This window comes from Balneolaceae bacterium, assembly GCA_034521445.1.
GTDB lineage: Bacteria > Bacteroidota > Rhodothermia > Balneolales > Balneolaceae > JAXHMM01.
Genome location: JAXHMM010000003.1, coordinates 230,687 through 288,357 on the forward strand (window position 1 = coordinate 230,687; position 57,671 = coordinate 288,357).

Annotated in this window: 49 protein-coding genes and 1 tRNA gene (2 of these 50 running past the window's edge); 25 read left to right on the plus strand and 25 right to left on the minus strand. The window is 61.6% G+C overall.

Annotation, left to right across the window (positions count from 1 at the left end; translation table 11 throughout):
- From U5K31_01485 to U5K31_01495, 3 genes are all read right to left on the minus strand, one after another.
- On the minus strand, positions 1–641 hold the 5' portion of the coding sequence (locus tag U5K31_01485) for an SdpI family protein (GenBank protein ID MDZ7771405.1). It extends 16 nt beyond the left edge of the window; only the first 641 of its 657 coding nucleotides appear in the window; it begins with the start codon at positions 639–641; its stop codon lies beyond the left edge, outside the window.
- 4 nt (positions 642–645) lie between these two features.
- Positions 646–912, minus strand: coding sequence for an autorepressor SdpR family transcription factor (locus U5K31_01490; GenBank protein MDZ7771406.1), 267 nt, complete (start codon positions 910–912; stop codon positions 646–648).
- A 90-nt stretch (positions 913–1,002) separates the two neighbouring features.
- A complete protein-coding gene (locus U5K31_01495; protein MDZ7771407.1) occupies positions 1,003–1,593 on the minus strand; it encodes a superoxide dismutase family protein in 591 nt (196 codons plus the stop codon).
- Between the two features lie 125 nt (positions 1,594–1,718).
- On the opposite strand from U5K31_01495, the gene U5K31_01500 reads away from it, so the two are divergent.
- On the plus strand, positions 1,719–2,144 hold the full coding sequence (locus U5K31_01500; protein ID MDZ7771408.1) for a VOC family protein: 426 nt from the start codon (positions 1,719–1,721) through the stop codon (positions 2,142–2,144).
- A 69-nt stretch (positions 2,145–2,213) separates the two neighbouring features.
- Here the strand turns inward: U5K31_01500 and U5K31_01505 are convergent, their stop codons facing one another.
- Complete coding sequence (locus U5K31_01505; protein ID MDZ7771409.1) at positions 2,214–4,253, minus strand: ABC-F family ATP-binding cassette domain-containing protein; 2,040 nt, start codon at positions 4,251–4,253, stop codon at positions 2,214–2,216.
- Between the two features lie 259 nt (positions 4,254–4,512).
- Between U5K31_01505 and U5K31_01510 the strand changes: the two genes are divergently transcribed.
- Positions 4,513–5,568: a CNNM domain-containing protein gene (locus tag U5K31_01510; GenBank protein MDZ7771410.1), complete on the plus strand. Its 1,056-nt coding sequence runs from the start codon at positions 4,513–4,515 to the stop codon at positions 5,566–5,568.
- 7 nt (positions 5,569–5,575) lie between these two features.
- Here U5K31_01510 and U5K31_01515 read toward each other — a convergent pair whose 3' ends face one another.
- From U5K31_01515 to U5K31_01530, 4 genes are all read right to left on the minus strand, one after another.
- Positions 5,576–6,826: an aspartate kinase gene (locus U5K31_01515; protein MDZ7771411.1), complete on the minus strand. Its 1,251-nt coding sequence runs from the start codon at positions 6,824–6,826 to the stop codon at positions 5,576–5,578.
- A 97-nt stretch (positions 6,827–6,923) separates the two neighbouring features.
- Entirely contained in the window at positions 6,924–8,228 is a 1,305-nt protein-coding gene (locus U5K31_01520) for a divalent metal cation transporter (protein ID MDZ7771412.1), read from the minus strand.
- Positions 8,229–8,358: 130 nt separating this feature from the next.
- On the minus strand, positions 8,359–12,192 hold the full coding sequence (locus U5K31_01525; GenBank protein ID MDZ7771413.1) for a hydantoinase B/oxoprolinase family protein: 3,834 nt from the start codon (positions 12,190–12,192) through the stop codon (positions 8,359–8,361).
- A gap of 3 nt (positions 12,193–12,195) precedes the next feature.
- Positions 12,196–14,100 carry a sodium:proton antiporter gene (locus U5K31_01530; GenBank protein ID MDZ7771414.1) on the minus strand — a complete coding sequence of 635 codons (1,905 nt, stop codon included), beginning with the start codon at positions 14,098–14,100 and terminating at the stop codon, positions 12,196–12,198.
- A 340-nt stretch (positions 14,101–14,440) separates the two neighbouring features.
- On the opposite strand from U5K31_01530, the gene nhaA reads away from it, so the two are divergent.
- Positions 14,441–15,778 (plus strand): Na+/H+ antiporter NhaA, encoded by a 1,338-nt coding sequence (gene nhaA / locus U5K31_01535; GenBank protein MDZ7771415.1) that lies wholly within the window; start codon positions 14,441–14,443, stop codon positions 15,776–15,778.
- Here nhaA and U5K31_01540 read toward each other — a convergent pair.
- The 3 genes from U5K31_01540 to U5K31_01550 all read right to left on the minus strand — a co-directional run bounded on the left by U5K31_01540 (position 15,775) and on the right by U5K31_01550 (position 19,124).
- Positions 15,775–16,800, minus strand: coding sequence for a hypothetical protein (locus U5K31_01540; GenBank protein ID MDZ7771416.1), 1,026 nt, complete (start codon positions 16,798–16,800; stop codon positions 15,775–15,777). The genes nhaA and U5K31_01540 overlap by 4 nt on opposite strands.
- A complete protein-coding gene (gene hisS, locus U5K31_01545; protein MDZ7771417.1) occupies positions 16,797–18,062 on the minus strand; it encodes a histidine--tRNA ligase in 1,266 nt (421 codons plus the stop codon). Before hisS ends, U5K31_01540 begins: the two co-directional genes overlap by 4 nt.
- Before the next feature lie 75 nt (positions 18,063–18,137).
- Positions 18,138–19,124, minus strand: coding sequence for an NAD(P)H-quinone oxidoreductase (locus U5K31_01550; protein MDZ7771418.1), 987 nt, complete (start codon positions 19,122–19,124; stop codon positions 18,138–18,140).
- 92 nt (positions 19,125–19,216) lie between these two features.
- Here U5K31_01550 and U5K31_01555 point away from each other — a divergent pair, with 92 nt between their 5' ends.
- The 3 genes from U5K31_01555 (at position 19,217) to U5K31_01565 (ending at position 20,549) form a co-directional block, all read left to right on the plus strand.
- Positions 19,217–19,855, plus strand: coding sequence for a PIG-L deacetylase family protein (locus U5K31_01555; GenBank protein ID MDZ7771419.1), 639 nt, complete (start codon positions 19,217–19,219; stop codon positions 19,853–19,855).
- A 69-nt stretch (positions 19,856–19,924) separates the two neighbouring features.
- Positions 19,925–20,227, plus strand: a complete 303-nt coding sequence (locus U5K31_01560) for a nucleotidyltransferase domain-containing protein (GenBank protein MDZ7771420.1) — start codon at positions 19,925–19,927, stop codon at positions 20,225–20,227.
- The gene (locus tag U5K31_01565; GenBank protein ID MDZ7771421.1) at positions 20,217–20,549 is read left to right on the plus strand and encodes a HepT-like ribonuclease domain-containing protein; all 333 of its coding nucleotides are present in this window, start codon (positions 20,217–20,219) and stop codon (positions 20,547–20,549) included. Before U5K31_01560 ends, U5K31_01565 begins: the two co-directional genes overlap by 11 nt.
- 65 nt (positions 20,550–20,614) lie before the next feature.
- Here U5K31_01565 and U5K31_01570 read toward each other — a convergent pair whose 3' ends face one another.
- Genes U5K31_01570 through U5K31_01585 form a run of 4 tightly spaced genes read right to left on the minus strand, consistent with a single transcriptional unit; the run spans position 20,615 to position 25,322 of the window.
- Complete coding sequence (locus U5K31_01570; GenBank protein MDZ7771422.1) at positions 20,615–21,334, minus strand: WbqC family protein; 720 nt, start codon at positions 21,332–21,334, stop codon at positions 20,615–20,617.
- A complete protein-coding gene (locus U5K31_01575; protein MDZ7771423.1) occupies positions 21,327–22,319 on the minus strand; it encodes a sulfotransferase in 993 nt (330 codons plus the stop codon). The genes U5K31_01570 and U5K31_01575 overlap by 8 nt, the downstream gene beginning before the upstream one ends.
- A gap of 8 nt (positions 22,320–22,327) precedes the next feature.
- The gene (locus tag U5K31_01580) at positions 22,328–24,043 is read right to left on the minus strand and encodes an asparagine synthase-related protein (protein MDZ7771424.1); all 1,716 of its coding nucleotides are present in this window, start codon (positions 24,041–24,043) and stop codon (positions 22,328–22,330) included.
- A 1-nt stretch (position 24,044) separates the two neighbouring features.
- The gene (locus tag U5K31_01585) at positions 24,045–25,322 is read right to left on the minus strand and encodes an oligosaccharide flippase family protein (protein ID MDZ7771425.1); all 1,278 of its coding nucleotides are present in this window, start codon (positions 25,320–25,322) and stop codon (positions 24,045–24,047) included.
- A gap of 118 nt (positions 25,323–25,440) precedes the next feature.
- On the opposite strand from U5K31_01585, the gene U5K31_01590 reads away from it, so the two are divergent.
- Both U5K31_01590 and U5K31_01595 read left to right on the plus strand, forming a co-directional pair.
- Entirely contained in the window at positions 25,441–26,610 is a 1,170-nt protein-coding gene (locus U5K31_01590) for a glycosyltransferase (protein ID MDZ7771426.1), read from the plus strand.
- 95 nt (positions 26,611–26,705) lie between these two features.
- Positions 26,706–27,887, plus strand: coding sequence for a 6-bladed beta-propeller (locus tag U5K31_01595; protein ID MDZ7771427.1), 1,182 nt, complete (start codon positions 26,706–26,708; stop codon positions 27,885–27,887).
- A gap of 133 nt (positions 27,888–28,020) precedes the next feature.
- On the opposite strand, the gene U5K31_01600 is transcribed toward U5K31_01595, so the two are convergent.
- From U5K31_01600 to gatC, 3 genes are read right to left on the minus strand one after another with little or no spacing between them, the layout of a single operon-like run.
- A complete protein-coding gene (locus U5K31_01600; GenBank protein MDZ7771428.1) occupies positions 28,021–29,706 on the minus strand; it encodes a glycosyltransferase family 4 protein in 1,686 nt (561 codons plus the stop codon).
- Positions 29,693–32,203 (minus strand): YfhO family protein, encoded by a 2,511-nt coding sequence (locus tag U5K31_01605; protein ID MDZ7771429.1) that lies wholly within the window; start codon positions 32,201–32,203, stop codon positions 29,693–29,695. The genes U5K31_01600 and U5K31_01605 overlap by 14 nt, the downstream gene beginning before the upstream one ends.
- A gap of 9 nt (positions 32,204–32,212) precedes the next feature.
- Complete coding sequence (gene gatC / locus U5K31_01610) at positions 32,213–32,500, minus strand: Asp-tRNA(Asn)/Glu-tRNA(Gln) amidotransferase subunit GatC (GenBank protein ID MDZ7771430.1); 288 nt, start codon at positions 32,498–32,500, stop codon at positions 32,213–32,215.
- Between the two features lie 211 nt (positions 32,501–32,711).
- On the opposite strand from gatC, the gene U5K31_01615 reads away from it, so the two are divergent.
- The 7 genes from U5K31_01615 to U5K31_01645 all read left to right on the plus strand — a co-directional run bounded on the left by U5K31_01615 (position 32,712) and on the right by U5K31_01645 (position 38,779).
- On the plus strand, positions 32,712–32,978 hold the full coding sequence (locus U5K31_01615) for an HPr family phosphocarrier protein (GenBank protein ID MDZ7771431.1): 267 nt from the start codon (positions 32,712–32,714) through the stop codon (positions 32,976–32,978).
- A 5-nt stretch (positions 32,979–32,983) separates the two neighbouring features.
- Positions 32,984–34,723, plus strand: coding sequence for a phosphoenolpyruvate--protein phosphotransferase (ptsP, locus tag U5K31_01620; GenBank protein ID MDZ7771432.1), 1,740 nt, complete (start codon positions 32,984–32,986; stop codon positions 34,721–34,723).
- Positions 34,716–35,768: a bifunctional phosphoglucose/phosphomannose isomerase gene (locus U5K31_01625; protein MDZ7771433.1), complete on the plus strand. Its 1,053-nt coding sequence runs from the start codon at positions 34,716–34,718 to the stop codon at positions 35,766–35,768. Before ptsP ends, U5K31_01625 begins: the two co-directional genes overlap by 8 nt.
- Positions 35,769–35,770: 2 nt before the next feature.
- Positions 35,771–36,556, plus strand: a complete 786-nt coding sequence (locus U5K31_01630) for a biotin--[acetyl-CoA-carboxylase] ligase (protein MDZ7771434.1) — start codon at positions 35,771–35,773, stop codon at positions 36,554–36,556.
- Positions 36,528–37,970 carry a tRNA lysidine(34) synthetase TilS gene (gene tilS / locus U5K31_01635; GenBank protein MDZ7771435.1) on the plus strand — a complete coding sequence of 481 codons (1,443 nt, stop codon included), beginning with the start codon at positions 36,528–36,530 and terminating at the stop codon, positions 37,968–37,970. The genes U5K31_01630 and tilS overlap by 29 nt, the downstream gene beginning before the upstream one ends.
- A gap of 96 nt (positions 37,971–38,066) precedes the next feature.
- On the plus strand, positions 38,067–38,630 hold the full coding sequence (hpt, locus tag U5K31_01640) for a hypoxanthine phosphoribosyltransferase (GenBank protein ID MDZ7771436.1): 564 nt from the start codon (positions 38,067–38,069) through the stop codon (positions 38,628–38,630).
- 60 nt (positions 38,631–38,690) lie between these two features.
- A tRNA-Ser gene (locus tag U5K31_01645) sits at positions 38,691–38,779 on the plus strand.
- Positions 38,780–38,837: 58 nt separating this feature from the next.
- Here U5K31_01645 and U5K31_01650 read toward each other — a convergent pair.
- Positions 38,838–39,050, minus strand: coding sequence for a hypothetical protein (locus U5K31_01650; protein ID MDZ7771437.1), 213 nt, complete (start codon positions 39,048–39,050; stop codon positions 38,838–38,840).
- Positions 39,051–39,542: 492 nt separating this feature from the next.
- On the opposite strand from U5K31_01650, the gene U5K31_01655 reads away from it, so the two are divergent.
- The gene (locus tag U5K31_01655; protein ID MDZ7771438.1) at positions 39,543–42,773 is read left to right on the plus strand and encodes a hypothetical protein; all 3,231 of its coding nucleotides are present in this window, start codon (positions 39,543–39,545) and stop codon (positions 42,771–42,773) included.
- A 250-nt stretch (positions 42,774–43,023) separates the two neighbouring features.
- The gene (locus tag U5K31_01660; GenBank protein MDZ7771439.1) at positions 43,024–44,979 is read left to right on the plus strand and encodes a heavy metal translocating P-type ATPase; all 1,956 of its coding nucleotides are present in this window, start codon (positions 43,024–43,026) and stop codon (positions 44,977–44,979) included.
- 114 nt (positions 44,980–45,093) lie between these two features.
- Here U5K31_01660 and U5K31_01665 read toward each other — a convergent pair whose 3' ends face one another.
- Both U5K31_01665 and U5K31_01670 read right to left on the minus strand, forming a co-directional pair.
- Entirely contained in the window at positions 45,094–45,516 is a 423-nt protein-coding gene (locus U5K31_01665; GenBank protein ID MDZ7771440.1) for a secondary thiamine-phosphate synthase enzyme YjbQ, read from the minus strand.
- A 2-nt stretch (positions 45,517–45,518) separates the two neighbouring features.
- On the minus strand, positions 45,519–46,295 hold the full coding sequence (locus U5K31_01670) for an SDR family oxidoreductase (GenBank protein MDZ7771441.1): 777 nt from the start codon (positions 46,293–46,295) through the stop codon (positions 45,519–45,521).
- 266 nt (positions 46,296–46,561) lie between these two features.
- Here U5K31_01670 and typA point away from each other — a divergent pair, with 266 nt between their 5' ends.
- Positions 46,562–48,394, plus strand: coding sequence for a translational GTPase TypA (gene typA / locus U5K31_01675; GenBank protein MDZ7771442.1), 1,833 nt, complete (start codon positions 46,562–46,564; stop codon positions 48,392–48,394).
- Here the strand turns inward: typA and U5K31_01680 are convergent.
- The 4 genes from U5K31_01680 to recG form a co-directional block, all read right to left on the minus strand.
- Positions 48,391–48,951, minus strand: coding sequence for a DUF2306 domain-containing protein (locus U5K31_01680; GenBank protein ID MDZ7771443.1), 561 nt, complete (start codon positions 48,949–48,951; stop codon positions 48,391–48,393). The two genes, typA and U5K31_01680, sit on opposite strands and share 4 nt — an antisense overlap.
- A gap of 4 nt (positions 48,952–48,955) precedes the next feature.
- Positions 48,956–49,285, minus strand: a complete 330-nt coding sequence (locus U5K31_01685; protein MDZ7771444.1) for a transcriptional regulator — start codon at positions 49,283–49,285, stop codon at positions 48,956–48,958.
- Between the two features lies 1 nt (position 49,286).
- Positions 49,287–49,880, minus strand: coding sequence for a hypothetical protein (locus U5K31_01690; GenBank protein ID MDZ7771445.1), 594 nt, complete (start codon positions 49,878–49,880; stop codon positions 49,287–49,289).
- 179 nt (positions 49,881–50,059) lie between these two features.
- Positions 50,060–52,129 (minus strand): ATP-dependent DNA helicase RecG, encoded by a 2,070-nt coding sequence (recG, locus tag U5K31_01695; protein MDZ7771446.1) that lies wholly within the window; start codon positions 52,127–52,129, stop codon positions 50,060–50,062.
- 196 nt (positions 52,130–52,325) lie between these two features.
- On the opposite strand from recG, the gene rpsL reads away from it, so the two are divergent.
- The 7 genes in view from rpsL to rplD are tightly spaced (at most 47 nt apart) and all read left to right on the plus strand, a layout consistent with a single transcriptional unit that may run on beyond the window.
- Positions 52,326–52,697 carry a 30S ribosomal protein S12 gene (gene rpsL, locus U5K31_01700; protein ID MDZ7771447.1) on the plus strand — a complete coding sequence of 124 codons (372 nt, stop codon included), beginning with the start codon at positions 52,326–52,328 and terminating at the stop codon, positions 52,695–52,697.
- A 38-nt stretch (positions 52,698–52,735) separates the two neighbouring features.
- Positions 52,736–53,203, plus strand: coding sequence for a 30S ribosomal protein S7 (gene rpsG, locus U5K31_01705; GenBank protein MDZ7771448.1), 468 nt, complete (start codon positions 52,736–52,738; stop codon positions 53,201–53,203).
- Positions 53,204–53,250: 47 nt separating this feature from the next.
- Positions 53,251–55,398 (plus strand): elongation factor G, encoded by a 2,148-nt coding sequence (fusA, locus tag U5K31_01710; GenBank protein MDZ7771449.1) that lies wholly within the window; start codon positions 53,251–53,253, stop codon positions 55,396–55,398.
- 26 nt (positions 55,399–55,424) lie between these two features.
- Positions 55,425–56,612: an elongation factor Tu gene (gene tuf / locus U5K31_01715; GenBank protein ID MDZ7771450.1), complete on the plus strand. Its 1,188-nt coding sequence runs from the start codon at positions 55,425–55,427 to the stop codon at positions 56,610–56,612.
- Positions 56,613–56,625: 13 nt separating this feature from the next.
- Positions 56,626–56,937 carry a 30S ribosomal protein S10 gene (gene rpsJ, locus U5K31_01720; protein MDZ7771451.1) on the plus strand — a complete coding sequence of 104 codons (312 nt, stop codon included), beginning with the start codon at positions 56,626–56,628 and terminating at the stop codon, positions 56,935–56,937.
- Between the two features lie 13 nt (positions 56,938–56,950).
- The gene (gene rplC, locus U5K31_01725) at positions 56,951–57,586 is read left to right on the plus strand and encodes a 50S ribosomal protein L3 (protein MDZ7771452.1); all 636 of its coding nucleotides are present in this window, start codon (positions 56,951–56,953) and stop codon (positions 57,584–57,586) included.
- Between the two features lie 6 nt (positions 57,587–57,592).
- Positions 57,593–57,671, plus strand: partial view of a 50S ribosomal protein L4 gene (gene rplD / locus U5K31_01730; GenBank protein MDZ7771453.1) — the 5' portion only. Its footprint extends 566 nt past the window's final position; only the first 79 of its 645 coding nucleotides appear in the window; its start codon is at positions 57,593–57,595; its stop codon lies beyond the right edge, outside the window.

Genomic DNA, 57,671 nt, shown 5'->3' on the forward strand with positions numbered 1-57,671 from the left:
CTTTTGAAGAGCCAGAAGGAGTAGGCGAGGGGTACAATGGCCATGACCATCACCCCGGCGAAAAAGAGCTTGGAGTAGACCGCCGCGGGAACGAAAAAGGCCACTACCAGCAGCAGGAGGGAGGTCCCAATCCAGAGCTTGCTGCCGAGCTCGTGGGTCTTGCGCCAGTTGTCGGGGTCCTCCAGGGTCCACGGCGTACGCAGACCGATGAAGTAGTTGGGCTTGAGCGTGCGCAGGTAATTCCCAAAGATCAGAAACAGCAGGGTGACCAGCAGGAAGACCATGAAACTCTGGTCCCATCCCGGCTTGAATGTGGGCATGATCATGACGGTGTACATGCCCAGGAAGAAAAGCGGCAGTAGAAGCCGGAGGGCCGGGAGGGGCTTCTGGTCGATGGAAATCCGCTTTTTGGGATCAATAAGGGGAACCACGAGGATGAGCAGGTAGGTGACGATGGCGAAGAGGGGAAACCACCAGAGGACGAAGCTTTTGTCCGAAAAACCGTCAGCTTGCCCCTGGATATTCCAATGCGTGGGCACCTGATCTGGCACCTGGCCGCCTATGAAAGGTATGAGCACATAGGGGAGCAGCAGGAGCAACAGGATGTACCATTCTTTCTTGAGCGTGGCAAGCAGTTTCATGACGTCAGTCCTTGTTTTGGTTGACCAGTTCGAAAATCCAGTTGGCGGCCCCCTCCAACACCGTGGTGTTGAGCGAGTAGGTGATGAACTGCCCGTCCCGCTCGCGGTGCACCAGCTTGGCGCGGTGCAGGATCACCAGGTGATGGGAGATGCTCGGCTTACTGATGTCAAAGGCCTCTGCGATCTCGCCCGCGGTGAGATCCCTGGACTTCAACATCTTGAGGATGCCGCGCCGCGTGGGGTCGTTGAGAGCTTTAAACAGGTTATTCATTTAGATAATTAGATAAATGTCTAATTACACAATACAAAATACGGACATGCTGCACAAGATGTTTCACGTGGGAGGGAGCCCGGACTCCTGCTACATGCCGGGGTTGGCGATGCCGATCTCCCCGCAGGCGATGCGCGCGCCGGCCGCCCCGGAGGGCTGGGAGGTGAAATCGTCGGCGCCCGCATGCAGGATCACGCCCCGGCCCATGATGGAGTTGGGTCCGTCGAGCGAGAGGCGGCTGTCCGTAAAGTCGATCTGGGCGGTGCCGCCTTCCGTGGCGGTAATGTTGCCCATGTCGCCCATATGGCGTTCGGCGTCATCCGGCGCACCGTGTGATGTGTCGGCGGGGTTGTAGTGTCCTCCCGCCGAGGTGCCGTCCGCCGCGCGGCAGTCGCCGTAGCGGTGTACGTGAAAGCCGTGTTCGCCGGAGGAGAGGCCGGTCAGCGAGCCCTGCACGCGCACGCCCTCGGGGGTCCCGGTAAAGGTTACCGTGCCGGCGGCCTGGTTGCCCTGGGTGGGCTGCAGGATGGCCACGGCCGAATCCACCGAAGCGGATTGCGTCATGGTGCCTGAGGTTGCCGTGTCAGCGGATTCACCGCTATCGCCCTGGGGCGTGCAGCCCGCGGCGAAAAGAAGAGCGATGCACAAGATGCCGAATGCCCTGGTAGATGTCGTAAGCATAAAATAGAGTCGTTGTGGTTCGTTGATTTCGGAATAGCTGTAACAAGCAACGCAATCCTGTCATTCATTCTAAAAGTTTGTATCATCGACCGAACGCTATTCGTAACAAACTTTTACGCGACTTTATGGCTGACGCACTTGCTCCCTTCCACCTCGCCTTTCCCGTGTCCGATCTCGAACAGACCCTCACCTTCTACCGTGACGTGCTGGGCTGCGAGACCGGGCGAAGCTCCGACAAATGGATCGACTTCAACTTCTGGGGCCACCAGGTCGTGGCGCACCTGAGTCCAGAGGAGGCGGGAAAGAGCGGCACCAACGAGGTGGACGGCCACGCGGTGCCGGCCAAGCACTTCGGGCTGATCCTGGAGTGGGAGGATTGGGAGGCACTGGCCGAACGGCTGCAGGATGCCGATATCGATTTCATTATTGAGCCCTACGTGCGTTTCGAGGGCAAGCCCGGCGAGCAGGCCACCATGTTCTTCACCGATCCCAGCGGCAACGCTCTGGAGTTCAAGGCCTTCCGCAACAAGGAGCAGATCTTCGCAAAATAAGCTGACCCGACTCCCCGACTTTCTGACTTCCCGACTTCCCGACTTCCCGACTTTTCGACTTATAGACTTTCAGACTTCAAACTCTTCCTCGATTTCGGCGGCTTCCACAGCCAGTTCCTCCCACCGGCTGTAGCGGTCGGTGAGTTTCTGTTTGACCGCGTCGTATTCCTGTGACACCTCTTTCGCCTTTTCGGTATCGTCGTAAAAGTCTGGTTCGGCCATGGCCTCCTCGATTTCCTGCTGGCGTTTTTCCAGTTTTTCGATCTCCTGCTCCACCGAATCGATTTTGCTGCGGATGGGCTTGAGGCGGCGTGACTTTTTCTTGCGCTTCTCGGCCTCGATGCGTCGCTCCTCCTTACGGGTGAGGCTGCGCTCCCCGGCTTCGCGGGCCTCCCCTGAGGCGCCGTCGCCCGGACCGTTTCCTGCCTGTGCGACTCCCCCGCTGCCGCCCGCGGGTCCCCCCGTCCCGTCACGGTCGGAACCGTAGATATTTTCGCCCTCTTCTTCCTTTTTCTTCTCCAGGTAGTAAGATACGTTGCCCAGGAAGGTGCGCGTGCCTTCGGGCTGCACCTCCAGGGTTTTGTCCACGATGGGGTCCAGGAAATCACGGTCGTGGGAGACGATCATGTAGGAGCCTTCGTACTGCCGGAGGGCCTGCTGGAGGATCTCCTTGGACTGCATGTCGAGGTGGTTGGTGGGCTCGTCGAAGATCAGGAAATTGGCCGGCATCAGCAGTATGCGCGCCAGTGCCAGGCGGCTCTTCTCCCCGCCGGAGAGCATGGAGACCTTTTTGAAGACATCGTCGCCCTGAAAGAGAAAGCATCCCAGTATGGTACGCAGGCGCGTCTCCGGTTCGTAGGGTGCGATGGCGCGCATCACCTCCAGGGCTTCCTTGCCGGGATCCAGCTCATCGGCCTGGTGCTGGGCGAAGTAGGCGGCCTGCACGTTGTGGCCGGGCTCGCGCAGCCCGCTGTCGATGGGCTCTTCCCCGGCCATGATGCGAATGAGGGTGGACTTTCCCGCGCCGTTGGGTCCCACCACGGCCAGCTTGTTGCCCCGTTCCACGGTATAGTTGAGGTCCTCGAATACCACATTATCGCCGTAGGTTTTGCGCACGTTTTCCAGGCGCATCACGATGGCGCCGGAGCGTTCGGCGGCGGGGAATTCAAAGCTGATCTCCTCCTGCTCCTCCTCCAGTTCGATCCGGTCCATCTTTTCAAGCTGCTTGATGCGGCTCTGCACCTGGGCGGCCTTGCTGGCGTTGTAGCGGAACTTGTCGATGAACTCCTGAATCTGTTTGATCTCCCGCTGCTGGTTTCTCCAGGCCTGGCGCAGGTGTTCCATCCGCTCGGCGTGCTTCTCCTCGAAATACGTGTAGTTGCCGTCGTAGTCGAAAAGTCGTCCGTGTTCCAGGGCCAGCGTGCGGCCGGAGATGGTATTCAGAAAGGCACGGTCGTGGGAGACCAGGATGATGGCGCCGTCGTACTGAAGCAGGAATTCCTCCATCCACTGCAGCGCCTCGATATCGAGGTGGTTGGTGGGCTCGTCCAGAAGCAGGTAGGTGGGCTGGCGCAGCAGCAGCTTGGCCAGGGCGATACGCATCAGCCAGCCCCCGCTGAACTCCGAGGTGGGACGTTTGAAATCCTCCGGGCTGAAACCCAGTCCCATAAGCACCTTTTCGATGTCGGCCTCCAGGTTGTAGGCGTCCGACTGCTCAAGGCGGGTCTGCAGACGGCCGTAGCGGTCCATGGCCGACCGGTGCTCGCGGGTGCCCTCCTCGGTATCGGCCAGAGCGTGCTGCGCCTTGCGCACCTCCTCCTCCAGCTCCAGTATTTCACGGAACGCGTGGCGGACCTCCTCGAGTACCGTCAGGCCGGGATGGGGCTCCACACCGTCCTGGGGGAGGTAGCCCACGTCGGAGGCCTTGGAGAGGTGAAGCTCGCCGCCGTCGGGCTCGATCTCGCCTGCGATGATTTTCAGCAGGGTGGACTTGCCCGCACCGTTGGGTCCCACCAGTCCCACGCGCTCCCCGGGGTTGACCAGAAAGTTGATGTCCTCAAAAAGCGTGTGGTCCCCGAAGTGGAGGGTGAGATTCTGGGCGTTCAGCAAGGCGGTGGGTGAGGTATGGTCGGTTTGCAGATGTGTTCGGGCCGTTTCCGGCTGTTCGGGTGCGTCCCTTTGCGGGCGGCTGCCAATATACGAATCGTTGGGGTGCTGATAAATGTTGTGCGGCGGCAAAGGTGACGCCCTCCTTCAGGTACGTAAAGATTTTGTTCTCCCTCGTGATCGCGACGGGACCCATGTCTGGAGCGGACGCCGGCGCCTATTCCCCATTTTGATAAGCCCTCATTTGTCCTATTTTTGACCTATGTCTTTGCTGATTTTTTACCTTGCTCTGGCCATCGGCGTCTCCTTCCTCTGTTCCATACTGGAGGCCGTGCTGCTTTCGGTGAGCCATTCCTATATCGCCGTGCTGGAGCGCAAGGGCAACAGGGCCGGCGAGCTGCTGCGCACCTACAAGCAGGACATTGATCGGCCGCTGTCGGCCATCCTGAGTCTTAACACCATTGCCCACACGGTGGGGGCGGCCGGCGTGGGCGCCCAGGCGCAGCTTGTTTTCGGGGAGACCTATGTGGCGGTCACCTCCGCCGTGCTCACCTTCCTGATCCTGGTGCTTTCGGAAATCATTCCAAAAACCGTGGGCGCCACCTACTGGCGCAGCCTGGCCCCTGTCTCGGTCTACACCTTGCGCGGACTGATGATCCTGCTCTATCCTTTTGTGGTGCTTTCCCAGGTTATTACGCGCCTGCTCGCCAGCGAGGAGAACATACCCAGCTTCAGCCGTGAGGAGTTCGGGGCCCTGGCCGAACTGGGCGTGGAGGAAGGCATCTTCGAGGAGGAAGAGTCGCGCATCTTTAAAAACCTGATACGCTTCAGCTCCCTGCGGGTGAAGGACATCATGACCCCGCGCACCGTGGTGGTGGGATTCCAGGAAAGCGGCACCCTGGAGCACATCGACGCTAACATCGAGGAGCTTACCTTTTCCCGGCTCCTGCTTTATGGGGAGGAGCGCGACGAGGTCACCGGCTACGTGCTCAAGAACGACCTGCTCCTGCTGCTGGCCCGCGACCAGACCGACCGCCGTCTGAAGGAGATTCGCCGGGATATTCTCATCGTGCCGGAGATCATGGCACTGAAGGACCTGTTCGAGGAGCTGATGGCCAAACAGGAGCATATCGCGGTGGCGGTGGACGAGTATGGCGGCCTCGCAGGCGTGGTGACGATGGAGGACCTGGTGGAGACGCTGCTGGGCATGGAGATTATCGACGAGGCCGACACCATCGAGGACATGCAGAAGATGGCTCGCAAGAAGTGGGGCGAGCGTGCACGCCGGCTGGGCATCATCGGCGAGAAAGAGAACTGACAGGCGACTACCCTTCGAACAGCTCCTCGTGCAGACGGCGCACCGCCTCCACCGTGTGCCCCGCCTCCACCACCAGGTTCAGGTTGCGCTTGGTGCTGCTGTAGGAGAGGGTTTCCAGCTTGATGTCTCCCAGCGCACGTCGCAGGCGCTCCACAAGCTCCTTCTGGCGCGCAGGATCGCATCCCACCAGCCCTATCACACCTACTCCCCTTCGCAGGCCCGCCTCCCCCAGTTCCTGCAGCTCCTCGGACAGCCGTTTCAGCTCCGGACCGTCATCCAGGGCGCTCCTCTCCTTGTAGGCCATGGCCTTGACCAGTCCGTCGGAAGTGGTATCTCCGGTGATGCGGGTCCCGGGTGCCTCCGGCTCGAAGATGTTCTTCACTCGCACGGTCAGGTTGCGGGCGGAGGCCGGTTTCAGGGTGGAGGGGTGCAGCACCTTGGCGCCGAACCAGGCCAGTTCGGTGGCCTCCCGGAAGCTGAGGGCGGGAATGGGCCGGGCGCCCTCCACCACGCGCGGGTCGCAGGTGTAGACGCCGCTCACGTCGGTCCAGATCTCTACGGCCTCGCAGGGGAGGGAGGCTCCTATAAGACTGGCGGTGTAGTCGGAGCCCTCGAAGCCCAGGTTAGTGAGATTGCCGTTGGCCGTCTGCCCGTAGTAGCCGCCCATCACGGGTATGGCCTTGCCCCGCCAGCGCTCCAGCAGTTCGCTTACGGCTGAGCGAATAAATGGCAGATCAGGCGAGGCGCCGCCGAAACGGTCGTCCGTGCGAATGAGCTCACGGGCATCCACCCACTGCGCCTGCATGCCGGCGGCGCGGGCGCAGGAGGCCAGCAGCCGGGAGGATAGGCGTTCGCCGATGGAAGCCACCGCGTCACGCGTGCGGTCGTCCAGGCTGCCCGCCTCGCGGATGGCGTCCAGGTGTCCGAGTAGGATTTCGGAGAGGCGGTCAAGGTGTCCGAGGCAGGCTTCCTGTTCTTTCTCCCGGGAGGAGGACGGGCCGTCGACGGCGTACTCGTCCATAAAACCGGTGATCAGCTTGCGGTGGCGGGCGTCGATCTCTTCGGCCATATCGCGGGCTTTGACAGGGTCCGTGGCGGCCGACTCGGCCGCGGCGATGAGGCGGCGCGTGGTTCGGGCTGTGGCGGAGACCACCACCCAGGGGCGCTCATAGCGGGCTGTGATGTCCAGCACCCTCTTCCAGGTATGCTCGTCGCCCATCGAGGTGCCGCCGAACTTGAGTACCGTGTACTTCGCCATGGGATGCGGTTGCAGAAATTACGTGCCGGTTCCGGCCCAAGATAGCAATCGACCGGCTGAATGTGGAGGGGAAATCAGGGCGGCAGTTTCCCGCCTGTTACCCGCCCGACCGGTAGCGCATGATGCGCCGGTAGATGGGCACGAGCAGCAGGGCCGCCAGCAGAGCGGAGAGGGCCAGGATCCACGACTCCCGCACCAGCGAGACGTCCAGCACCCGGTTGAGGGCGCGGGCGACGTTGGTGAGTCCAATGACCAGCGTCACAAACACGATGATTCCGGTGAGGGCGTTGGCCCAGCCGCCGTTGATGTGCTCCGTGCCCAGCAGTCCGCGGTCGTTGGCCATCAGCAGCAGAAAGATGGCGATGAGGGGAAGGATGATGCCGTTGAGGGCCTGCGCCAGGATGATGGCGGGTATGGGCTGCACCTGGGAGACCCCGAAGCCCACGCCGCAGAGCAGTACGCCGATCCAGACGGCCCGGAAGCGGGAGCCGCCTTCGCGCCACAGGCTTTCTGTTGAGGCGGGGCCGCCGGGGCTGGCCTCCGGGGCTGCAGATGTCCCCCAGAGGCTTTGGGCCGTCAGCGCGGCGGCAAGGGGCGCGGTAAGGGCCGAACTGAGTCCGGCGGCGGCCAGCCCGAGGGCGAAAAAGACCGCCGCCCAGCCGCCCAGGGTACCGGCCAGGGCGCCGGCTAGTCCCTCGTAGCTGAACGATCCCGCCACCGAACTGCCCACCACCAGCACGGCCATGGAGATGACGCCGCCCAGAATGACGGCAAAGCTGAGGCTGAAGCGCATCTCCCTGAGGCTCTGCGAGTGCCGGATGTTGGATCCCAGGAAGAGGTTGTAGGGTACCACGGTGGTGCCGATGAGGCCGATGACCAGCAGCTCGGAGCCCGTCGGCACGGCCGGCACGAAGAGTCCCCCGAGCAGCTCTCCAAGCGGCGGTTGCATGATCAGGGCGGTGGTGAGGAAGCAGATGCCCATCAGTGCAACCACGCCGCCCAGCATCTTGGCGATCAGGTCGGTGGAGCCGAACCAGAGCAGCAGGAAGGCCGCCAGTCCGATGCCCGCGGTGAGCAGGGCGGGGGAGACGTCCAGCACCAGTCCCAGTCCCGCCACGCCGCCCAGGATGTTGCCCGCCTCGTAGGCGGCGCAGCCCAGCACGATCGACCCTCCCACCAGCCAGATGGCGAAGGTGCCGGCCGGGGTGCCGCGGAAACGCGCGGCAATGGACTCGCCCAGGTTCTGTTCCCCGCTGATGGTGAGACGCGCGCCCGCCTCCTGAAGCATCACACAGGCGACGGTGGAGAAGAGCAGGGCCCAGAGCAGGGTAAAGCCGAATCCGGAACCGGCGGAGCCGGCGGCGGTGATGGTGCCGGGTCCGATAAAGGCGGCCGAAAGCACCGACCAGAAGAGTATGTTGAGCAGGCGGTCTCGGATGGCCGGGGCGTCGTTTGGAGTGTGAGGTTACCGGAATCGGCCGCAATTTATCATCTCAGCCCCAACAATCAAATTCTCGGCGTGAAGGGCCGTACTATTTGGGCTTTCCGTAGCCTCCGCCTCCCGGCGTGAGCAGCTGGAAACGGTCGCCCGCCTCGAGTTCGGCCCCGTCCACCGGTCCCAGCTCCTCCTCGCGTCCGTCGACGCGGATCACCCGCTGCTCCCCGCAGGCGCCGGGCTCCCCGCCCTGCAGTCCGTAGGGAGCCTGCCGGCGGTGCTGGGTGAGCACGGAGAGGCTGACGGGCTCCAGGAAGCTGAGTTCGCGCACGATGCCGTCGCCCCCGCGCCGGCGACCCTTCCCGCCGGAGCCCTTGCGCACCCCGTAGCGCTCCAGGCGCACGGGATAGCGGTGCTCCAGGATCTCCGGATCGGTTCCCGCGGTGTTGGTCATATGATGGTGCACGGTGTCGGCCCCGTCGAATGCGGCCCCCGCTCCCGTGCCCCCGCCCACGGTTTCGTAGTAGCCGAAACCTTCGTTGCCGAAGAGCACGTTGTTCATGGTGCCCTGGCTGCAGGCGATGCGCCCGAAGGGCTTGAGCAGCAGGTCGGTCAGGCGCTGGCTCACCTCGGTGTTACCGCCCACCACGGCGGGACAGAGCTCCGGGTCGGCCTCGTAGCCGGGATTGAGCAGGCAAGTCGGCAGCCGCAGCTCCAGCGGCTCCAGGAGTCCCTCGTTCAGGGGCAGCGGCTCGTCCACCAGCACCCGCAGCACATACATGATCACGCTCTGCACGATGGCAGGAGTGGCGTTCAGGTTGCCCGGGTGCACCTCGCCCGTGCCCTCGAAATCCACCGTCAGATCTTCCCCCCGCTTGACCAGGCGCGCCTGCAGGGGGGTGCCGTCGTCCAGGTACTCTGTGACGCTGCGGTCCATATCCTCCATGGCCCCGAGGGCGGCGCGGGTCTTGCGCGCAGCCAGCTCCTTGAGTCCCTTCATGTAATGGCGCACGCGCTCCTCGCCCTCGCGCCGGGCCAGTCCGGCCAGGGACTGTACGCCCCGGTGGTTGGCGGCCACGGCGGCCTGCAGGTCGGCCACGTTTTCCTCCACGGCGCGGCTCGGCCAGGGTCCGCCGGCCAGCCGCTCCCGTACGGCCTCCCAGCGGGGCTCGCCGCCGCGCACCAGGTAGTCCGGCGGGATGACCACGCCCTCCTCAGCCAGGCTGCGGGCGCCCGGGGGCATGGAGCCGGGGCGGCTGCCGCCGATCTCCGCGTGGTGGGCGCGGCTGGCGGCGAAGCCCAGCAGGCGGCCGGAGTCGCCGTAGACCGGCGTTACTACCGTGATGTCGGGGAGGTGGGAGCCCCCGTAGGCCGGGTGGTTGGTCACCACCACGTCGCCGGGCTCCATGGCGATGGACGCCATCAGCCGGCGCACGCAGAGTCCGAGCGCGCCCAGGTGCACGGGGATGTGGGGGGCGTTCACGATAAGCTCCCCTTCGGCGCTGAGCAGGGCGCAGGAAAAGTCCCTGCGCTCCTTGATGTTCACCGAGAGGGCGGTGCGGCGCAGCATTTCGCCCATCTCCCCGGCGATGGAGGTGAAACGGTTGGTGAAGAGCTCCTGCTCCACCGCCTCGGCATAGCTGGCTTCGCGGCGCCCGTCGCCCGGTTGACTGCGTTCCAACTTCAGGGTGCCGTCGCCTGCCACGCGGGCCTCCCATCCCGGCTCCACCGCCACCGTGCTGTAGGGGTCAAGCACGAGGGCGGGACCGGAGAGCGACTGTCCGGGCCGCAGTTCCCCGCGCCGGTGGACAGGGGTCGGGTGCTCCTCTCCTCCGAAGCGGACCGGGCGGTGCGTGAAGGGTTCGGGGCCGGCGGCACGGCCGGGGGAAGGGGAGCTTTCCTCTTCAGGCGGGGTGCCCGAGGCGGCCACGCGCACCGACTCCACTTCGATGGCCCTTCCCTCCACCCAGTGTCCGTAGCGGCGGCGGTAGGCTTCCCTGAAGCGCCCGGCAAGGCTTTCCGTGGATGCGTTGTCCTCCCACTCGATCTCCAGGGTGGCATCCTGCCCCTCAAGCCTCATAAACAGCAGGCGGCGACGCACGCGGATCTCCTCCTCCGGCACGCCCTCGCCGACCACCTTACAGGCGGCGCGTTCGGCAAGCTGATTCACCAGCCCGGGGAGACGGCCACCCGCGGATTCCAGCTCCTCGAGCACCTGCGCTTCGGCGAACTCCTCGATCACGGCCTGACCCAGTCCCCACGCGCTCAGCAGGCCCGCTTCGGGGGGCACCAACACCGTCCCCGCACCCAGCTGGGAGGCGATGGCGCAGGCGTGCTGGGCGCCGGCGCCTCCGAAGGCCACCAGGGCGTAGCCGGCTGGATCGTATCCCTTGCGCAGGGAGATGCGGCGCACGGCATCGGCCATGCGCTCGTTGGCGATGCGCAGGAAACCCTCCAGGATCTCCCCGGCTTCTGGCGCCGCCTCCGGTCCTGTGCCGCGGCCGGCCTTCAACCGCTCCAGTATTTCCTGCAGCTTGCGCTCCGCCGCTCCGCGGTCGATGGGGATGCTGAAATTTTCCGGCTGCAGACGGCCCAGCAGCAGGTTCACGTCGGTGACCGTCAGGGGACCTCCGTCGCCGTAGCAGGCCGGTCCCGGCGAGGCCCCGGCGCTCTGCGGACCCACAAAGAGCGTCCCGTCTTCCTCCCCGCAGATCGATCCTCCCCCCGCGGCCACCGTCTCGATGGAGAGGGCGGGGGCGTTGAGGGTGTAACCTCCCACCGCGTGTCGGAATACGTAGTCGTAGCCATGGTCGTAGCGCGCCACGTCGGTGGAGGTGCCGCCCATGTCGAAGGAGATCACCTTGCGGTGGCCGTGTCGCCTGCCGGCGGTGGCCGCGCCCACCACGCCGCCGGCGGGTCCGCTCAGCAGGCTGTCCTTGGGCTGGAAGCGGTCGGCGCCGGTAAGTCCCCCGGCGCTGCTCATCACATGCAGGGTGCCCTCCGGTACCGCCTCGCGTACGCCGCGCAGGTAACGCTCCAGCACCGGCTTCAGGCGGGCGTTGATCACGGCGGTCTGCGTGCGTGGCAAGTACGAGATGGCCGAGCTCAGCTCCGATCCGCAGGTGACCCACGTGGCGCCCGCCTTGCGGGCCGATTCCGCCAGGCGCTTTTCGTGGGCGGGGTTCCGGTAGCTGTGCATGAGGGAGACGGCCACGGAGACCTCCTCCCCGCTCTCCGCCATCCACTCCTCCAGCTCCCTCCGCGCGGCGCCGGTCTGCAGCGGGCGGAGCTCCCCTCCATCGGCGTCCAGGCGCCCCTCCACCTCGATCACGCGGGAGGAAGGGGGAAGGTAGTCGATCCGCTTCACCTGCAAGGCAAATAGATCCGGCCGGGTCTGGTCGCCCACCCGGAGCAGGTCGCGGTAGCCGGCGTTGACCAGCAGGGCCACCCTGCCGCCCCGGTTCTCCAGCAGGGCGTTGGTGCCCTTGGTGGTGGCCAGGCGCAGTTGCAGGCGGGGCAGGGGACGGTCCGGCGGCGTGCGCGTGAGCAGCCGGGCGGCCAGCACCGGGGCTTCCTCCCCCGAGAGCACTTCAAAGGAGGGCGAGCCGTCTACGAGGCCGGGAGGCAGGGGTGCGTCGAGCCGGAGCAGGGACTCCCGGGCGTCAAAGGCGGTTACACGCATCTCGGGTGACTCTTCGCCCAGCGTGCGGAATCGAAATCCGGCTATAAATTCGTCGGGAGCTTCCCACTGCTGGCGAACCCGGTAGAGGCCGGGCTCCACCTCATCGATAAGTTGTCCTCGAAGAGCGCTGCTGCTGAGCACCTTGACGGTGCGTCGCCAGCCCGAGGGTTCCACGCCAATGGCGTCTGTGAAGGTGCCCCCGGTGTCGATCCATATCTTCCAGACAGGCGATGGGGAGGGGGAACTCATGGGCTATCCCTCCTGGGATTTCCTCTCGGTGCCGAATTCGCTTTCAGGATAATCCTGGTCATCCTGCCCCTCCTCTGGGTTGAGATCCTGCATGGCATCCGCTTTCGTAGCGTGTTCGCCGGGGACGGCCAGGCAGAGCAACAGGTCGCCCACGTCGGCCGCCGGCGTATGGTCCACCGAGTAGGGAATTGCTTCTCCGGTGGTCTTGACGTTGACCAGAGGCAGCAGACCGGCCGCAAATTTCTCCTCCATCTCCTTGGGAGGAATGGTCTCGGTGATTCCCACTTGTCGGAAATCGGCACCCTCATTCATCAGTTTTGAGAGGGACTCAAAATTGAGATCCTCGCCGAAGAGGATACGTCCGCTCAGGTTATCCGGGACCTCGCGTTCCTTGCGGTGGGACAGCGAAACGGCGGCCAGCTGGAAGACCTCCGAAGAGCCGAAGTATTCTGCGAAGCGGATAACGGCCAGCGAATTGACCTCGTCGTTGGGAGTGAGGGCCAACAGCTTGCCGATGCCGTCCAGGTTGATCTCGTCGAGGGCGTATTCGGCCAGGATGTTGCCGTAATAGGTATTGAGTCCCTCACGATGTGCCTTGTTGATGTTGGTCCAGTTGGAATCGGTCACCAGCACCTTGAAGCCCTGATCCTGCAGCGCCTTGGCGAGCTCCCGCGCCCAGTTGTGGGCGCCCAGGATAAGGAATCCGCGGGGTACCGGCTTGGCCACGTCCAGCCATCGGGCAAGGGGAGTGGCTGTAAGCCCGTAGATAGCCACGGTAACAATAATAACGATGAAGACAATGGGCACCAGTTGGCCCGCCTCGGCATAGCCGCCTTCCACCAGCTGCAGGGCGAAGAGAGAGGAGATGGAGGCCGCTACGACACCCCGCGGTGCCATCCAGCTCAGGAATAATTTTTCACGGTTATTCAATTGCGAGCCGATGGTGGAGAGGTAGACAGAAAGTGGACGGGTAATGAAGATGAGTACCGCCAGAAAGATCACGATATCCCAGTTCAGGTTGGCCATCAGGTCGGCAAGTTCCACGCGGGCGGCCAAGAGAATGAAGAGAGCTGAAAGCAGAAGCACGCGAAGGTTCTCCTTGAATTCCGCGATGTGGTGGATGCGCGCCGATTTCTGGTTAGCCAGGGCGATACCCATCACGGTGGTGGCCCAGAGGCCGGACTCATGCTGCAGAAAGTCGGAGAGTCCGAACACCAGGAAGACTACCATAAGAGTGACGGGATTCTGCAGGAAGTCGGGCAGCATATAGCGCTTCAGTAAAAGGTAGACGATGCCGGCGCCGGCCAGTCCCACGATGGTCCCGAAAAATACGGTTTTAAAAATGCTGCCGAGGGCCAGGCTGGTGGCCTCCCCCAGTCCGGTGGTAAAAATCACCTCGAAAACCAGCACCGCAAGCAGGGCGCCTATGGGGTCGATGACGATGCCCTCCCATTTGAGCACCGAACCCACCTGCCCGGTGGGACGCACCTGGCGGAGCAGCGGCAGAATGACCGTGGGACCGGTGACTACGAGGATGGCACCCAGCAGAACGGCGAGTTCCAGGTCGAAGGGAAAGAGATAATTGGCGGTGATTGAGACAATTACCCAGGTAACCACCACGCCAATGCTTACCAGTTTGATGACGGCGCCCCCTATATCCCTGAGCTCGGAAAAGCGTAGGCTGAGTCCTCCTTCAAAAAGGATGATGCCTACCGAAATGGAGACAAAGGGAGCCAGCAGATCGCCCATCAGCACGTCCGGCTGCAGAATACCCAGTACAGGACCGGCCAGTATTCCGGCCAGAAGCAGAAGGAGTATGGCCGGCAGCTTGGTGCGCCAGGCCAGCCACTGGGCGCCCACCCCGAATACGACAATACTGATAAGTCCCAGTAATACGTGTTCTGTCATCTCAATCTGATTATATGCGCTGCAACTTTATTAGCAGATGATCTAAAATAAGCAAACAGCTGGTAAATCAAAGAGTCCGGCGGGGTCATTTCAGCTTCAGCCCGGTGCTGGTTGAAAGTAACCAAGCACGCTTTGATTGCGATACGTTCCCGATTCCGGGGATATATCTTTCGCCGGATATCCGGCCTGTAAAAAAAGGTAAGGAGGGGCAAAAGGTCCACACGACTATTTGCTATGCAATGCCGTATTTACTACACTCAACCTCGAAACCACAGGTGCCGACAGCCCCTCGGCCTGAGTTTTTTTTCACATCAACCGCAGCTATTAAATTTCACATATTTTGAGCAGCTTGATGGAACGTATCCAGCAGTTTTTCAGAAGGGACTCCGCCGCGGGCATGATGTTGCTTTTCGCAACCATCGCCGCCCTCGCCATTGCCAACTCTCCGCTCGGCGACCTCTACCACCATCTGCTGGAGGCGCACATCACACTGGGCGTGGGCGAGCTGGTGATCGACGAGTCGGTGCACCACTGGATCAACGACGGACTCATGGCCATTTTCTTCCTGCTGATCGGCCTGGAGATCAAAAGGGAGATGAAATACGGGGAGCTTTCCACCCTTAAGTCGGCCACCCTGCCGGCTGTGGCGGCGTGCGGGGGCGCCCTGGTGCCCGCCCTGATCTTCTGGGGCTTCAACGGCGGCACCCAGTTCATGGACGGCTGGGCTATTGCCATCGCCACCGACATCGCCTTTGTGATCGGGGTAGTCGCCCTGCTGGGTTCCCGCGTTCCGATCTGGGCCAAGGTCTTCGTAACAGCCGTAGCGGTGGTAGACGATCTCATCGCCGTGGTGGTGATCGCGGGCTTCTATACGGAGACCATTCACATGACGGCCCTCGGCATCGCCGGTGCCTGCCTGCTGGTGCTGCTGCTGATGAACTGGCGCGGTGTCAACAAGCTGGCCCCCTACCTGGTGGTCGGTTTCGTCATGTGGTGGGCCGTCCTTGAATCGGGCGTGCACGCCACCATTGCGGGCGTGCTGCTGGGCTTTGTCATTCCGGCCAGTCGGGGCTGGGGCGTGGACCGCCTGCTGGAGTATGCACGTGAAGGATTCGAGCTCTTCGAACAGGCCTCCAAGGACGATCGTCCGGTTTCGCGAGAGCAGGCCCTGCACCATATGGACGAGACCCTGGAGCAAGCCGAATCACCCCTGCACCGGCTGGAGCACAAGCTGCACTTTTCGGTCTACTTCGTGATCATGCCCCTCTTCGCCTTTGCCAACGCCGGCGTGGTCTTCGATCCCGAGGTCATGGGACAGGCCTTCAACTCAACCCTCACCTGGGGCATCGTGCTGGGACTCTTTGTCGGCAAGCAGGTGGGCATCTTCAGCTTTACCTGGCTGCTTACCAAGCTCAATCTCTCGGGCCTGACGCCCGGCAAGGAAACCTGGAAGGTGGTCTACGGGGTTTCCCTGCTGGCCGGCATCGGATTTACCATGTCGCTATTCATCGCCAACCTCTCCTTCACCGACTTCAGGCTGCTGGAGTTCTCCAAGGTGGGCATTCTGCTGGGCTCGACGATCAGCGGACTTCTGGGCTACTACTTTCTGAGCCGCCGTCCCCAGGTCGACGTGGACGAGCAGCAGCTCATGGACGTCCCTGACGAGGAGGTGGCCTAGTTTTGACGCGTGGGCAGTGAAGGGCTCCCCAGTGTGCCACCCAGGGGTACCCATACCGAATCTTCGCCGGTGGACAGGTTCAGACGCAGCAGACGGTTCATGCCCTCCAGCACGTTCCGGAAGCGCGGGGAGAAATCCGACAGCAGCAGTCGAAGTCCCTCCAGGGAGGTGCTCCCCGCCGGTTCCCGTAGCTCCATCTCACCCGACAGTTCCATGCGCACGTGCTCGCTGCGCAGCCGCATCTGCCGCAGGTTAAGCCTGCCCGAGTCCTCCGCGTAGCTCATTCGCCCATGAAAGGATTGCAGGGGCATGGTCTGTCCCGTGTAGTCGAAACCGCGTAGAAAAAAGGAGTAGGTGGAAATGAAACGGTCAGGCATACGCCAGGTCAGGTCGTTCAGCTCAAGCTCCAGATCGCCCGCGGACCAGAGTGAGGAGCTGCCGACGGGGATGTCTCGTCGCAGACGCAGGCTGTCGGCCCGCACCGATCCCCAGTCCATGTAGGGCTCCGACCAGCCGAAACCGCGTCCCCGTGCAAGCAGCTCCTGCGTTGCGGCCAGTGGACTGTCGCGCAGGATGTTCCGGAGGAGGTCGGCCGGGTTGCCCCGGTAGTCCAGCTCCAGGGTGTCGAAGCTGACCTCCCGCAGGCGGTAGCGGTCCAGCCAGGAGATGTTCTCCAGGTGAGCCCGCAGGGAGAGCTGGCGGTCCAGCACCGTGGAGGGGTCCCCGAAATACATCCTCAGGAACATGGGATAGCCCAGGCGGAAGCGCATCAGGGCCCCGCGCTGCAGGTGACGATCGGTAAAGATGTGCAGATCGTGGATGTCGAGCGTGCCGCTGAATGGGTGGATTTCCACCCCGCTGAACTGTATGCCGGCGTCAGGGTTGGAGTCGGCCACCCAGTTTCGCAGCGTGCGGTCGAGCTCGCGCTCCGCCTCCCGCGCCGCGTAGAAATGGGAGAGGTAGAGGGCGGCCAAAAGAATCACTGCACCGGCCGCAAGGAGGTATTTCCAGTACCTTTTCACGAAGAGCCGCCCACGGTCTGAACGATCTGCTCAAAGGAGCGCGGCTCCTCTTCACTGGCCTTCATGTCGCGCAGGGTGTAGCGCTCCTGCTCCAGCTCGTGGTCGCCCACAATGATGGACCAGCGCGCGTTCTCGCGGTCGGCGTCCTTCATCTGCGCCTTCACCGAACGCCCGATGTAGTCCATGGTGGCCGAGATGCCCTCGGCGCGCAGGCTGGGAAGGTGACGCAGCGCCCAGCGCCGGGCCTCCCCGCCAATGGTAATGATGTACACGTCCACCCCATCCTCCCCGGCCAGGCTGATCTGCTGCTCCTCAAGGGCGATGAGCAGGCGCTCCATGCCCGCCGCGAAGCCCACGGCCGGCGTGGGCTGCCCGCCCACCTCCTCCACCAGCAGGTCGTAGCGCCCCCCTCCCCCGAGCGCGTCCTGCGAGCCCAGGTCGGGGCTGGTCACCTCGAAGGCCGTGCGGGTATAGTAATCGAGTCCCCTGACCAGGTAGGGATCCTCCGTATAGGCAATGTCCAGCGCGTCCAGTCCCTCTTTCACCTCGGCGTAGTGCGCGGCCGTCTCCTCGCCCAGGAAATCGGTAATGACCGGTGCGTCTTCCAGAAAAGGCTGGTCTTCCTCTTCCTTGGAGTCGAGAATGCGCATGGGATTCTTCTCGAAACGTTCGCGTGAGATTTCGCTGAGCTCGTCGAGGTGCGGCCGGAAGTAGTCGCGGAGCGCCTCGCGGTAGGCGTCGCGGCTGTCGGGGTCGCCCACCGAATTGATCCTGAGGGTAGTGTTGTCAATGCCCACCCGCTCGTAGATAGAGAGCATGAGGGCGATGATGTCTACGTCCGCCGCAGGGTCGTCCGCCCCCAGGATCTCGGCGCCGAACTGGTGAAACTGGCGCTGGCGGCCTTTCTGGGGACTCTCCGCGCGGAACATGGGTCCAATGTAGTATAAATTCTGCGTGCCGCCGCGCTGCTCCAGGTGGTGCTGCACGAAGGCGCGGACCACGGGCGCCGTGCACTCCGGACGCAGCACGTAGCGGTCGTCCCCCCGCTCGAAGGCGAACATCTCCTTGGAGACGATGTCGGTGAGCTGGCCCACCCCGCGGGCAATCAGTTCGGTCTGCTCCATCACCGGCGTGCGGATTTCCCTGAAGTTGAAGAGGCGGGCCTGCTCGTGGATGATGCGCTCCAGGGCCTGCCACTCCTCCACCTCGCCCGGTAGGATGTCGTACATGCCGGCGTGGGTGCTGTATTTGGGTTGGGCCATAGGGAGATGAAAGCTGGTTGAATATTCGGGATTTCGCTGCGCGCCCAAGATAACGGTATGGGCAGAGAATATCTGCTACATGCCGGTGAGCACGATCTTGCCGGTATTTTTATCATCGGCCATATAGCGGTGGGCCTCATCAGCCTCGCTCCAGTCGAACTGCCGGTCCACCACCGGACGCAGCACCTCCTGCTCGAAGAGGTCAAGGGTGTGGTCGGCAAACTCCGAGGTGAGCTTGATCTTGTAGGACTCCGGGCGGTTGCGCAGGGTGGAGCCCGTCAGCGTGAGCCGCTTGCGGAGGAGGGCGCCCAGGCTGGCCTTCTTGAGCTTGTGTCCCCCCAGAAAGGAGAGATACACCAGCCGCCCGTCCATGGCCAGTACCCGCATGTTCTGCTCCCAGTAGGGGGCGCCGATGAAATCGACGACCAGGTTGACGGCGTTTTTGCCAAGCTCATCCTCGACGGCCTCCGCCCAGTCTGCTTTCCTGTAGTTGAAGGCGTAGTTGGCGCCCAGCTTCAGGGCCGCCTCCAGCTTGCGTTGTTTGCCGGCGGTGGTGACCACCCGGGCGTTGACCAGGTGGTGGGCCAGCTGGATGGCGGCGGTACCCACCCCGCTGCCGCCGGCATGGATGAGCACGGTCTCCGAGCGGGTCAGCCCGCCCAGCCAGTTCAGGGCCTGGTAAGCCGTCAGGAAAGTTTCCGGTATGGCGGCCGCCTGCACGAAGGAGAGGCTCTCGGGCAGGGGCATAGCGAGGCGCTCGTGGATTACGCAGAACTCGGCGTAGCCGCCGCCGGGCAGCAGGCCGAATACGAAATCGCCCGGCTTCAAGCGGGTGACCTGCTCGCCGGTCTCCTCCACGATGCCGGCCATTTCCAGTCCCAGGATCTCGCTGGCACCCTCCGGCGGGGGATACTTGCCGCCCTTCTGGTGGAGGTCGGCGCGGTTGAGGGCGGTGGCCTCCACCTTCACCAGGAGCTGGTTGGGACCGGGAGAAGGGCGTTTGGTCTCCCCGATCTTCAGGCGGGCCTTCTTGCCCGGGTTGACTACGTGTATGGCCTTCATGGAGAGATAAATTTTTATTATCCGGGGGGAATCCCCTAATTTGGCACCATCCGAATATAAGAATTCTTATCGACGCCGGAAGAAACCGCCCTATGGACCGCATAGAGAAAGTACTGATCCTCGCTCCCCACACCGACGACGCCGAACTGGGCTGCGGGGGCACTATGGCGCGCTTTCTGGAGCAGGGCATTGAGATCCATGTGGCCGCCTTTTCCACCGCCCGCGCCTCCCTTCCCCCCGGCAGCGACCCCGACCTGCTGCGCAAGGAGTTCAACCAGGCCATGGACCTCTTCGGCATCCCGGAGGAGCAGCGCTACATCTACGAGTACCAGGTGCGCAAGCTGAGCTACGACCGCCAGGAGGTGCTCGAGGAGATGATCAAGCTGCGCGACCTGGTGGAGCCCGACATGGTGCTGCTGCCCAGCGGAAGCGACCTGCATCAGGACCACGAGGTGGTCTACAACGAGGGGCTGCGCGCCTTCAAGGAACGCACGGTTTGGGGCTACGAGCTGCCCTGGAACCACATCACCTTCTCCGCACAGGCCTTCATCAAGCTGGAGGAGCGTCACCTGGAGAAGAAATGGGAGGTGCTGCAGTGCTACAAGAGCCAATTTGAGAAGAACCGGCGCTATTTTACCGCGGAGTTCATCCGGGGACTGGCCGGCGTGCGCGGCGTGCAGGTGAAGTCCGACTACGCGGAGGCCTTCGAGGTGATTCGGACGGTTTACTGAGGAACCCCCTTACAAAGTGTAAAAATATGGTGTATTGCGTAACTTGACATAGTAGGAACTACATTTGATATGGACCTGGCAGAACTGAAAAACGAACAGTTGAAAAAAGCCTGTGAAGATTACGGGGTTAAGGAACTTTATGTATTCGGTTCATTTCTGTCGGACACATTTGCTGATAAAAGTGATCTCGATTTTTTGGTAGAATTTGATCGCTCCGGGTACCAAGGCGCGTTTAATCAGTATATGGGCTTCAAGCAGGAGCTGGAGGAAATTTACCAACGTCCTGTTGACCTGGTGAAATTGCAGGAGTTTCGGAATCCGGTATTTCAAGAAGAGGTTGAGAGATCCAAACAACTTGTATATGCCGCATAGTGCCAGAAAACTGTTACTGGATATCAGCATCTCTTGCCGTGAAATAATCGAATTTACGGAGAAGAAATCCCTGGAAGATTTAAGGGAAGACCGGTTGCTTCAACTTGCTCTTGAAAGGGAGTTTGAAATTATTGGTGAAGCCTTATCTCGACTGGAAGGTATTGAACGGGAAAAACTTGAAGAGAATATTCCCGATTATCGAAAAATCATTGGTCTCCGGAATGTTATTGCCCACGGCTATGACACCATTGATGACGAGGCCATGTGGGATTTCGTTGAGAATCACGTACCCGGGTTAATGGAGAGGGTTCAAAACTACTAGATACACTATTATTACTCTTTGGGAGGCTATTCCTAGCGTACTGTATTCCAAATGCATTTGCCGAGTCAAGACCCCAACAATAATTCCCGGCTCTCCGGCCCGCAGTTGAACAGCAGGTCGATGACCGAGAGGTGGGATTCGAAGTCGCCCCAGAGCTGGGGATACTCCGGATGCTCGAATTTGCTGTAGCGTAGCTCGATGCCGTGCTCTGCCAGCAGTTCATCGTCGTTGTACTCCTTCCCCCCGCCCGTGCCCGAGAGATAGACCCCGGCGCCCAGGGCTTCGCAAAGGTCGGCAATCAGCTGCGTCTTTTCGCCAAACTCATCCAGCAGTTCCGAGAGCCGCACCAGCGGCGTGCCGATGCCCAGGTAGTCCCGCACGGCGTGAATCAGCGCGATGTTCAGCTCCGTAAAATCGTCGTGTTCCTCCAGGGCCTCCTCCACCATGGGATAGACCTCTTCGTAATACCCGGCCTTCTTGTAGTTCATCTGCAGGGTGCGCAGGTGCTTGCGCTTCCATTTCCCGCCGGCGATCTGCACCTCGGTGTAGGGCACCTTTCCCTTCTCCCCGGAGGGGATGCTCACCGGTACGGTAAGCCAGGTGGTGCCGTTGTGAGTCTTCACGCGGTTGCGGTTGGCGAAACTCTGTCCCCGTGGAAACTGCACCTCGTCCAGCAGCACGAAGCGGTCGCAGTTGGCCATTTTATGAAAATAGCCCAGATAGGGGAGATAGTTGGGCTGGTGCATGGCCATAACCAAGGGGGAGCCTTCCGGGTTGTCACTCATGGTCGGCAAAGGTCTTCAGGATGGATTCAAATTTTTGCTTCTCGTCGTCGCGGTCCTCGTAGGTGCGGTGGTCGAAGGAGGAGGGCGGCTGTTGCGCCAGTCCGGGCCGCCGGCCATAGAGCTTCTCAAGTCTGTCCCGGATGCGTTCCAACTGGGCGGCGGGGTCGGCGCAGAGCTCCTCGTAGGAGAGGGTCAGGCAGGGGCCGTCCTCGCCCATGGTCTCGAACTGCCTCCGGTAATAGGCGTCCAGGTAGTGCACCTGCCCCGCGATCTGGGTCCAGTAGTCCTCGTCGATGATCTCCTCGTACCGGGGCGGCACGTAGCTCCACCAGTGGGAGGGATCGTCGTAGTATTTCCGGCGGGCGTCCAGGATGGAGACGGCCGTGTCGAGGGGGTCGCGGCGTATCCAGATCCAGAGGGTCTTGTTCAACTCTTCGTTCAGCCGCGGCATGTGGTAGGAGCCGAAGATGTTCTTGAAGACTATGGGCTTGCCGAACTCCCGCTGCATGGCGGCCAGGGAGGCGCGCAGCTCCTCCCAGTCGATTTCCTCCTCCGTCTGCGGAGCGTTTTTGATGGACGCGAAATCGTCTTTATTGAGCTTCTCCCGCCAGAAGTAGCCGAACTCGTGGATGTCCTTTAGCCGGTCAGTTGCCCCGTAATGGGACTGAAAGGCCTGGAAGGGCTCCTTGTCGAGCACCGCCCGGGCGAAGCGGATGCCGGTGACGGGCGCTTTCCAGAAGCGGGCGGCCAGGTTGTTGACGAAACCCGTTTCAAGGCAGTGGGCGATGACCTGTGTGAGCAGCGTGGTGCCCGAGCGCGGCAGCCCGATCACAAAAAGAAAAGGGTGTTCAGGCGGCTCGTCGTTATAGTGACTGCGCTCCAGGGGGAGGAGCTCCTCGTTGAAGCGCTCCAGGAAGTTTTCCTCCTCGGGCGACTTCCGGTACTGCTCGCTGCGCTGCAGATTCAGTTCGGTGTGCTTGGGCATGGGGCGGTTCAGGATTTCAGGTGGAGGCGGTAGGAGAGCACCGCGGTGAGTGCGTTGAATTTGGCCTGGGCTTCGGGCCGGCCGAAGACCTGACGGGCCTCCTCGCGCAGTTCGGGCTCGTCCACCTCCGCAATATGATCATTAAAGAGTCCAGTTAAAACCTCGGGGATGCGGGCGTTGCGGCGCATCCACCAGGCCAGGGGGGTCATCTCGTCGCCGGGCAGCCCCAGTCCCGCCAGCAGATGGCGTCGCGCCTTGGCGGCCAGCCCGAAGAGCTTCATGGGGAGGGGACGCCGGATGCGGGTGCCGGCCTTCTGCCAGCGGTAGCGGGCCATCTCCGGGTGCCGCCGGCGCATCCATTCCGTGTAGAGCTTCTCCCCGCGGCGCAGCTCCTCCGGCAGCGAGAGGCAGAAGCGGATCAGTTCGCGGTCGTAGAAGGGGGAGGGCATGTCGATCCAGTGGGCCACGGAGCGGTCGCCGTTCAGGGTGCCGTTCACCTGCCGCTGCTCCCAGGCGAAGAGTTCGGGGGCGCCCTGCAGGTAGCGCTCGCGCAATTCAGGCCAGATGGAAATACGTTCGATGATCTCCGGGGCGTCCAGGAAACCCAGGCTGCCGGGCCGGTCGCGCAGCTTGGCGCGCAGGCCGGTGAAGGAGCCGAAAAGCACGTCGCCGATCTGTCCGCTGTGCAGCGCCCCGAAGCCCTCCAGGTCGAGGTTCTGCAGGGCGTGAATCATATGCGCCGCCCCGTTGAGCGCCGTGAGTCCGTCCCCGGCCTCCAGGTAGCGTTCCAGTCCGCTGGTCAGGTAACCTCCCTCCTCCAGGTCCACGAAGCGGTGCGTATAGCCGCGGTCGCCGGCGATCTGCCGGGCCACGGCCTGGTCGGAGGTGCCGGCCCGCGAAAAGGTGAGCGTGTGCAGGTTCTCAAAACCCAGCTCGTCGGCCAGCATCACGTTCGCCCTCGAATCGAGTCCCCCGCTCAGCAGGGCCAGGTGCCTGTAGCCGTTTTGCCGGTCCTTCTCCCACTCCCGCTCCACCGCCCTGCGCAGCAGGCGGTCGGCCTCCTCCAGGGCCTCCGCCAGGCCAAGGGATTGCGGGGACTTCTCCAGGGCGAACCAGCGCCTCTCGGTGGAGGTAAAATCCTGCAGGTCGAAGGAGAGCACCGTCCCCGGCGGCACCTTGCGCACCTCACCTGCGGGCGTCAGTCCGTCGAGCATGTAGCCGAAGGAGAGCAGGCAGCGGAAGGCGTCGGCCGATACCCCCAGCGGCAGACCCATCTCCCGCGCAGTGCCGGTGACCCACTTCAGTTCGGAGCCGAAGAGCAGGGCGCGTCGCCCGGGCTGGCAGAGGTAGTAGAGGGGCCGCGTGGCGAGAGGGTCCGTGAACAGGCAGAGCTCCGAGCGGGCGCGGTCCAGCACGAAGCCCGAGAAAAGACCCTCGAGGGCGCCCGGAAAGTCCTCGCCCTCCTCCCATGCCTCCCGCACCATCCCGGCGGCCGAACGTTCGCCCCGGTTGTAGAGCAGTCCCTCCAGTCCCACGACCAGCTCGCCCTCCTCCTCCAGCGCCCGGTCCTCCTCGAAACGGTCCGTCACGCTGCGTCCCGCCACGAAATCCCCGCTCTGCCACTCATCGTTGTCGGTATGAGGCAACGGTGCGCTGAACATGCGGCGGTAGCTCCCGCTGGGGAGCTCGGCGCCGGGTGCGTATATGCCGTAGATGCCAGCCATGTCAGTCGTAGGCCTCCCTCCCCAGTTTGAGTATCCAGAAAAGCAGATAGCCCTGGATGATGATACCAGCCACCCCGTAAAAGGCCACCGCCAGCCAGGCGTCGGCCAGCCAGATGCCCAGGAAAAGGGCGGCCAGGCGCAGTACCAGGTAGGCAATCTCGATGGCGAAGGCCTTCTTCTGGCGATCCAGCATGTTGGGTATGTAGACCAGGGGAGAGACCACGAAAACCATGTAGAAGTAGGGCGCCAATACCTGGGTGTACTGCCCGGCGACGGTCCACTGCGCGCCGAAGACAAACTCGAACAGGGGCGGGGCGAAAAGGGCCAGCAGGCCGAAGGGCAGCAGGGCCACCAGGGCGAGCTGCCCGGCGATCTTTTTGGTGAAGGCGTGAATGTCTTCCTCCTGCTGGTACTTTTCGGTCACCCGCCGGCTGAAAACCTGTCCCACCGAACTCGACACAAGCTGCACCGGGGCGAAGCAGACCTTGTAGGTCAGGTTGTAGTGTCCGTTGATGGTCTTGGAGAAAAAACTGAGCAGCAGGATCTGCGGGAGCTGGCTGGAGGAGGCGTTGGTGAGGGCGTGCGGGGCGTTCACTTTGGGGAAGTTTTCATAGCGTTTGGCCACTTCACGGAAGGTGTCACGCGAGAAGGTCTCGGGCAGCAGAAGCTTCCGGCGAAGCAGGTCGGCCCCGCTCCAAATCCAGCTGAAAAGGTCGCCGATGACCCGGCCAATAACCAGTCCCGCAGCCCCCATCCCCAGAAAGCCGAAACCCAGTTGGGCGCCTGTCATCCCCGCGGCCTGGCTGAACTTGCTGGCGGCGATGGTGCCGTAGCGCTTGTGGCGGTTGAGCTGGTAGGAGAAGACCTGGTAGAGTCCAATGCTGGCGATGCAGGCGGGGGCCCAGTACATCAGGTTGCCCAGCTCCTCGGTATCCAGCAGGACCATAAGATCGTTGAGCGGTTCCTTGAAGAGCACGATGGCCAGCAGGGTGGCCAGGCTGACCGCAAAGGTGAGCATGATCGAGAGCCAGGTCACATGTCGCGCCCGGTCTTCCCGCTCCGGCAGCAGGATGGCCAGTTCGTAGCGGCCGGTGGCGAAGGAGACCACGATGGTGCAGAAAGCGGCGAAGGCCCCCAGCACGCCGAACTCGGCGGGCGTGAAGATACGGGTGAGCACCGGAGAGGCGAGGATGGGTATGAGCTGAGCCATGCCGGTGCCGGTGGCCAGCGTGGCGGCGTCCCGGTACAGTTCCGTATTCGGGAAGAGGTTGCGAATCATTAACAGATTCAGTCAAAGATCGTTATACTTGCGCATGCAAAGCCGATAAGATACACGGAAAAATCTGGTAATTGAAAACCGCCTTTCCATGCGGGGGAGCGGGTTCACCGGGCACCAAATGAAGATTCTATACCTCACGTGCTGGTATCCCACCGACGAGCAGCCTGGCAACGGCATCTTTGTCCGGGAGCACGCCCGGGCGGCCGCAAAGGCCGGCGCCGACGTCCGCGTGCTGCAAATCTGGCCGGTCTACGATCCGGGCACCCTCTGGCGCACCGATATCAGGAACCATGAGGAGGGCGGCATTCCCACCAGTTCCGTGCTGATCCGGTCGCGGTTCCACAAGGCTATCTACGGCAATACGCCCCTGATGAACCTGCTGGCCCGCCGCTTCTACGTGGAACAGGTCTATACGCGCTTCGAACCTGATCTGGTCCACGCCCACGTGATCTACCAGGCCGGAGTGATGGCCTGGGGCCTGCACCGCATGCACGGGCTTCCCTACGTGATCAGCGAGCACTGGTCCAAATTGGACTGGTACTTCAACCGACCCTGGTTCTCCTATCCCGCCGCCACCGTCTACAAGGAGGCGGAGGCGGTCATGCCCGTCTCAGACTACCTGGGCGTCAACATCCGGGGATTCGTGCCGGACCTGCAGCCGGAGCAGATGCCGGTGGTGCCCAACGTGGTGGACACCGACCTTTTTTATTACAAAGAACAGGACGAGAGGGAAGGGGAGGGCATCGAACTCCTGGCGGTCATGAACTTTACCCACGAGCACAAGCGACCCCTGGTGCTGCTGGAAGCCATCGCCCAGCTGCCGGACGAGCTGCAGCGCCACATCACCCTGCGGCTCATCGGCAAGGGGGAGGGGGTGGTGGACGACACCGAGGCCCTGGTGAAACGCTATGAACTGGAGGCCGAAGTCATTTATGACGGTTTCCGGGAAAAGTCCTATATCGCGGACGCCATGCGCCGGGCCGACTTCCTGGTGCACCCCTCCGAGCGGGAGACCTTTGGGGTAGTGGTGGCCGAGGCGCTCTGCTGCGGGCTGCCCTGCATTGTGAGTGACCGCTGGGCGCTGCCCGAGCATATTGGGGAGGATGAGGATTATTTGGTGCCGGACAATTCGGCTAAGGCTTGGCGTGACGTTCTGCAAAAAAACCTGGCGGGTGAGAAAAACGTGGACCGCACGGCCCTTTCCGAGACTCACCGGCAGCGTTACGCCCCCGGAGAGGTTGGACAGACCCTTTGCCGCATCTACGATCAGGCCCTGAACAATTCCTAGCATCTCCTATTGGTCTGATATACAGAAGATGAGCAAGAGTTGAAGTTCATCTGATTATTATTAATTTAGTTGTAATTGCTAATCCAGCCGTATCCATGAAGACCTGGCTCCCTGTCATCCTCCTGCTGTTGCTGGTAAGCTGCGTCTCACCGGACTTGGAATTGCCTTCCGATATTCAAAGCCTGAAGAACCTGACCGTCTACGACGCTAACCAGGAGCCATCCCGCAACATCAGCCTGCATCCGGAACAGACTTTTAGCGATACGGGGCAAACCCTGATCGGAAGCCTCACCGATTTCGAGGTGGATGATCAGGGACGGGTCTACCTGGCCGATGGCGAGCAGCTTACTGTGCATGTCTACAACCGGGATGGGGAGGTGGTATCACGGCTCGGGCGCGAGGGACGTGGACCCGGGGAATTCCAGTCCATCGAAGGCCTGCAGATGGCGGCCGGCCGCCTCTTCATCGACGACAACAGCCTGGATCGCACGACCATCTATTCGACCGATTCCCTGGTGCACGTCGGTACCATCGACCTGGCCTACTCACAAGGCGACGTTGAAGAACTGGGCCGGTACAGCCGGGCCTATCTGGAGGATTACCTGGCGAGGAGCGACGGAAACCTGCTGCTCAGGTTTGTGAGTTACGACATGTCCGACAAGGGAAAATATGACGCGTATCGCGAGACCGATCACTACTATCGACTGAGTGAGAATGAGGAGCTTGACGGGCAGGAGTGGCTGGAACTGCCCGCGGAGACCGGGGCCCTGCTTCCCATCGGTCCTCGTGTTATGGGATTCAATGTGGCATTTTATGGCCGCCATTTGCGCCGGCTGTCCAGCGACGATCGGCTCTTTACGGCTACGCCGCCCCATTTCCTGGTGAAGGTCTACGACGCGGAGGGAAACTATCGTCGGGCGTTTTATCATCCCTATGAAGGGGTACCCCTTACGCAGGCTAATGCCGATAAGGCCGGCCTCGAGGATTACGTTCTGCAGGGCATGTCTCAACTCGAGCTGCCGGACACCTGGCCGGCCATCAATGACATGGTGATTGACGACCAGAATCGTCTCTGGGTTGCCACCATCGTGGAGGACTTCAACATGTACGAATGGTGGGTACTTGATGAGCAGGGGGAGCTGCTGGCACAGTTCAGATGGCCCAGGCATCGCACGGTGGAGGTGGTCCGGGACGGTAAGCTCTATGCAATGGTAGAAGACACCACGACCGGTGTCAACGAAGTCGTACGCTGGGATATCGACCTGGGGGACGAATGATATTCAAGTATCACTATCTGGAAGATCGGTCAGCATGGCAGGATATCGTTTAATAACGATTGGGGACGGCGGTTCAAGGCCTGCGAAACGATGGAAATGGAAAGGCTATAGGTATGGCATCCGCGACAGGAGGTCACCCCTCCTCTGATCTTTCCTTTTCTCCGTTCGCTTTATCTTTCTCTTCCTCTTCCTGACCCTGTTTCTTCCCCGACCTGCGGTAGTCGCTGAGGGTTTTCTCCTCCGTTTCCTTAAGCAGTTCGGCCAGTTTCTTCGTAAGCGACAACCGCGAATAGGGGTGCTCCGTGCGGTCGTGCTCATCCGGGATATAGGCAGAGAGTCCGTCCGGATTGCGGAGGGCGGCGGTGAGGAACTTGCGGATCTCCTTCACGTCGTCGTGCTCGATGGCCACGCCCTGGTTGTTTTCCAGGATGATTTCGGCGGCGTCGCCTTCGGTGGCGCCCAGGAAGAGAATGGGCTTGCCGCTGCCGAGGTACTCAAAGAGTTTGCCGGTCAGGATAAGCTCACTGCCGGGCGTGCGGGAAATACTCAGAAGCAGCAGGTCGGCCTCCATCATGGCCTTTACCGCCAGGCGGTGGGGGATGTAGCCCCTCAGGCGCACCGTCTCCCCAAGTCCCAGTTTGCGGATGATTTCTTCCAGGCGGGGATGGGCGTTCCCGATGAATTCCACGGTCAGCCCGGATCGCAGGCTGGGCGGCAGCAGGGCGATGGCCTGCAAGAGATCGTCGGGCAGGGCGGCCTCCCGTACGCTGCCGATAAAACGGACCAGCAGGCTGCCCCCGGTTTCGGGCTGCTTGCGTGGGGTGAAATCGGGAGTTGCGTGTTTCTTCTTGCGCGCGGGATCGGCTGGTTTGTGGTGCTTGCCGGGCATTTGAGGGTCGCTCCAGCCCGCTTTTTTCTTGGTGGACCAGGTGGGTTCGTGGTAGCCGCGCACGTGACGGCTGGAGCGTTTCACGCCGGAAGATTTCAGGGTCTGGTGGCTGCGGCCCGGCGGTTCCGTCCCGGCATTCTCCCCGTCACCGTCTTTCTCCTCACCCTCTTCGGCGGCCTTCCTCTTCTCCGCCTCCATGGCCCGAAGCTCCTCCTCCGAGGGATAGTCGTCCGGGTCGAAACCGTTGGGGATGACACGGTACTCGCGGTCATAGATCTTATTCTGCGACTGGGCCATGGAGGGGGAGATGACCACCACCTCGTCGGCATTCATGAGCACCCCCACCTCCATGTGACGGTCGAGGGCGCGGGCCCAGCTGGTGCGCGGCATGAGCTTGTTGTAGTAGACCTCGCTCCAGGGATCGCGGAAATCGGCCACCCAGCGGATACCGGTCTTCTTTTTGGCGTATTTGCCGATCAGGTGCGTGGAATGGGGAGGACCCGTGGTGATAATATTGGAGATGTTGAACCGGTCGATCAGCTCCACCGCCTTGGTCTTGGCTGTGAGGGTCCATCCGCGCCGCGCGTCGGGCAGGAAGAGGTTGGCGCGTATCCAGCCGCTGATGCGGGGACCCAGGCCGCCTTGCAGTTCCATGGTGGGCTGGGTGACTTCGCTTTTGTGCTTGCCCTTGAGCCAGGCGTAGAGTCCGAACACCTCGTAGGTGCGGGTGCGGTAGACTTTCAGGCTCTCGGGGACGTCCTCTTCCAGGGACTTGTCGGTGATGGGATAGGTGGGGTTCTCCACCGTCAGGATAAGCGGATTGAAACCGCACTTGGGAAGGTACTTGGCGAACTTCAGGAAGCGCTGCACCCCCGCGCCCCCGCTGGGGGGCCAGTAGTAGGTGACGATAAGAACATCAGGTTTTTTCATCGTCCCGGGATGAGGTTCGCCCTCTCCACCAGCCGGCCAGCAGGACGATCCCGAGTCCCCATTGCAGCAGGTTGCCGATCCACGAGATCCGCGAGCCCCAGATGTAGGAGGCGGGATCGAAGCGCAGGCGTATCTCGTGCTCGCCGGCCGGCACCTGCAGGCCGCGCAGGATGTAGTCAGTCTTGTAGATTTCGGTCTGCTGCCCGTCCACTGTGGCCGTCCACCCGGGCGGGTAGTAGATTTCGCTCAGTACCAGGAATCCCTCGCCGGAGCTGCTGGTCCGCAGGGTGATCTCGCGGGGGCCGTAGGAGGTGACCTCTACGCTGGCTGAAGTGTCCGGACGGGATACCAGGGCCTGCGAGGTCTCCACCACGGCGGTCTCTCCAAGGTCGATGCCGCTGCCGGTCTTGAGGTAGTCGATGGCCTCCTGCGGGCTGGAGACGGTGATGACCGAATCCACGAAGAAGGCTTTGGGCAGCACGTCGGTGTTTTCGTAGACCCGGCCGTTCTGATCGGAGAAGGCCAGGGTAAGATTGGGCATGGGCAGCTGCTGGTTGGCGCCCACGGAGATGTATTTCACATTGAGCAGGTCGAGCAGACCCATATTCAGTCCCTGGGGACCGGTGTAGAGGGCGTTCTCGATCACATCCTGATAGTAGCTGAGCTTGGCCCCGGTGTAGCCGCCGATGGAGGGATAGAAATAGGCGGGGATGGCGTTGTTGAAAGGGTTATCGGTCGCCGGAAAGACGCGATAGTCCCATCCCTCGCCGCTGGCGACGTTGTTCATCATAAAGCGGTCCTGTGGACGCTGCTGGCGCTGCAGGGCCTGTTCCAAGTCGGTGCTTTCGGGCGCCATCGCATCCTCGGCCAGGTAGCGGCTGCCCACGCTGAGCATGTCGTAGGAGCCCAGCACAATCAGCCCGGCCAGGAACCATCCCTTGCCGATGCGCCGGTCGTAATAGGCCCAGATGAGGGCCCCGGCCAGCAGCACCAGGATCAGAAAGCGCAGGGAGTCGCTGCTTGCCATCTCCTTGCGCTGGGGTTTGAGCTGGTTGTTGATGTAGCGAGTTACATTGAGTTGTACCTGATCATTTTCTGGCGATAGATTGTTTTGTTGCGCCAATTGCTCTGCAAAAGCTCGCCGCTCGCCCGGCTTTTCGTAGTCCAGCAACGCGTCGCTGCCCACGGTGAAGATGATCGCCAGTCCCAGCGGAAGCGCCAGGGGAATGAGCAGGGTGCGCAGGCTCTTGTTCTGTTTAGCCTCGCGCGTCTTCTCGAAGATGGCCAGCACGCCGAAGACGGCCAGAACGCAGAAGCAGAAGACCGTTACGATGAGCCACATCTCCGGGGTGCGGAATTTGTTGAAGTAGGGCACGTAGTGGAACATGAACTCGTTCAGCGCCGGGAAATGGTAGCCCAGGGAGAAGAGGGCCGTCAGCACGCCGGTGCCCAGGAAGAGGTATTTGATGCGCTTGCGGTAGTAGAATATGCCGAACAGGGCCAGCACGATCACCACGGCGCCCATGTAGTGGGGGCCGCTGGTCACCGACTTGGGTCCCCAGTAGGCCTCGCTGGAGGCCCCGCCGAAGAGGCCGGGAATGACAAGCGTGAGCAGCTCGGCCACGCCCTGCGACCAGTTGAAAGCGTACTCCAGGTTGAGTCCCCCGCTGCCCACCTCCAGGGCCGAGCCGCCCCGGATGCTGTAGGGGGAGTACTCGGCCAGGCGCCAGTATTTCTGCAGGGTGCCCAGCAGGCCCAGCACGCCGCCGGCGGCCAGCATAGCGGTAGACTTGCCCCAGACTGCGGTACGGTGTTCCCGGTAGGCCCTGGCACCCTCATAGATCCACCAGAAAAAGAGCAGGTAGAGAAAGTAGTAGGTCACCTGCGGATGGCCGGCCCGCATGTGGAGGGTGAAGGTGACGGCCAGCGTAAAAAGCCCCAGCCATTTCCTGTCGGTGCGCAGGATGAGCCAGGCGCCGGTGAGCACCCAGGGCACCCAGGCCAGGGCCAGCACCTTGGCGTTGTGTCCTGCCCCTATAATAATGGGAAGGTAGGTGGTGAAGGCAAACAGGAGTGCACCCAGGGCCGCCAGAAGGGGACGTGCCCCCATCATCCAGAACAGCAGGTAGAGTCCCCCGAGCAGCACCCAGTAGGGGGCGGCGGGATAGAGGGATTCAAACAGGCCGAAGACGATATCGTCGAGGTGCGGTACCGCCGCCTGCACGGAGATCACGTAGGCGGGCATGCCCGAAAACATGTTGGTGGCCCAGAGGGGCTCCTCCCCGTGGGTCTCGCGGTAGTCGATCACCGACTCGGCCCCGGCACGCCACTGCAGGGCGTCATGGGCCAGGTAGCGCTCACCGCCCAGGATGGTGGGACTGTAAAGGATGACCGGCAGGATGAAGAGCACGGCCAGGGCGATGATGTGACGGGAACGCGTGGAGAGGGAGGAGAGGAAGTCTTCCTTGGGAGGCGTTTCTTTTTTTCGGGCGGACATGCGGGAGGGTTATTCGATTACGCGGGGCACGCGAAAGTAGTCGGAGTCGGCGTCCGGGGCGTTCTTGAGGGCCTCTTCGCGGGAAAGGGGCTCCCCGGCCTTGTCGTCACGAAGCCGGTACTCCAGGTCGATAACGTGCTCCAGGGGCTCCACGTCCTCGGTGTCCAGCTCCTGCAGGGTGGAGACGTAGTCCAGGATACGGTTCATGTCGCCCACGAGGCTTTCGGCCTCCTCGTCGCTGAGCTTCAGGCGCGCCAGGTGGGCCACGTAGTGCACTTCCTCCTTGCTGACAGACATACAAATCCGTTTTAAGGTTCTCAGTTGCCTCATAAAGTACGACAAAGACTTTAAAGTCGAAAAGTCTATAAAGTCAGAAAGTCATTAAAGTCGAAGAGTCTGAAAGTCCACCGACTTTGTGACTTCTGGACTTTACGACTTTTAGACTTGGAAGGTAGATAGTTGAACCAAAGTTTATGATCTTGTTGGCCTGAACAAGCTACCTTCCCGGATGGTCAAGAAGAAAATCACCATTGTAAACGAGGCGGGGCTGCACGCGCGTCCCGCGGCGGCCCTGGTCAAGCTGGCCAGTAAATTTGAATCCGATTTCTTTATCCACATGTACGGGTACAAGGTGAACGGCAAGAGTATCCTGGGCGTGATGACGCTGGCCGCCGAGCAGGGAGCCGAACTTGAGCTGGAACTGGACGGTCCGGACGAAAAGGAGGCTTTTGAAGCCATCAAGGATCTCATTGAAAACGGCTTCGGGGAGTCGTGAGAATCATGGAACAGCAGACCCAGGGCGAACAGACGGTTATCGAGGGGCAGCCGGCCTCGCCGGGACTGGCCCGCGGACCGCTCTGGCGTTACCGCCGGGCGTCCCATACCCTGTCGGACGAGAGGTTGGAGGAGCCGCAGGTGCAGGATCACCTGGAGCGCTGGGAGGAAGCCAGAAGCCAGGTGGGGGAGGAGCTGGAGCGCATGAAAAGGGAGAAATCCGATCCTGATACCCTCGCCATCCTGGAGGCCCAGGTGCAGGTGGCCAGGGATCCCGACCTTGACGGGCGCATCCGCAGGGAGATCCGTGAGCGCCTGCGGCCCGCGGACCGGGCCATTCACGCTGTCTTTCAAGCCTACCTGCAGGCCATGAATGCCCGCAGCGAGGGGGAGGATGGCCGGTCCGTGGACCTGGAGGATATTCGCGACCGGCTCATCGCGCAGGTGCAGGACCGCGAAGAAGAGGATTTCGAGGTGGAGGAGGGCGCGGTGGTCCTGGCGCGCGAACTGAGTGCGCGGGAGGTGATCCGTCTGTCGGGGCGCCGGATCAGGGCCATCGTCACCGAAAGGGGGGGCGCCCACTCCCACGCCGCCATCATCGCGCGCTCCATGGGCATTCCCACCGTGATGGGTGCGGGACAGGCCCTGGCAGGAGGCGCGGACGGGACCCTGGCACTCGTGGACGGGGAGGAGGGAACCGTGGTGCTGCATCCCGGCGAAGAGGCCCTGCAGCGATACAAGGAGAAATGTGAGGCCTTCGACCGGCGGCGTGAGGCGCGCGCACAGCTTTGCCGGCGACCTTCGGAGACCGACGACGGGCACCCCTTCGCGCTGCGGGCCAACGTGGAATTTCCCGAGGAGCTGGAGAAGGTCAGGCTATTCTGCGCCGAGGGAATCGGCCTGCTGCGCACCGAATCGGTCTACCTGGAGCGCTCCAACTTTGACGACCTGGCCATGCAGGAGGAGTTCTACGATGGTATGCTGGAGCAGACCGGCGAACACCCGGTGACCATCCGGCTCTTCGACGCAGGGGGCGATAAGTTTTTCCGGGGCGGGGAGCCCGAGGACAATCCCTTCCTGGGATGGCGGGGCATACGCATGCTGCTGGACGAACGGCAGCTCCTTCGGGATCAGCTGGAGGCGGTGCTTCGTGTGGCGGGACGTTACCCCGGTCGCGTACGCCTTCTCCTGCCCATGGTGACCGAAACCTCGGAGGTGCGTGAGGTGCGCGAGGAAATCAGCCGCCTGCATGACCGGCTGGAGGAGGAGGGCGCGGACGTCGACCGCAACATACAGCTGGGCATCATGATCGAGGTGCCCGCGGTGGCCCTTCAGGCGCACCACTTTACGGGACTGGTGGATTTTTTCAGCCTGGGCACCAACGACCTGACGCAGTACCTGCTGGCGGTGGATCGCGGCAACGACCGGGTCTCACGTCTCTACGACCAGCGTCATCCCGCCGTCTGGCGGACGATAAAGCGTTGTGCGGAGGCCGCACGCGAGGGGGACACTTCCGTGGCTATCTGCGGGGAACTGGCCTCCGACCCTGTGGCGGCCGCCTGCCTGCTGGGCATGGGCGTGGACGACCTGAGCATGTCGCCCTCCCGCATCCCCGAGGTCAAGGAACTGCTCACCGAACGAACGCATAACGAGATGGAGGAGCTGGCCGATCGGGCCCTGGCCTCCGAAACCGCGGGCGAGATTCATCGCCTGTTCAAATCCTGGAAAGAGAAACACGATGGCTGAAGTGGACCGAAAACGCATTGAATCCGTTGACACCCAGAATATGTGGGAGCTGCTCAGCGATTTCCCCGCACAATGGAGGGAGTCGGTGAGCCGCACCGAATCGCTGGACCTTACCATAGACGCCTCCCGCATTCGCAGCATCTGCCTGGCCGGCATGGGAGGCTCCGCCATCGGGGCCGACCTGGTACGCGCCTACAGCTACCACACCTGTCCCCATCCTGTGCAGGTGGTCCGCCACTACGACATTCCGGCCTGGGTGGATGAGCACACCCTTTTCATCTCCTGCAGCTTTTCGGGCAATACCGAGGAGACCCTCTCGGCGCTTGGACAGGCGCGCGAGCAGGGGGCGCAGACCATAGGGGTCACCTCGGGAGGGGACTTGCTGCGCCGCGCCAGCCGCGAGGAGTTCGACATCATCCAGATTCCCGGAGGCATGCCTCCGAGGGCGGCGCTGGGCTACAGCTTCGTGCCCCTGTGGCGCATATTCCGTCACCTGGACTATCTCGGCGAGGGCGAGGGGGCGCTGGAGGAGACGGCGCACCTGCTGGAAGAGCAGGCCGAAATGTACCGCGATTTGAGCGATAACGAGGCGCTGCAGCTGGCGGAAGACCTCAACGACACCCTGCCGGTGATCTACTCCGACGCCCTGCTCATGGAGCCGGTCAACCTGCGCTGGAGGGGACAGTTCGGGGAGAACGCCAAAACCCTCGCCTACGGCAACACCCTGCCCGAAATGAACCACAATGAGATTGTGGGCTGGGAGCGGGTGGTGCACCTGACCGGGCGCCTGTCGGTCATTATGCTGGTGGACAAGGAGGACAAGCCCAGGGTGCGGCGGCGCATGGAGATCGTCGAGGAGCTGGTGGCCGACCAGACCACGGGGGTGCACCGGCTCACTACGCGCGGCAAGAGCCGCCTGGCGCGCATGTTCTCCCTGGTGCAGATGGGCGACTGGACCAGCTACTACCTCGCCCTGATCAACGGCGTGGATCCCACGCCCATCGCCAAAATCGACCTGCTAAAAAGCCGCCTCGCGGAGAGCTGACCGTGTTCGACGCCGAACGCTTTGAAAAGCTGCTGGAGACCCGCTGGCTGGGTCACGGGGGACACTTTTTCGAGGAGCTGCCCTCCACCAACAGCTATATGAAAGAGCAGCCGGCCTCCGGGATCACCCACGGCATGCTCTGCCTGGCAGACCACCAGACGCGCGGCCGTGGTCAGTATGAGCGAAGCTGGGAGACCGAAGCCGGATGCAATCTCACCTTCACCCTCTGCTTCCGTCCACCCCGGGTCGACCGCCTCCATGTGCTTACCCTCACCTGCGCCCTGGCCCTGCTCCGGGAGATGGAGAAGGAGCTGGGGGAGGGGGAGGTCACCCTCAAATGGCCCAATGACGTCCTGGTCGGCGAGCGCAAGGCTGCCGGCCTGCTGACCGAGACCGTCTTCAACGGAAACCGGCTGGACCGCGTACTGGTGGGCATCGGACTCAACGTCAACCAGGAGCGTTTTCCCGGTGAGCTGGGGGAGACGGCCACTTCCATGCGGCGGGTCAAAGGTGATGAGATCGACCGGGAGGCCTTGCTGGCGCGGCTGCTCTCCCGGCTGGAGTATGAGTACGGGCGATGGAACCGGAACAAGACCGACCTCCTGCGTGAAATCAACCGTTCCCTCAGGGGATACGGGCAGTGGGTGCGCCTGCAGGTGAACGGGGAGAGGTGGGATGATACCTACAAATTTCTGGGCGTCAGCGAGGCCGGCCGCCTGCTGGTGGTCGACCACGACGGAGGACTCAAATCTTTCAGCTATGAGCAAATCAGACTGGTCCCCGCTTGAGGAGGAGGTCCGCCGCCGGGTGAACGAGCATTTCGGCGCGGAGCTCCCCGGTGCGCCCGATTCGGGTGGCCGGCACCCGGCTGTATCCGCTGGGGAGGAGGGTGGTGGCCGGGCATCCGGCAGCCTCCCCCTATTCGTGCTGGGAGTGAGCGGGGGACCCGATTCCATGGCGCTGATGTACGCCCTCCACCGGCTGGGTCTCCCTGCGCTGGTCGCCCACGTCAACTACCAAAAGAGGGGGGAGGCCTCCGACCGCGACGCCGAACTGGTGGAGGAGCTTGCCTTTCAGTGGGGCTTCGACTGCCACACCGCGGCGGCGGACCCAGAGGAGGCGGAAGGGGAAAATTTCCAGCAGTGGGCGCGCGATTTCCGCTACGACTTTTTTCGCGCCTTGCGACGCGACCACAGCTGCGAGGGCATCGCCGTGGCCCACCACCAGGACGACCAGGCCGAGACCATCCTGCAGAAGCTCTTTCGCGGGGCCGGGCTGGCCGGCTGGCAGGGCATGGAGGTATGGGACGGGGAGCTCTTTCGTCCCCTGCTCCGCCTCTCCCGTGAGGACATTGAACGCTACCTGGAGGAGCACGAGGTGCCCTGGCGCACCGATGAGAGCAACCTGAAGAGCGATTTTGCCCGCAATTTCCTGCGACGGGAGTGGCTGCCGGAGCTGGAGCGCCATTTTCCCGGATGGAAGTCCAACGTGCTGCGCGCAGGAGATCAGGCCGGGATTTTCCAGGATGCCCTGGCGTGGATCGGCCGGCGCGTCAGCGGGGAGCGCGGGGGACTGAATCGCGAGGCGCTGCTCTCCCTGGAGCCCGGTCTGGCAAAGGCGCTGGTGCTGCACCGTCTGCGGCGGGAGCTGCCCGGCGCCCCTGTAAGCGGTAATGCGCTCGACGAACTGGAGAAGCTTCCCGAACTGCAGACCGGCAAGGCCATCCGCCTTGCCGAAGGGGTGGAGGTGATGCGCGACCGCGAGCTGTTCAAAATTGTGGTCGACACGGGCCAGCGCTCCGTTTCGATCCCTCTGGAGCGTGAGGCCCTGGAGCAGAAAGCCTTTACCTTTGACGGGCTATCCTTCCGGGTGGCCGGATACCGGGACCCCGATTTCGACCGCAAGCTCTACCTGGAGGCCGGCGCGCTGGCCTGGCCGCTCACCCTGCGGCGATGGCGGGAGGGCGACCGGTTCCGGCCTTTCGGCATGGAGGGCACCCAGCTGGTTTCGGACCACCTGACCAACCGGAAAGTGGCGGCAGATCTTCGCGGACGCGCGCTCGTGCTGGAGGCCTTGGACGAAACCATCGCGGCGGTTATCTTTCCGCCTTCCGAAAAGCGGCTGCCCCCCGGCACCATTTCGGAGGAGGTCCGCTGCGGCCCGGAGACCGGCTCGTGCCTGGTAATCAGCCGCAACAAATGACTCCCTGACTTCGGACTTCCAGACTTCGGACTTCTGGACTTCCCGACTTCGGACTTTCAGACTTTCTGACTTATTAGACTTTAAGACTTGTAGAGCTTGTATAGCCCCGACCATTTACAGTGCAACGGCGAGACCTTCCGCATCTATCTTAGCCGGGAGGAGATACAGCAGCGCGTCGCCGAACTGGGGGAGGAGTTGAGCGAACAATATGCCGGAAAGCGACCCATCTTCATCGGCGTGCTGAACGGGGCCTACATTTTTCTCTCCGACCTGATGCGCCAGGTTGAGATCCCCTGTGAGGTGGACTTCCTGAAGCTGAGCAGCTACGGGGACGAGAAGGTATCCTCCGGCCAGGTGACCGACCTCAAGGACATCGACGCCGATATCGCCGGGCGCCATGTGGTGCTGGTGGAGGACATTGTTGACACCGGCCTCTCCATGAAGTACCTGGTGGACAAGCTGAAGAAAAAGAGGCCCGCCTCCATCGCCACCGTCACCCTCCTCCACAAGTCCGAAGCCACCCAACACGATGTGCAGCTCGACTACGTGGGCTTCCGCATTCCCACCCTTTTTGTGCTGGGCTACGGGCTGGACTACGCCCAGGAGGGGCGCAACCTGGCACAGATTTACATACAGGAAAAGGGCGGGGAGGAGGCATAAGTCCCGGTCCCATTCCGCGTTGAATTCAAGCTGCAGCGGGCTTATATTTGTGGCTCTCTCGGAGAGGTGGCTGAGTGGTCGAAAGCGCTCCCCTGCTAAGGGAGTATACCCTCAACAGGGTATCGAGGGTTCGAATCCCTCCCTCTCCGCTCTTTTCTATTTTTCAGGTTCGACCATTTATTCCCATCCGTGTCGAACTTCCGGGTGCTAGTCATCGATGGGCTTCAGTTTGTAGATGCGTCCATACTCTGAGGCTTTCCCGAAGTTTTTCTGTTTCAGCGCTTCTCGCACCTCATCCAATCTGGAGGCATCTTCTACGCTCAAATAGGGAGACCATGCATCCTCTGTGGTTATGACTTCTACTTCTACCTCGGCTACGTACAGGCCTTCGTGAATGTATTTGGTCTTTTTTCGGGTCATGACATTTTAGTCGATTCTATACATAAATGTTGGATCCCAACGTGTAGGATCCGGTCTATATGCGGTAACTAATACGGCCGGTTGGTCGTGGCCTTTGGGTATGCCCCATAATACATGAACGGGTTTTCCCGCCGCATCATATTGTAAAAGCAATATACATTTTCCCTTTGGAAAATTCGGGTATTCCTCAACAATAAGAGCATCATTCAAACCGGTTAAAATATCTGCCACACGGATCTGATCGGCTGCAAGCTCTTCGTATCCATGCTCGGATATGCGTACCAAGCCATGTGCAACTAGGTAAACGATATGTGCATATAGGTCACGCAATAGGAAGACCACTTTTCCTGGAACGATTTCTTGGAATTCAGTGACCCTCCGTGCCCTCCTTCCTTACATCTCAAGAAGGCAATAGTTATTGATTCCTTGAGACTTATTGGTTATGGTTCGGTGAATTTGGTCTACGGAAACCCTCACCAAGCCTTCTCATCCATGAAAGTACGACGATACCTTCTCCTGTTTTTCCTTACCCTGTTCTCCATGCCCCTGCTTGCGCAGGACGGCAATGTCATTTCGGAGACCAGCTACAACGGACTCCAGCTACGCAATATCGGTCCCGCCCTGAATACTGCGCGGATCGCCGACATCGCCATCCATCCTGAAAACGAGAATACCTGGTACGTGGCGGTGGGATCCGGCAACGTCTGGAAGACCGTCAACGCTGGCACCACCTTTGAGCCCATCTTCGACAACCAGGGCTCATACTCTACCGGCGCTGTCGCTCTTGACCCCAGCAATCCCAGTACGGTCTGGGTAGGCACCGGCGAGAACGTAGGAGGCCGACACGTCGGCTACGGGGATGGGATTTACCGCTCCGACGACGGGGGACGATCCTGGGAGAATATGGGACTGGAAAACTCCGAGCACATCTCCAAGATCATCGTACATCCGGAAAACTCCGATATCGTCTGGGTGGCCGCCCAGGGGCCGCTCTGGAACAGCGGCGATCAGCGGGGACTCTACAAGACCACCGACGGCGGGGAGACGTGGACCAAGACACTGGGCAACGACGAGTGGACCGGCGCCACGGATATCGTGATCGACCCGCGCAATCCCGACGTGCTTTATGCAGCCACATGGGACCGGCACCGAACCACCGCCGCCTACCTGGGTGGTGGACCCGGATCAGGGGTTCATAAGTCCACCGACGGCGGCGAGACTTGGACCGAGCTCCGCGGCGGACTGCCCGGCGGACCGCTAGGCAAGATTGGCCTGGCCATCTCCCCGCAGGATCCTGATCGCGTTTACGCGGCCATCGAGACCATCCGCACCGACGGAGGCGTCTGGATGTCCACCGATCGCGGCGCTTCCTGGGAGTACATGTCCGACGCCGTCTCCGGCGGCACCGGACCGCACTACTACCAGGAACTCTACGCCTCCCCCCACAATTTCGGGGAACTATACTTGGTGAGCAGCACCACCATGATGTCCACGGACCACGGAGCCAACTTTGAATATATTGATAACGGTTCCAAGCACGTGGACGACCACGCCATCGCCTTCAAGAAGAGCGATCCCGACTACATCCTCTTCGGGACGGACGGGGGACTCTACGAGACCTACGACAAGATGGAGACCTGGCGGCACCTCGACAACATGCCGGTCATGCAGTACTACAAGATTTCGGTGGATAACGCCAAGCCCTTTTACAACGTTTACGGGGGCACGCAGGACAACGGTTCGAACGGGGGACCTACCCGGACCATGAACTCCGACGGCATTACCAACGGCGACTGGTTCAAGATCCTGGGCGCCGACGGCCATGACAACGCCACCGAGCCGGGCAATCCCGACATCGTCTACGCCTCGACCCAGCAGGGCGGCCTCCACCGTATCGACCGCACCACCGGCGAGGAGGTCTACGTACGTCCCCAGCCGGGCGAGGGCGAGGATTTTGAGCGCTACAACTGGGACGCTCCCGTGGAGGTCTCCCCGCACAGTCCCACGACCATTTACCACGCCTCCCACCGCGTCTGGCGCTCGGAGAACCGGGGCAACAGCTGGACGCCCATTTCCGGCGACCTGACCCGCAACGAGGAGCGCATCACCCTCCCCATCCGGGGCAAGCAGCAGAGTTGGGACAATGCCTGGGACGTGGGGGCCATGACCAACTATAACACCATCACCTCCGTGGCCGAGTCGCCACTTGAGCAGGGCCTGCTCTACGCCGGTACGGACGACGGACTCTTCCACGTCTCCGAGAATGCGGGCGAGAGCTGGCGACGCGTGGAGCTGGGCGACGTCGAGGGCGTGCCCGACCGCATTTTTGTGAACGACATCGTGGCCGACCGCCACGACCCTAATACGGTCTACGTGATGGGCGACGACCATAAGAGCGGCGATTTCAGTCCCTACCTGCTCAAGAGCACCGACCGGGGCGAGACGTGGACCCGCATCGACGGGGACCTGCCGGACCGCCACCTGGTCTGGCGAATGACCCAGGATCATGTGGATCCCGACCTGCTTTTCGCGGCCACCGAATTCGGCATCTTCTTTACGGTGGACGGCGGGGAGAACTGGCAGGAACTCAGCGGCGGTGTGCCGACCATCGCCTTCCGTGATATCCACATCCAGCGGGAGTGGAACGACCTGGTGGCCGGCTCCTTCGGAAGGGGCATCTTCATCCTGGACGACTACACGCCGCTCCGCGAAATGACGCCCGAAATGCTGAACAGCGAGGCCGTGCTCTTCGATACGCGCGACGCCCTCTGGTATGTGCCCAACAATGCAATCGATTCTGAGGGCACAGCCGAATGGTCGGCTCCGAACCCACCCTACGGTGCCAACCTCACCTATTACCTCGGTGAGAGCCTGCAGTCGCTGGAAGGTCAGCGCAAGGCTGACGAGCGCGCCCTGGACGATGACGAGGACGTGCCTTTTGTGGGCTGGGACAGCCTGGAAGCCGAGATGCGTGAACAGGGTCCCACCGTCCTGATCACTATTAAAGATGAGAACGGCCAGGTAGTGAACCGCATCACCGGACCCACTTCCGAGGGCTTTCACCGCGTGAACTGGGAGCTGGACTACCACAGTGAGAGCATCATTGAAGTAGGGCAGCAGGCCGGCGGCTTCTTCGGCGGCGGCTTCCGGGTCACCCCGGGCACCTACACCGCCGAACTCTCGAAGGTGGTGCGCGGCGAGCATACCCCGCTCAGCGAGCCCATTACCTTTGAGGTGAAGCCCCTCTTTGACGGCGCCCTGCAGCGCGCCTCCAACGAGGAGTTCGCCTCCTTCCGGGAGACCCTCACGCAGTTTCAGCGCGAGCTGACGCGGACCGAGGAGAGCATGCAGGAGCAGATCGACCTCGTGAACGCCATGCAGACCGCGCTGCGTCGCGCGCCATCGGAGAATCCCGACCTGGCCGAACGACTCAACGACACGCGCCTTGAGCTACTCCAGCTTAACGAGGAGTTCGATGGCAGCGAGGCCAAAGGCGAAATCGGCGAAAGGAATCCCCCGACGCCCTCCGACCGCATGTTCGTAGGCTACCGGGCGCTCTTCACCACTTACGGTCCCACCGAGATGCACAAGCAGACCGTGCAGGTGGGCATGCGTGAGCTGGCCGACATCCGAGAGCGCATCCAGAACTACGCCGACAACGTTATTCCGGAACTGCGTCAGGCTGTAGAGGCCACCGGCGCGCCGCCCATCGAAGACTTTTAAAGTCTATCTATAAAGTCATAAAGTCTTGAAGTCCTGAAGTCGGAAAGTCATAAAGTCGGAAAGTCATGACGTCTGATGCTTGCAGGGGATCCCGGTTTTCCGGGGTCCCCTTTTTACTGGTGCGGCTCTCCCAGGCGATAGACCTTGCCACCGCTGTGTCCGGCTCGGCCTAATCTATATTGTGTCTATCCGCCGCCCTTGTTTACATGGGGTGTTGACGCACTGGATCGGATACCAACCTACGTAGCGCATGTCTGACAACGGCCATACGGAATCCCCATCCCCCGACGGTATCTCATCTGGCCTCCTCCGGTTCGAGATGGCCATGACTGCAGTCTGCACGCTCAGCCTGGCCTCTGGATTTTTCGGGGAGCTGCTGGGCTTAATCGGGCCGGCCGCGGCGAATATGTTCTATATGGCCGCCTATGCCGCCGGCGGGTACGCCGGGGTCCGCGAGAGCCTGAAGGCACTCAGGCACGGCGAGCTGAATGTGGATTTGCTGATGATCCTGGCGGCGGCCGGCGCGGCGGTGATCGGCGAGTGGCTGGAGGGTGCGGTGCTTCTGTTTCTCTTTTCTCTTAGCAACACCCTGCAGTATTACGCCATGGGACGCAGCCGAAGGGCCATTCGCTCCCTGATGAAACTGAGGCCGGACCGGGCCCTGAAGGTCTTTAGTGACGGACGCGAAGAAGAGGTGCCTGTGGAGGAGCTCAGTCCCGGCGACCGGATCAGGGTGAAACCGGGCGAGCGCATCCCCATGGACGGGGTGGTGGAGGAAGGGGAGAGCAGCGTCAACCAGGCGGCTATTACCGGCGAGAGCATGCCCGTTGTCAAGGAGGAGGGGGACGAGGTCTTTGCGGCCACCCTCAACGGGGGAGGTGTGCTCACCCTCAAGGTTACCCGTCACGCCCACGAGACCGCCCTGGCCAAAATCCTGCGGATGGTGGAGGAGGCCCAGGGGCGCAAGGCCGAAACCCAGCGCTACCTCGACGACTTCGAGTCACCCTACGCCCTGGGCGTTATCCTGGTTACCGTTGGACTCATCCTGGTTCCATGGCTGCTGCTGGGCGAACCCTTCGATCCGACTTTTTACAGGGCCATGACCGTGCTGGTGGTCGCCTCCCCCTGCGCGCTGATCATCAGCACCCCTGCCAGCATCCTTTCGGCCATCGCCATCGCGGCCCGCAACGGGGTGCTCTTCAAGGGCGGGGCTTTCCTCGAGCAGGCCGCCTCCATTGAGATGGTGGCCTTTGACAAGACGGGAACGCTCACCACGGGCGAGCCGCAGGTCACCGACGTGCTGGTGACGGAGGCCGTTCGCTCCGGGGAGGACGATCCGGGAGAAGGTGTCACCGAAGAGGAGATTCTTGCCCTGGCTGCCTCCGCCGAGGAGCACTCCGAACACCACCTGGCGGCCGCCATCCTGGAGAAGGCCCGCCGGGAGGGCGTCACGTGGAAGCGCGCGGCGGAGGTACAGGCCGATGCGGGCAAGGGCATCACCGCCATAGTCGAAGGCCGAGAGGTGCGTGTGGGCAACCGGAAGATGTTTCCCGGCGTGATGGAGAATCTGCCCGCCTCCCTGAAGGAACGTATCGAGGATCTTCGCAGGGAGGGAAAGACCTACGTGTTCGTGGAGCGCGATGGAACAGTCATTGGCCTGATTGCCATGGCCGACACGCTAAGGGAGGATGCGCCCGGAGCCCTGCAGGCCCTGCGGGAGCTGGGCATTAAGGAGCTGGTGATGCTGACCGGAGATCTGCCCTCGGTGGCGGAGGCCATCGGAGAAAAGCTGGGCATGGACCGAATCTACGCCGAACTGCTGCCCAACCGCAAGGTGGAACTGGTGCGCGAGCTGGCGGCCGGTCGCCCCGTGGCCATGGTGGGGGACGGGGTCAACGACGCCCCCGCGCTGGCCGGCAGCAACATCGGCATCGCCATGGGAGCGGCGGGCACCGACGTGGCCCTGGAGACGGCCGACGTGGTGTTGATGTCGGACGACCTGATGAAAATACCATGGCTGATACAACTTTCCCGAAGGGCCAGGAGGGTGGTGTGGCAGAACATCGTCTTCAGCCTTGCGGTCATAGCCGTGCTGGTAGCCTCGGTCTTTTTGTTTGATCTGCCGCTGCCTCTGGGGGTGGTGGGGCACGAGGGAAGCACCCTGTTGGTCGTTCTCAATGGTCTTCGGCTTTTAAAGTCTGACTAAGTCTAATAAGTCATAAAGTCTCCCAAGTCAGAAAGTCTTAAAGTCTGATAAGTCGAAAAGTCAGAAAGTCGTAAAGTCGGATGCCCGACTTCGGACTTTTCGACTTATCAGACTTTAAGACTTTCCATGGATGGTCACGACCAGACGGCGCGATCCCCCGCTGTTGCGATGCTCGCAGAGCCAGATGCCCTGCCAGGTGCCCAGGTTCAGGCGGCCGTTGGTGACAGGCACGGTCAGATCATGACCCAGCAGGGAGCTTTTGATATGGGAGGTCATGTCGTCCGGTCCCTCCAGGGTATGCTCGTAGAGGGAGGTGTCTTCCGGGACCATACGCTTGAAGTGCGAAAGGAAGTCGCGCCGGACCGCCGGATCGGCGTTCTCGTTCAGTGTGAGGGAGGCGCTTGTATGCAGAATGAAAAAGTGGGCCAGTCCCCGTTCCATATGTTCCAGGCCCTCAAGCTGGTCGAGTACCTCGTCGGTAACCAGATGGTAGCCGCGCGATTTTGGGGAAAGGGTTATTTCCTGTTGGTGCCACATTATTAACCAAAAAGTCCCTTGATGCTGCCGCCGTCGTGGCTTATGGTTTGTCCTGTCACGTATCCGGCCTTCGGCGAAAGCAGCCACGCCGCCAGGCTGGCGATCTCGCCCGCCTCTCCCATGCGTCCCACGGGTATGGCCTCCTCCATGTCGGCCTTCATCTCCTCGAAGCTCATGTCGCTGTCGTCGGCCTCTTTGCTGATCACGCGGTCGATGGCGGGCGTGTTGTGGGAACCGGGCGCCAGAACGTTGACGGTCACGCCCTCCCCGGCGACCTCGAGAGAGAGGCTCTTGGCGAAGCCCACCATGCCGGAGCGAAAGGCATTGCTGAGCACCAGCTTGGGCAGGGGCTGCTTGACCGACTGGCTCTCGATGAAGAGCATGCGGCCGTAGCTGTTGGCGGTGAAATAAGAGACCAGTCGCAGGGCCAGTTCCACCTTCCAGCGCATAACTTTGTTGTAGGCTTTGTCCCAGTCCACCAGGGCCGTCTCCAGGGGAGTCAGTGCGGGCGGCCCTCCCGCGTTGAAGACCACTCCGTGCAGGCTGTCGTTGCCGATGGCCGCCTCGATTTCGTTGTGGGTATCCTCCTGCAGCAGGTTGCCGGCCACCACGGTCACCTGGCCGGGGAAGTCCCCGGAGAGTTCCTCCAGCTTTTCCTGGCGGCGGGCGACGGCGATGACCTGCGCGCCCTCCTCCAGCAGCTGTTCGGCAATGGCGCGTCCGAAGCCGCTGCTGGCTCCGCATACGATAAAACGCTGTTCGGCAATCTCTAGGTCCATGTGTTGTGGGGTGTTTCGGGTTGAGGTTGGTATGCCGGTGTGCCGTATAGATATAACACGTAAAGTCCGGCCGGTTGGTTCCCGGTGGGCGGTTGGAGGCCGGGCAGGGTGCCCTCCAAGGTATCCATCAACCGTTAAAAAATATAGCCGCGATCTCTCCGTCCCCCTGCCGCGGGAGTGGAAGAAAAGGGGAGGCGCCATGCGGAGTTGTGCGCAAAATGCCTTATTTTGAAAGTCTTTTTGAACCCCGATTTTACCGCGCCTGTATGAGTACCGACCTGAGAAATATCGCCATTATCGCCCACGTGGACCACGGCAAGACCACCCTGGTGGACCAGATGCTGCGCCAGAGCGGCACCTTCCGGGAGAATCAGCAGGTGAGAGAGAGGGTGATGGACTCCGGCGACCTGGAGCGGGAGAAGGGTATCACCATCAGCTCCAAAAACACTGCCATACGCTGGAAAGGCACCAAGATCAACATCGTGGACACCCCGGGCCACGCCGATTTCGGCGGGGAGGTGGAGCGCATCCTCAAGATGGTGAACGGGGTGATCCTGCTGGTGGACGCCGCCGAGGGACCCCTCCCGCAGACCAAGTTTGTGCTTCGGAAGTCCCTGCGCATGGGCTTCCGGCCCATTGTGGTGATCAACAAGATCGACCGCAAGGACGCGCGCCCCGACGAGGTGCTCAACGAAATCTTCGATCTTTTCGTGATACTGGATGCCGACGACGATCAGCTCGACTTTCCCCTGCTATACGCCGTTGGACTGGAGGGCATGGCCAAGCGGGAGCTGGAACATGAGGGCGGGGACCTGACGCCTCTTTTCGAAACCATCGTGGAGCATGTGCCCGCCCCCGAACAGCAGCTCGACGCCCCATTCAAGATGCTGGTGAGCAGCATCGACTGGAACGACTACGTGGGACGCATCGCCATCGGCCGCGTGGAACAGGGACGCATTCGCCTGAACCAGGAGATTGCGCTGCTGGACCGCAAGGGCAACCTGAAGGAGAAGGCGCGCGCGACCAAGCTGTATACTTTTTCGGGACTGGGACGCGAACCGGTGGAGGAGGCCGTGGCGGGAGACATCTTCGCAATGGCCGGCTATCAGCAGACCGACATAGGCGACACGCTGACGGCGGCCTCCGACATGACGGCCCTGCCCTACCCGGACATCGACCAGCCCACCATGGCCATGTTCTTCCGGGTCAACGACTCGCCCTTCTCGGGCCTGGAAGGCAACTACGTGACCTCCAACCAGATCGAGGACCGCCTGATGCGCGAGATCCGCACCAACGTGGCCATCAAGGTGGAGGAGACCTCCAGTCCGGACATCTACCGGGTGGCCGGGCGGGGTGAGCTGCAGCTGGCCGTACTCATCGAGACCATGCGGCGCGAGGGCTACGAGTTTTCCGTCTCGCGACCGGAGGTTCTGATGAAGGAAATCGACGGGTCGATCCACGAGCCCTTCGAGGAGGTGGTGGTCGACGTGCACCAGGACTACGCCAATCGGGTGATCGACAACCTGCAGAAGCGCAGGGGTCTCATGACCTCGATGACCTCCGAGGGCGAGAACAACCGCCTGGTTTTTGAGGCGCCTTCGCGCGGACTCATCGGTTTTCGCGGGGAGATGCTCACTGAGACGCGCGGTACGGGCGTCATGCATCAGCAGTTCGAGGAATACCGTCCCCACGCCGGGGAGGTGCCCACCCGCAACCGCGGGGCGCTCATCGCCCTGGAGAGGGGAGAGGTGACCTCCTACGCCCTGGAGGGGTTGCAGGACCGCGGCACCTTCTTTGTGAATCCGGGCGAAGCGGTGTACGGGGGACAGGTGGTGGGCAGCAATAACCGATCCGACGACCTGGTGGTCAACGTGGTCAAGAAGAAGAATCTCACCAACCACCGCGCCACCCAGAGCGCCGACGCCGTCAAGATCGATCCCGCAAAGAAGATGAGCCTGGAGCAGTGCATCGAGTTTATTGCGCGCGACGAGCTGCTGGAGGTGACCCCGGAAAGCCTGCGCATCCGCAAGCTGCATCTCGATCCCAACGAGCGCAAGCGTGCAGAAAAGAAAGGACTGAAGGAGGGCCTGCAGGCCTAGGATTCTGCATTGGCACCCCTTCCGGCCTCAGCAGAGGACTCAGACCCGGTCCCGGTTCCCGTCTCCGCCTCCGGCCGGTAGCGAGCGAACGCCTTCTCCGCCCAATGATCCCTGCGCGTGTAGTAGAAGTATCCGCCAATCAGCATGATTCCCCCGGTGGCGTAGCCCACCATGCCAAAGAAAGGCGTGTCGGGCACCCGCGTAAGCACCTCCGACACGAAGGCCGCGTAGAGTCCCATCACCGACCAGTACATCCACGCCAGGTGGGCCATGAGCCAGCTTTTTGAGGTGCGCCGCACGGCCGGGATAATGCCGGCCACCACGGTCACCAGGCTGAGCATGGCGGCGACGTGGAAGACCCCGAAGCCCCCGAAAAGGCGGTAGATGAGGAAGGCCGTCAGGTTCAACGTCAGCATGGCACCGAAGTAGACGTAGCCTATCTTGCGGTGACGTTCGGTTCCCTTGGGGGTAAAGAGGATCCAGGTGCCGGTGACGAGGGCGACTACGGCAGCCGCCAGGTGCACCGCGCCGGTAGCGTCGTGAACGAGGTAGTTCATGTGTTCAGTCGTTTTCGGTGGAGGGAGGTTCTGGTGTTGAGCTGTCGTCGGGATCGATGTATTGCTTTAGGGTATCGACATAGGACTCGAAGGCCTCCAGGCCCTGGGGGGTAATCCGGCAGCGGGTGCGTGGCTTCCGGTCCACAAAAGTCTTCTCCACCTCGATGTAGCCCGCCTCCTCCAGCTTGCTGAGCTGCACGCTCATGTTGCCCGAGGTGGCGCCGGTCTGCTCCATCAGGTAGGTGAAATCGGCGTGTTCCACGCTCAGCAGCAGGGACATGACGGCCAGCCGAAGCTGGGAGTGCAGAAGCGGATCCAGGTCGTCGAAACTCATCTCAGGAATCCTCCCCGCTGTTCTTCAGCAGGTAGCCGGGCACCAGGTAGCCCCCGGCGACGGCTGCGGCGGTGGCCAGGAGCTGCCAGGCTAAGGGCAGCAGAAAGGCCGCGATGGCCAGGGCCCAGATGAAATAACCCCCGTATTTCAGGGGAGGGAACCGCAGTACGCAACCTGAGAGGAAGGTGGAACCGGCGGCCAGCAGGAGCACCAGGGGGGTCAGGTAGTGGGGGTCGGCGCTGAGGAAATAGATGATGAGGAAGTAGTTGGCCAGGAAGACCATCCAGATGGTGGAGTATACCCGGTTGGGGTACGTGCGCACCTCTTCCGTGCGGCCGTCTCGTGCGCCCTTCACAAAGGAGGCGATCACGCCCACGGCTATGACCGCCCATGCCCACTCGGGGCGGGCTGTCAGTTCAACGTGCAGCAGCAGGAAGTGTCCCAGGCTGCCCGCCAGGATGATCCATCCCCACAGCAGGAAGTAGAAGGCCTGACTGCGAAAGTCGCCCTTCGCCCGCGAGATCATGTCCCGTATCAGGGCCAGGCTCTCCCGGCCGCTCATCGATTCGCCCGTAGGCTCCTTGCTCTGTTCCATGGTCGGCATGTATTGGTTTGCATCTTAATTCAGATACAATTATAAACTACTTTATAAAATAAAGCAAGTGTGTATGCACCTGCCCGACAGATATACGAACAAAAGGACTTCGAACTTCCCGACTTCGGACTTTCAGACTTTCCGACTTTATGACTTAGTAGACTTTAAGCCTTTAAAGACTATCCCAGCCCATAATACCGTGACCTTTCTTTGAAATAGGGAATGAAGACTTTGCGCAGTTCGGCGTGTTCAGGACGCTGCAGCTCCGGGTCCTCCCGCATCACCCGGCGGGCGGCCTCCCGCGCCTGCTCCAGCAGCATCTGGTCTTCCACGATGTCGGCCAACCGGAATTCGGGCAGACCGCTCTGCCTGGTACCGAGGAAGTCGCCCGGCCCGCGCAGTTTCAGGTCGACTTCGGCGATCTCGAAACCGTCGCTGGTCCGGCTCATGGTATTCAGCCGTGTGCGGGCGTCCTTGCCCACCTGTTCACCGGGTATAAGAATGCAGTAACTCTGCCGGGCGCCGCGTCCGATACGGCCACGGAGCTGGTGAAGCTGGGAGAGGCCGAAGCGCTCGGCATGCTCCACGATCATCAGGCTGGCGTTGGGAACATCCACCCCCACCTCGATGACGGTGGTGGATACCAGGATCTGCACCTCCCCCTCCACGAAACGCTGCATCACCTGCTCCTTCTCTTCGGCCTTCATGCGTCCGTGCAGCAGTCCCACCTCCCGGTTGTCAAAGCGCTCGCGCAGGTGTTCGTAGCCCTGCGTGGCATCCTTCAGGTCGAGGGCCTCCGACTCCTCCACCAGAGGGTAGACCACGTAGGCCTGTCCCCCGTCTTCCAGTTCCTTGTCCATAAAATCATAGATGTCCTCCCGCGCCTTCTCCCTGCGGACCGCCGTGCGCACCGGCTTTCGTCCCCCGGGCAGCTCCCGGATCACCGAGATGTCCAGGTCGCTGTAGAGCGTCATGGCCAGCGATCGGGGGATGGGGGTGGCCGACATGACCAGCACATGGGGATGGGAGCCCTTTTCGAGAATCTCCGCGCGCTGGCGCACCCCGAAGCGGTGCTGCTCGTCGATGACGGCCAGGCCCAGGTTATGAAAGGTAACCGTATCCTGGATGACCGCGTGGGTGCCTGCCAGAATCTGGCAGGTGCCGCCGGCCACGTCGGACAGGATGTCCTCCCGTGCGGAGGCGTTGCGACTTCCGGTAAGCAGACGCACGTTGAGGTCGAGCGGTTCCAGGTATTCCGAGAGGGTGCGGAAGTGCTGTTCGGCCAGGATTTCCGTCGGAGCCATGAAACAGGCCTGCAGGCCGTTGTCCACGGCCATGAGCATGGCGCCCACGGCCACGACGGTCTTTCCCGAACCCACGTCCCCCTGAATGAGCCGGTTCATCTGTACGCCGCTGCGGACATCGGCCTTGATGTCAGCCAGCGCCTGCTTCTGTCCCCCGGTCAGCTCGAAGGGCAGGTGTTCGTTGAAAAAGCGGCGGGTGTAGTTATCCATTTCACTGAGCAGATGCCCCTGTTTCCGCTCGACGATACGCCGCTTGATGCGCGCAATGCTGAGGGTGAAGAGGAATAGCTCCTCGAACTTGAAACGCTCGCGGGCACGCCGGTAGTCGGGGGGCTCCTCCGGGAAGTGGGCCATGCGGTAGGCTTCCTTGCGGGACGGGAGGCCGTGTTTCTCCAGCAGGGAAGTGGGGAGGTATTCGGGCGGTTCGCTGTGGCGCAGGGCCTGCTCCATCCATCGGCCGATCAGCCTGCTGGTAATGTACGCCTTCGAGAAAGCCTTTCCCGAGGGATAGACCGCCACGATGCGTCCCAGTTCGCTGCGCCCGTCCTTCTCCTCCACCTGGTCCACTTCCGGGTGAGCCATGCTCAGGGAGCTGCCGTAGCGTTTCACGGTGCCGAAAAAGGTGACCAGCTGTCCTTCCTCGAAGAGCTTGTGCACCCAGGAGGTGCCCTTGAACCAGACCCCCTTGAGGGAGGCGGTGTCGTCCTGTATAAGCACTTCCAGTCGTTTTTTACGGCCCTTGCCCGCAAATCGAACCGATTTGACTTCGCCTACCACGGTGGCCTCCTCGCCCCGCCCTCTCAGCCGGCCGATGGGAAGGACGGTGGTGCGGTCCAGGTATTTGCGCGGGAGGAAGTCCAGCAGGTCACCGATGCTGCGCACATCGTGCTCGGCGAGCGCCTTCAGGCGCCCGGTCCCCATACCGTCCAGGTCAGATAATTTCAAATTTGATATATTGATATATACAACTATATAAGTATTAGGAGGCCTTTAGAGCTTGTTTAAAGGGGTGGCGAATATTTTGGCCAAAAAGAGTCGTGTTGGTGCGTTCTGGAGGGATTATTTTTTGCAAATCATACCCGAAATTCCTTATCATTGGCAACTCTTGTTTGACCGAAAAATCCAATTAAGCGCCTAGCCTGTGCCTACGATTCAACAGCTCATCCGCAAAGGTAGAAAAAGTAAGACGAGCAAAACAACTGCTCCGGCCTTGCAAAACTGCCCGCAGAAACGCGGCGTGTGTACGCGCGTTTATACAACAACGCCCAAGAAGCCCAACTCCGCGCTTCGGAAGGTGGCCCGCGTCCGGCTGACCAACGGTTATGAGGTCACCGCCTACATCCCGGGTGAGGGGCACAACCTGCAGGAACACAGCATCGTGCTGATCCGCGGCGGCCGGGTGAAAGATCTTCCCGGGGTGCGCTACCATATCGTACGCGGCGTGCTCGACACGGCGGGTGTGGCAGATCGCCGGCAGGGCCGCAGCCTCTACGGCACCAAAAAGCCCAAGTAATTCATCCTACGGTAAAGCAGCTTAAATCCTGAGGACCTATGAGAAGAAAAACAGCAGAGAAGCGTGATATTCAGCCGGATCCCCTGTTCGGCGACAAGCTGGTCACCCGTTTTGTGAACAATCTGATGAGAGACGGCAAGAAGAACATCGCCCGAAAGATTCTCTACCAGGCCTTTGAAATTATCGAAGAAAAGACCGGCGAAGAAGGCATTGACGTATTCAAGGAAGCGATGAGCAACGTCTCGCCTGTCGTGGAGGTCCGCGGCCGCCGCGTCGGCGGATCCACCTACCAGGTGCCCATCGAGGTGCGTCCTGACCGGGGCACCGCCCTGGGCATGCGCTGGCTGATCAGCGCCAGCAACGGCCGCAACGACAAGTCGATGGCACGCCGGCTGTCGCGCGAACTGATGGACGCCGCCAACAACGAGGGCGGCGCCGTACGCAAAAAGGACGAAGTGCACCGCATGGCCGAGGCCAACAAGGCCTACGCCCACTTCCGATTCTAGACCCTATATCATCAATCACTACACAGACCGAGTTTTAACGTATTCAAATGGCTGAAGCAACCACCAAAACCGACCCCAAAATTGTAGACCGGATCAAGAGGACCCGGAACATCGGCATCATGGCCCACATCGATGCCGGCAAGACCACCGTGACCGAACGCATCCTCTTCTACACCGGAATTACCCACCGCATGGGTGAGGTGCACGACGGGGCCGCCACCATGGACTGGATGGAGCAGGAGAAGGAGCGGGGCATTACCATTACCTCCGCCGCCACCCACTGTATCTGGAAGGACCACCGCATCAATATTATCGACACTCCCGGCCACGTGGACTTTACGGTGGAGGTGGAGCGCTCCCTGCGAGTGCTTGACGGCGCCATCGGCGTCTTCTGTTCCGTGGGCGCCGTTCAGCCGCAGTCGGAGACCGTTTGGCGCCAGGCCAACAAGTACAACGTCCCGCGCATGGCCTTCGTCAACAAGATGGATCGCACGGGGGCGGACTTCTTCAATGTGATTACACAGATGAAGGAGAAGCTCAAGGCCAATCCCATTCCCATCCAGATTCCCATCGGTACGGAGGAGGATTTCCGCGGGGTGGTCGACCTGATCAACATGCGGGGCGTTATCTGGGACGACCAGTCTCTCGGTATGGAATACGACGAGATCGAAATTCCCGAGGACCTGAAGAAGAAGGCTGCCGAGTATCGCAAGATCATGCTTGAAGCCATCGCCGACCAGAACGACGAGCTGATGGAGAAGTACCTCATGGAGGAGGAGATCAGCGAAGAGGAGATTGACGAGGCGATCCGCCTGGCCACCCTTGATCGCTCCATCACGCCGGTCATGTGCGGCTCCGCCCTTAAGAACAAGGGCGTGCAGACGCTGCTGGACAAGGTGATCAAGTACATGCCCAGCCCCTACGACATTCCCGCCGTTACCGGCAAGGATCCCCAGGACCATTCTGTGAAACTGAAACGCGAACCCAGCGTGAACGAACCATTCTCCGCGCTGGCTTTCAAGATCATGTCCGACCCCTACGTGGGCAAGTTGACCTTTTTCCGCGTCTACTCGGGCGAGCTTGAGAAGGGATCCTACATATACAATGCCACCACGGGCGAGAAAGAGCGCATCGGACGCATTCTTGAGATGCACGCCAACGACAAGAAGGATATGGACGTGGTACGCGCCGGCGACATCGCCGCGGCTGTAGGCGTCAAGCAGGTCCGCACGGGCGACACCTTCTGTGACATCGACCATCCCATTCTTCTTGAGGAAATTACCTTCCCCGAGCCCGTGATCAAGCTGGCCGTGGAGCCCAAGTCGAAGGCCGACGCCGAGAAGCTGACCAAGGGCCTGATCAAGCTTGCCGAGGAGGATCCCACCTTCCAGGTGGAGTCCGACGAGGAGACCGGCCAGACCACCATCGCCGGCATGGGCGAGCTGCACCTTGAAATCATCGTTGACCGCCTGAAGCGCGAATTCAAGGTAGAGGCCAACGTGGGACGTCCCCAGGTCTCCTATCGCGAGACGATTACCGGCGTGGTCGAGCACCGCGAAACCTATAAGAAGCAGACCGGCGGCCGGGGCAAGTTCGCCGACATGGAATTTGAGATGGGTCCCCTCGAGCACTTTGACGAGTACGACCCTGAAGAGGACAAGAAGGTCACCCTTGAGAACGGTTTCAAGTTTATCGATGAAATCGTGGGCGGCAACATCCCCCGCGAATTTATTCCCGCCGTGGAGAAGGGCCTGCGCAGGTCCATGAAGGGCGGCATCCAGGCCGACTATCCGGCCCAGAACATTGGGGTGCGCCTTTTCGACGGTTCCTACCACGACGTGGATTCCGACGCCGTAGCCTTTGAACTCTGCGCCAAGCTGGCCTTCCGCCGTGCGGCGCTAAGGGCCAAGCCCACCATCCTCGAACCCGTCATGGAGGTGGAGATCATCACTCCCGAGGAGTACATGGGCGATGTGATCGGCGACCTCAACGGCCGCCGCGGCATCATCGGCAAGATGGACAACAACAAGGAGGGTTCCGTGGTCACTTCCCGCGTGCCCCTCTCCGAGATGTTCGGCTACTCCACCGACCTGCGTTCCATTACCCAGGGACGTGCGGTCTACTCCATGGAGTTCGACTCTTATGAGCCGGTGCCTTCCGAAATCGAGAAGGAAATACTGGAATCGAGATCCTAAAACCTGACTGAGAAACCACCACTATTATGGCAAAAGAGACTTTTCAACGGACCAAGCCCCACGTAAACATTGGAACGATCGGCCACGTCGACCACGGGAAGACGACGCTGACGGCGGCCATTACGACGGTGATGGCCAAGCACTACGGGGGGGTTGCCAAGCAGTTTGCGGACATCGACAACGCTCCGGAGGAGAAGGAGCGGGGCATTACCATTGCCACGGCGCACGTGGAGTACGAGACCGACAAGCGCCACTACGCCCACGTGGACTGCCCGGGCCATGCCGACTACGTGAAGAACATGGTGACGGGCGCGGCGCAGATGGACGGGGCGATCCTGGTGGTGGCGGCCACGGACGGTCCGATGCCGCAGACCCGCGAGCACATTCTGCTGGCCCGCCAGGTGGGGGTTCCGCAGATCGTGGTGTTCATGAACAAGACGGACCTGGTCGACGACGAGGAGCTGATCGAGCTGGTGGAGCTGGAGGTACGCGAGCTGCTCTCGAGCTATGAGTTTGACGGCGACGAGATTCCGGTGATCCAGGGCAGCGCGCTGAACGCGCTGAACGGGGAGGAGGATGCCGAGCAGGCGATTCTGGACCTGATGGACGCCGTTGACGAGACCATTCCGACCCCGGAGCGCGACATAGACAAGCCGTTCCTGATGCCGGTGGAGGATGTGTTCAGCATCACCGGCCGGGGCACGGTGGCCACGGGCCGCATCGAGCGGGGCGTGGTGCAGCTCAACGACGAGGTGGAGATTGTGGGCATTGTCGAAGACCCGATGAGCTCGGTGGTGACCGGCATTGAGATGTTCCGCCGGATGCTCGACGAGGGCCAGGCCGGCGACAACGCCGGGATCCTTCTTCGCGGCATCGACAAGGAGGAGCTTCAGCGGGGCATGGTGCTCTGCAAGCCGGGTTCGATCACCCCGCACAAGAAGTTCAAGTGCGAGGTGTACGTGCTCAGCAAGGACGAGGGCGGGCGTCACACGCCCTTTTTCCAGGGCTACCGTCCGCAGTTCTACTTCCGGACGACCGACGTGACGGGCTCCTGCGAGCTGCCGTCGGGCGTGGAGATGGTGATGCCGGGCGACAACGTGAACATGACGGTATCGCTGATCCAGCCGGTGGCCATGGAAGACGGGCTGCGCTTTGCGATCCGCGAGGGCGGCCGTACGGTCGGCGCCGGCGTGGTAACTGAAATTATCGAGTAAATCATTCGGAACTGTGGCTACACAACAGAAAATACGAATTAAGCTCAAGTCGTACGATCACAACCTGATCGATAAATCGGCGGAGAAAATCATACAGACGGTCAAGTCGACCGGGGCCGTGGTATCGGGACCGATCCCCCTGCCCACCAAGAAGAACATCATCACGGTGAACCGTTCGGTACACGTGAACAAGAAGTCGCGCGAGCAGTTTGAATACCGCTCACACAAGCGGCTGATCGACATCCTGTCGACCGGTTCGCAGACCGTGGATGCTCTTATGAAACTGGAGCTGCCCTCCGGCGTGGACGTAGAAATTAAAGTGTAACAACAGGACCACTATGAGTCGCGGACTAATTGGAAAAAAAGTGGGAATGACCAACATGTTCGATGACCGCGGCCGCAACTATGCGGTCACCGTCGTCGAGGTCGCACCCTGCGTGATCACCCAGATCAAGACCGTGGAGCGGGACGGCTATGAGGCCGTGCAGCTCTCGGCTTTCGACAGGAAGGCCAAGAGCACCTCAAAGCAGCTCCAGGGCCATTTTGAGAAGGCCGGCACCTCTCCCAAACGGTACGTCACCGAATTTCGGGATTACATTCCCGAGGGTATGGAGGTGGGCGACGAGCTGAACATTGAGGATGTGTTCGCCTTGGGTGACAGCGTCGATGTGGTCGGCATTACCAAGGGCAAGGGCTTCACCGGCGTGATGAAGCGTCACAATTTCAGCGGCGTCGGCGAGGCCACGCACGGCCAGCACAACCGCCAGCGTCACCCCGGGGCCATCGGCCAGGCTTCGGATCCCGCCCGCGTGTTCAAGGGCATGAAGATGGCCGGACGCTCCGGCAACTCACGCGCCAAGATCAAAAACCTGACGGTCGCGAAGATACTTCCTGATGCAAACCTGATGATGATCACCGGCTCCATCCCCGGTCCCAACGGCCGGAAGGTAGAAATTTACAATCACAGCGAATAAGCAGCGATGAAGTTACCCATTTACACCATCGAAGGAGGCGACAGCGGCCGTGAGGCCGAGCTGAAGGACTCTATTTTCGCCATTG

Excerpts from the sequence above, each read along its gene's own strand:
- U5K31_01500 (MDZ7771408.1), top strand. The coding sequence starts at position 1,719 with ATGGCTGACGCACTTGCTCCCTTCCACCTCGCCTTTCCCGTGTCCGAT.
- tuf (MDZ7771450.1), top strand. The coding sequence starts at position 55,425 with ATGGCAAAAGAGACTTTTCAACGGACCAAGCCCCACGTAAACATTGGA.
- U5K31_01625 (MDZ7771433.1), top strand. The coding sequence starts at position 34,716 with ATGGCTGAAGTGGACCGAAAACGCATTGAATCCGTTGACACCCAGAAT.
- U5K31_01585 (MDZ7771425.1), bottom strand. The coding sequence starts at position 25,322 with ATGATTCGCAACCTCTTCCCGAATACGGAACTGTACCGGGACGCCGCC.
- typA (MDZ7771442.1), top strand. The coding sequence starts at position 46,562 with ATGAGTACCGACCTGAGAAATATCGCCATTATCGCCCACGTGGACCAC.
- U5K31_01690 (MDZ7771445.1), bottom strand. The coding sequence starts at position 49,880 with ATGGAACAGAGCAAGGAGCCTACGGGCGAATCGATGAGCGGCCGGGAG.
- U5K31_01510 (MDZ7771410.1), top strand. The coding sequence starts at position 4,513 with ATGTCTTTGCTGATTTTTTACCTTGCTCTGGCCATCGGCGTCTCCTTC.
- rplC (MDZ7771452.1), top strand. The coding sequence starts at position 56,951 with ATGAGTCGCGGACTAATTGGAAAAAAAGTGGGAATGACCAACATGTTC.
- ptsP (MDZ7771432.1), top strand. The coding sequence starts at position 32,984 with ATGGAACAGCAGACCCAGGGCGAACAGACGGTTATCGAGGGGCAGCCG.
- U5K31_01595 (MDZ7771427.1), top strand. The coding sequence starts at position 26,706 with ATGAAGACCTGGCTCCCTGTCATCCTCCTGCTGTTGCTGGTAAGCTGC.
- U5K31_01665 (MDZ7771440.1), bottom strand. The coding sequence starts at position 45,516 with ATGTGGCACCAACAGGAAATAACCCTTTCCCCAAAATCGCGCGGCTAC.
- U5K31_01655 (MDZ7771438.1), top strand. The coding sequence starts at position 39,543 with ATGAAAGTACGACGATACCTTCTCCTGTTTTTCCTTACCCTGTTCTCC.
- U5K31_01560 (MDZ7771420.1), top strand. The coding sequence starts at position 19,925 with ATGGACCTGGCAGAACTGAAAAACGAACAGTTGAAAAAAGCCTGTGAA.
- U5K31_01515 (MDZ7771411.1), bottom strand. The coding sequence starts at position 6,826 with ATGGCGAAGTACACGGTACTCAAGTTCGGCGGCACCTCGATGGGCGAC.
- U5K31_01685 (MDZ7771444.1), bottom strand. The coding sequence starts at position 49,285 with ATGAGTTTCGACGACCTGGATCCGCTTCTGCACTCCCAGCTTCGGCTG.
- U5K31_01650 (MDZ7771437.1), bottom strand. The coding sequence starts at position 39,050 with ATGACCCGAAAAAAGACCAAATACATTCACGAAGGCCTGTACGTAGCC.
- U5K31_01580 (MDZ7771424.1), bottom strand. The coding sequence starts at position 24,043 with ATGGCTGGCATCTACGGCATATACGCACCCGGCGCCGAGCTCCCCAGC.
- U5K31_01495 (MDZ7771407.1), bottom strand. The coding sequence starts at position 1,593 with ATGCTTACGACATCTACCAGGGCATTCGGCATCTTGTGCATCGCTCTT.
- U5K31_01490 (MDZ7771406.1), bottom strand. The coding sequence starts at position 912 with ATGAATAACCTGTTTAAAGCTCTCAACGACCCCACGCGGCGCGGCATC.
- U5K31_01525 (MDZ7771413.1), bottom strand. The coding sequence starts at position 12,192 with ATGAGTTCCCCCTCCCCATCGCCTGTCTGGAAGATATGGATCGACACC.
- gatC (MDZ7771430.1), bottom strand. The coding sequence starts at position 32,500 with ATGTCTGTCAGCAAGGAGGAAGTGCACTACGTGGCCCACCTGGCGCGC.
- U5K31_01575 (MDZ7771423.1), bottom strand. The coding sequence starts at position 22,319 with ATGCCCAAGCACACCGAACTGAATCTGCAGCGCAGCGAGCAGTACCGG.
- U5K31_01605 (MDZ7771429.1), bottom strand. The coding sequence starts at position 32,203 with ATGTCCGCCCGAAAAAAAGAAACGCCTCCCAAGGAAGACTTCCTCTCC.
- rpsG (MDZ7771448.1), top strand. The coding sequence starts at position 52,736 with ATGAGAAGAAAAACAGCAGAGAAGCGTGATATTCAGCCGGATCCCCTG.
- U5K31_01615 (MDZ7771431.1), top strand. The coding sequence starts at position 32,712 with ATGGTCAAGAAGAAAATCACCATTGTAAACGAGGCGGGGCTGCACGCG.
- U5K31_01670 (MDZ7771441.1), bottom strand. The coding sequence starts at position 46,295 with ATGGACCTAGAGATTGCCGAACAGCGTTTTATCGTATGCGGAGCCAGC.
- U5K31_01570 (MDZ7771422.1), bottom strand. The coding sequence starts at position 21,334 with ATGAGTGACAACCCGGAAGGCTCCCCCTTGGTTATGGCCATGCACCAG.
- U5K31_01660 (MDZ7771439.1), top strand. The coding sequence starts at position 43,024 with ATGTCTGACAACGGCCATACGGAATCCCCATCCCCCGACGGTATCTCA.
- fusA (MDZ7771449.1), top strand. The coding sequence starts at position 53,251 with ATGGCTGAAGCAACCACCAAAACCGACCCCAAAATTGTAGACCGGATC.
- hisS (MDZ7771417.1), bottom strand. The coding sequence starts at position 18,062 with ATGGCCCAACCCAAATACAGCACCCACGCCGGCATGTACGACATCCTA.
- tilS (MDZ7771435.1), top strand. The coding sequence starts at position 36,528 with ATGAGCAAATCAGACTGGTCCCCGCTTGAGGAGGAGGTCCGCCGCCGG.
- U5K31_01530 (MDZ7771414.1), bottom strand. The coding sequence starts at position 14,100 with ATGACAGAACACGTATTACTGGGACTTATCAGTATTGTCGTATTCGGG.
- U5K31_01555 (MDZ7771419.1), top strand. The coding sequence starts at position 19,217 with ATGGACCGCATAGAGAAAGTACTGATCCTCGCTCCCCACACCGACGAC.
- U5K31_01590 (MDZ7771426.1), top strand. The coding sequence starts at position 25,441 with ATGAAGATTCTATACCTCACGTGCTGGTATCCCACCGACGAGCAGCCT.
- U5K31_01600 (MDZ7771428.1), bottom strand. The coding sequence starts at position 29,706 with ATGAAAAAACCTGATGTTCTTATCGTCACCTACTACTGGCCCCCCAGC.
- U5K31_01550 (MDZ7771418.1), bottom strand. The coding sequence starts at position 19,124 with ATGAAGGCCATACACGTAGTCAACCCGGGCAAGAAGGCCCGCCTGAAG.
- U5K31_01680 (MDZ7771443.1), bottom strand. The coding sequence starts at position 48,951 with ATGAACTACCTCGTTCACGACGCTACCGGCGCGGTGCACCTGGCGGCT.
- U5K31_01565 (MDZ7771421.1), top strand. The coding sequence starts at position 20,217 with ATGCCGCATAGTGCCAGAAAACTGTTACTGGATATCAGCATCTCTTGC.